The organism is Virgibacillus oceani (assembly GCF_041521345.1).
Classification (GTDB): Bacteria; Bacillota; Bacilli; order Bacillales; family Amphibacillaceae; genus Virgibacillus_N; species Virgibacillus_N oceani_A.
Genome location: NZ_JBGOHB010000005.1, coordinates 115,344 through 173,014, shown reverse-complemented (window position 1 = coordinate 173,014; position 57,671 = coordinate 115,344). Strand labels below are relative to the sequence as shown.

Here is a 57,671-nt window from a genome sequence, read left to right as displayed (position 1 = left end):
TTTTTTATATAACCTTTTGCAATTTAGATTTTTAAGTTTTAACCCCGCTTTTGTTCTGTCCTCGAATCCCGGTCCTTTAAAATCTAAGTTTAAGTGTCTATTTAAAAAGTTAGATGCTAATGCTCTTGGCGCGTCAGATTGCGATGTTAATGATGGTAAAATAATTAGTTGATTATCAATATTTATAAATGGACAATCTACTAAATCCTGCGATTTGTTGTCAAAAGTGAACACTTCGATTATTTTATTTGAATCTTCTTTAGAAAATCCGTTCCGTTGAAAAATTTTACTCCAACCTTGGAATGATTTACTTAAACACACCTTATCAAGGTTATATGCTTTCACTCTCTTATTTTTTTGTGAAAAGTCTTGACTTAGAGTTATTAATAACTCATAAGCCCGAAGCCACTCTTTCAATTGAACCCCATTTACACTTTCTTCTAGAAGGGGGGAACCAAAATAAAGAGTGGCAAAAAGGTAATTAATTTTAGATTTACTTTTAGAAGTAATATCATCAATCGATTTTTCTGTATTGTCGGATTCTATTTGTAAATCACGTATAACACTTGTTTGCCATCCTTGGCGAAGATTATTAAACCTATCGTTGGATATTAAATTATTTAATTCAAATTCTTTATCAGCAATTTCAAATGAAATTTTTCCATTCCCTTTTTTGGAAACATGAACATTAGAATATTTCCAGTACTCTAATATATCGTTTAATTCATTCCAAATTTCACTAAATACTATATGTGATAATGAAGTATTAAGAATCTTTGGTGATATATTTCGTTTATTCCCTTTAAAATCATACCTTTTATATTTAAAATAGTTTAATATCATCCCAGTAGACTCGATCGCAGAATCAAACAATGCTGCTTTCATGTTATGTTCACTTAATTCAGGGATATCAATTAATTCAGTTTTTATGTTGTCGCTAGGTTCATGTATAATATTTCTAAGATACAGTTCTAAAGAAATTAAATAGGAAACAACTTTATATTTATCATCTATTGCTTCATATTGTTTAAAAAAACTAGTACGTAATTTATCGAACTCGTTAAATATATTTTCAAAATGAGAAGCTTCAATACTTAAATCTTCAATTCTAGAAAGATCTTGGTTATCACACTGGGACTTTATATACTCAATAGCTTTACTAAAAAATTTCTTTTGCCTTTCATTATTAAATATACTAACTGCAAGTCCCGATGTCTTGAGTATAGTTAATGCATCTTCAATTTCTCCTGATTCGAGAATCTCATTTAAATACTTAAAGAAATTCGCCTCACCTTCTTTAAGCTTGTTTTCTGCCTTATAAAAATTATATCTTTCTATATTTTTAAAAAGTGCCATCCTAATACTTCCCTTTATATAATCTTATATTAGTAGTTTATCTATTAATATCAATATAGTTCCCATCAAATTACTAACTAATTTTCACATAAATAATATTACTACTATTTTATTTCAATTAAATTTTATTCCACAATCTGGCCCGTTTGTTGAATACAATTCTTATTGAAAACCAATCGACTAAGTACCACAAGTATAACATTTATAATTGAATATACGTATGGCTTTTTACTTTTAATCATTTAGATAATGTGACGTGGTAATCACCTGTCATTTACTGGTACATTCGTTGTCTTTCAGTGGTAAAAAGTGTGTCAACATTGGTACATTTAATTGGCCGTAATCACCCATCCCATATGTAGCATTTAGCCAGTACTTTAACTAATTTAAAACGATAGCTATCAATTATTATTTTTACCAGTCAATTCTTCTCTGTACAAACTATATAATTTGATAAAATAAAAATATGCTTAACTTTAGTAAATAAAATCACAAGAGGTATTTGAATGAAGAATGAACAATATAAACATCACTTTTGATGAGGAAAAGCAATTAAGATCTACTGCTGCTAACAAGCTTATGATTTCATTTTCCGGAACTAACTTGCCAATTTTTTTCTCCATTTTCATTTATAGTATTAGGAATATCCTTATAAAAATCTTGTGAAGCAATTTTTCCATGTACTCAATATAATTTTAATGTGGATTACATTTTCCACTTCTATATTCACCATAATCATACCGCTCCTTTATACTATCTAGTCACTATAAAAAGCGTACAATTAATAGAGGAAATGTAAATTGGCAGAAAATATATTAAGAAATATATATTTTTATACATAACCCCTTAAAATATTAAAACTTTGAAGCTACAATGTCTTTCAACCAAATATCGCCGGCATTTACTTGGTTAATTTCGATGAGGAGAGTTTAAAAGTGGCTGATAAGAACATATTAGATTATAAGGAACACTATAAATCAATTTTAACTATAAAAAGTGATAAAGCTGAGAAGGCATCTAATTTTCTACAGTTATTTTCTGATTTAATTGTCAAATATACTAATCAAATAGAAGAAGAATATATTAAAAACAATAGGGGGATTGATTAGAGTGGAGAAAACAGCTGTGACATCTGTAAGTTTTACTACAGAAAAATCACTACCCAATGACCAACAAAGTAAAGTAATAAAGGTAATAGCTTATGTACGAATTAGCACAGAAAAACAACAATCAAACACTTCTATTGACGATCAAATAAAAAGGATACAAAAGTATTGTGATGAAAACGGATTTTTATTAGTAGCAATATATGTAGAGGAGGCCTCCGCTAAAAGTATTGAGGGGCGCCCTGAATTCATAAAAATGTATAATCAATTTATTGACGACGATGAGATTAACTTTTTAGTAGTATTTAAGATCGATCGTGCATTTAGAAACTTTTTGGATTCCATTTTTTTCTGGAAGAAACTAGGTGAAGAGAGTAAACACTTTATTTCTATTGCAGATAATATAAATACAACTAATCCAGATTCCAAAACTTCTTATTACATTAATGCTTATATGGCCGAAAAAGATAGAGATAATATTTTATTTAGAACCTCTAATGGTATGAAGGCTAAAGCGGAAAAAGGTTTTTTTAATGGTGGTATAGTATTCGGTTATGAGTCTGTTAGTAAAAATTTGAGAATTGTTCCCTCAGAGGCTGAAGTTATTGAATTAATATTCAATAAATATGCTCATGATAATTGGGGTTACAAAAAGATTGCTTCAGAATTAAATATTCAAGGTATTAAAACTAAAAAAGGAAATGACTGGTCAATTAATGGTATCAAAACAATTTTACAAAATAGAATTTATATTGGTGAGATAAAATGGGATAATGAGTATCGTAAAGGTATTCACCAACCGATTATTTCAGACGAATTATGGAATAAGGCTCAATCGTTAATGAAACGAAAAAGTTACTCTTCAGAAAAAATCCATCCGGGAACATATCCATTATCAGGTTTAATAAAATGCCCGCAATGTGGTTCTCCAATGGTCCAAGGTAATAGTAGTCAAAAATATAAGTATTATCAATGTAATAAAAATAAAAACAGTGGTAAAAGTGTATGTTCTTCTAATCTGGTTCCGAAAGATTACGCAGAAAAATATGTTTTTAAACATATTCTAACTTTTTTTAATAAATGTGATCTTGCTACTATCCTTTATCAAATAACAATCAGTAATTTGAATAGCGTTTTAATTTCCTTAGAGGAAGAGACTAAGTTATTAACTAAGTCATTAAATAGTTTTGATAAGAAGATTAGTGAACTTTATAAACTTGTTGACAACGAAAAAATGAGCATGGATACGTTTGCACTTTTAACTAATGATATAGAGCAAGACAAATTTAAAACAAATAAACGGATAACTGAAATAGAAAAACGCATTGCTACAAAAGATAATATGAATTTATTTGAGAACATCGAATTTGCTGTAACTAATTTTGAAATTTTCTATGATATTATATCAGATTCCGAAAAGAAACGGCTATTCCATAGTTTAATACAAGAGGTTCGCGTAACATTAGGTAGCTCAACAAAAGATAGGAAAATAAAAGAAATCATATATAAATTTGATTGCGATGATGTAAATGAAGCATTATCAGCATAATTAGGAGAAAGAAAATAATCTTTCTCCTTTTCTTTTACAACTTCATCATCAATTATAATCAAGGAGTTATCCTATTATTTCATACATTCTAATTAAGTGAGTTTTCTGAACACAAAGACAATAAAGGCATGAGATTAGTGAAAACTTAACCACAGATGCTTATAAATGTTAAATGCTACAGGAAACTAGCTTTAAATGAAGGAGTCGTAAGTGGTGTAAAAAGCATTCATGAAAGTGGTATGCTATTAGCCAATATTATTAAGCATAACACTTGCTCTTGTTCAAAATAAATAAAATATCTTACGTAAATATTAACTAGAAAACTTTGTAAAAAACTATTTTCTGTTAAGCATTATAATTCTTACTGATCACCAAATCTATTGAGTCAGTAGGAATTTATTTAACTACAAATCTTTGCTAACTCTGATTTTCTCCATTTTTCTATACGACTTTTTACCCACTCAATACTATGGCACTTAATTTTATATTTATCTGCTTCTATTAATGCCTCCCGAGTATAGCCAGAGCTAGTAATAAACCTTACCAATACACAGTCATGATTTCTCTTTGCGGAGTTAAGTTCTCTAATTTCCCTAACAGTAATTTGGTTCTTAGATGATAAGTAATGTTTAATTTGAACCGCTTCATTAGTTTGATGATATCGGTTAAAAATTATCAAATCAACCCCACCATCTGCACCGTTGGATGTTTCCTTTGGTTTATAGCCCCATGCCTTAAAATATAGATAACAAATTCTTTCAAATTCTCGCCATGAAAGTTCTTCCAATGTAGATTCTATTATATTTTCATCGCTTCTTAATCGATTAAAGTCTTCCGTGTTTTTATATTTTCTTGAATTATTACGTGGAGACTTTGCCCGTTTTTTAGTCTTTCCTTTTTTTGATAGCGCGTTATAAGTTATACCATCAATTATAGCAGTAGTGAGAATAATTCCGAAAAGTATATAAATATTAGTACTGTGAAAAACAATCCAATATAAATATAAACTTATTATTAAAAAGAGTCCTGAAGTAACGTTAGCCAATAGTTTTCTATCTTTCTTATTAATCTTGTTCACATCCTACTTTTAATTTTTATTTACTTGCGACATTTACATATTATACCACCGTTTAGTTTAATGGATTATTTGATATAAAGAAAGGAATAGATGATTTGTAAAAGGATTTGAACGTTGCCAAAAATTCAAATGAAAGGCGTGGGGATTTGTTCTATTGAAGTTGAAATGAATTGTGCGGTAAACTTCTTAGAATAAATGAGCCATACAATCCAAAGCCTTAGCAACTAATTTGATAATCCCTTAGTCAATCTATTCATTGCTCTTTGTGTTCTGACTGTGACATATAAAACTCGTTTTCCCCTTACTTAAATTCATAGTATTATTTAAGATGAAGGGAGGATATAAATGAATGAAATAAAAAAAGTCGCTATCTATTGCCGCGTCAGCACAGAAGAGCAAGCAAGTGAGGGATACAGTATTGACGCTCAACTGGATACCCTACGTCAATACGCAAAGTTATATGGTTGGGATGTAAGTGACGAATATATTGATGAAGGGATAAGTGGAAAATCGATTAAAGGACGACCCGCCATGCAACGACTTGTGTCAGATATAGAGAAGAATAAATTCCAAGCTGTTTTAGTCTGGAAGATCTCTCGTCTTTCACGTAACATGTTGGACACGTTGGTTCTTTTGGATAAATTTGAAGAATATAATGTGAAATTCATTTCTTACTCGGAAAACTTTGATACTGGTAGTCCCATCGGAAGACTTGTTCTGCAGCTTATGGCTTCCATAGCCGAAATGGAAAGGAATACACTATCTGAAAACGTAAAACTTGGCATGAAACAACGCGCTCTCCATGGTGAATGGAATGGTGGAATTGTGTTTGGTTACGATTCAATTGAAAAGGAACTTATTATTAATCAAAAGGAATCAAATGTTATTCAACTTATCTTTGATCAATATGCAAAAGGAAAAGGATTAAAGGCCATTGCAAACTATGTAAACAAACAAGGATACCGTACAAAAAAAGACCGTTATTTTTCAATTAACGGCATCGCAACTATCTTAGACAATCCCATATATAATGGAAAGATTAGTTGGCTTAAAGTAGAAAATTGGGATACTAAACGCAGAAAAGGAAAAAATCCAAATCCTATACTGGTAGAAGGTAAACACGAAGCGATAATCAGTGACGAATTATGGAATATAGTACAAACTCGAAGAAAAAGTAAATCTTTTAAACAGAGACAATCAAATGAACCATTTTTGTTAAGCAGCATATTACGATGTCCTGATTGCGGACAAGGTATGGTTCCATCAATTACAACCTATACACGTAAAGACGGCACAAAAAGAAAGCATCGATATTATGTATGCAGCGATTTTCACAACAAGGGGCCTTCCGCTTGTAGAGCTAATTCAATTAAAGCTTATAATGCGGAAAGTACGACTATAGAAAAAATTCAGGAATTAATTAATAACAAAGAGGAATTCGCGTTAAAGATTAATTCACTTAATAAAGACTCCGTTAATTCTACTAAAGAAATCCAATCAGAATTAAAAAATGTTGATATTAGAATTATCGAATTGAAAGAACTTCAAGATAAATATTTCGAGGCATATGAACGAAATCTATTTCCTGTGGATATTTTACAAGAGCGACTAAAGGATGTATTCGAGGAAAATCAACATTAGAACAAAGAAAAAATGAACTAAGTACTAAACTCAGCTCAATCGATACTAAGGTTATACAGCCAGATCTTCTTCATGTCCTTTTAAGAAAGTTTACTGAAACTTATGAACGATCATCTAGAAATAAACAAAAACAATTACTACAATTATTGATAGAAAGCATTAGCATTTTTCAACCTAAAGATAAAACACGAGTTGTGGATACAATAGAACTCGATTTTGATTTCACTGAAGTTAATATCTCAAAAACTTTTGCCTTAATCCATTTATTATATTTAGAAACTGATGTAGAGGGTGTAATCCTACCTCAAACAACAGTTTCTAACGATAAATTACCACCTTATCTTGAACAATTTTTGCCTCTATTTATGGTACGGTTCATTCCTAATAATCCTAAACCCTCGATAAATCTGCTCCAACAAAACCAGCCGCATTAACTGATGCGGAAAAGTCATCTTAGAAAAAGACAAAGCCAAATCACTCCGCTTCTGCACTTCCGCACTAATGCCCAGCGATCCACCAATCACAAATACCACTTTACTTTTTCCATACGTCGCAAGCTCGTTCATTTTCGCTGCCAGCTGTTCTGAGCTTAGCATTTTACCGTTGATTTCCAGGGTAATCACATATGTATCCTGACTGACATTACTTAAGATCCGCGCTCCTTCCTTCTGTTTCACTGCTTCCATTTCCGCTTCACTCATACTTTCGGGTGCTTTTTCATCCGCCAATTCGATGATATTCACTTTTGCATAATTGCTCAGCCGCTTCAGATATTCCTGGATGCCCTGTTTCAAATACTTCTCTTTCAGTTTTCCGACAGATACGATGGTAATTTTCATGCTCGCCGCCATCCTTCATTAAAAATTTGTTTTTAGTTTACCATATTTTATTCATCCGGGACTTCCTGCTTTTTATTTTTATACAACGGATAAGCGGAGCCTATTTTGATAACTGTAACACATAGAGAAATACTGAAACCTTCCCACGAGCCACCGTTGAACTATCATAAATTTGTATAATATCGAAAATTTTATTGACCTCAACCTAGGAATATAGTAATACTAAATAGAGAATCATTTAGCCTGATTTGTCTGATCCTCTTTCCTCGTGAACACAAACAAAGAAAAAGTAAAGGTTGTGATATTATTTTCATACAATTATTTGCTATTTACGGATTTTATTTATTACCTGTTTACGGGATTATTTTCTGTCTAAATCTGGTTTCCCTGTTAAAGAAGATAAAGCATAATAAGGTTACAGAGAAGAATACTATTTGGATGACGGCTTCTTTTATTCTCATCATTACGACGATCGGCGCTTTGGCAGCTCTACATACGTAGGGATTATTAAGTTAAATGATCGGGTGGCTTAAAAAACGAAGGTAATTCGTTATTGCGTGAAAGCGCAGTTACAATGGAGCAAAATTTAGTTCAAAAGATAAAAGGAATGATAATGTGAAAAAACGATGGATTTTCTGGTGGATTAGTAATATATTTTGGATTATCATTTTCGCAATAGGTTCAGCTATTATTTGGCTGAGAGAGGTCGATGGGGCTGGTGTTGTTCAAACACCTGAGCTTAAATTAGTGGCATTTATTGTTTTATTAATTGCGTCTATCCTTCCAATAATTATTCAAATTGTGTGGATGATTTTCAATCTGAAAATCAGCAGTAATGCTGATCGTTTCGGGAAGTAAAAACAGGATGTTCGACGAAAAAAACAAAAGAATCTCCATGCTTTAAATAGCTGTAGACTTTTTTGCAGACCGTTTCTAAAGATTCAATATAGTGAAACGCTAACGAGCTAATGACCACATCAAATTGACCTTCTGAAAAACCAATATCTTCTATTGGCAGAGTCAAATAAGAAATGGAGGAGTCACTCGTCATCTCTCGTGCCTGCTGAGTCATTTTTCGGATATATCCACCCCAATCACAGATTTTGCATGCTGCTGGCGGGCATAACTGCAATGCCAGCAGAAGCCGTATCCCAGATCAAGCACGCTTTTATGCTGGAGTTCGGGGAGAAGATCTTTAAATATGTGCCATTCTCCCGCACCTTCCAGTCCTTCTACCAAGCGAGTCATTTTTTTATATGCAGAAAAGAAGTGCACATCTTCATATTTGTTATGTTTCATGATATCCCCCCTACATGTTAAAATTTCCTCGTAATTTATACCACTATTTTCTTTTATGGTTAACTTACCTTCCATTAACGCCCTTATTTCTTTTAATAGGAATGAATGACTTTAAATTTTCTGCCTATAAAGTTGGCTGGTACAGGGGTTACCTCCATTTCTCTTGACCATATCGAGAGCTGGCCGATATGGTGAATTTCATGAGCAATTATATGATGTAATATTGCTCCCACCGTATGTGTTTCATTATCCCACGAGACGCTCACAACATTCTCTTTTAATTTATCTATATTATTTTTTAGAAATTGAGCTATTTCATTTCGGTATATATCTGAGAGAGATTTAACTTTCTCAAGCGTCTTGTAATCAGCAAATTCAACTATTACGTCTTCCTTGCCCTGAATACCACGAAGCCAACTATATTCCACATCAATAATGTGAAATAGGGTATATAAAATACTTCTCACTCCGCCAGTCCGTTCTTTTATCAATTCTTCATGTGATAGTCGTTTACACCATTCAAACCATTCGTCTCTTACTTGCCAGTTATATTCAAAAAAATTTATCAATATAGACACTCCTTGCTTTGTCCTACTTCTATTAACTTGTTCCGTTTAAGAAATGTATAAGTTATTTTAAAGTGCTCATGCACTCTAGTGGTTGAAAAGGCTATCTTCCATAAACGGTTCTTTCGTTTCACTAAAAAATATTGGCTTCCCGTATAAAGCCCGCATTCACCCACTCCCCCTCAAGCTTAAACAGCTCATATACAGTCTCTCGGTCCATCGGCGGCCCATCATCTACCCAATTTAACAGGTTACGAATAACAGATTCTTTATCCGGAAAGTAATGGATAAAGACTTCCGCCTGCTCATGGAGGCGTGTAGTCCAAATCTGAGCCCTTACCATGACCATGGAATAGCAGGTTCGAATGAGTTTTCGAGCGAAGTTTTGTGAAATGATTTTAAAATCCTTATCAGAAGCTGTTCTTAACCTGCCCAACGTCCGGTCAAGCACCTCCCCAATATCACCATTAAATCGAATGGCTATTTCCGGGGTAAGTTTATACGGATCAAATCGTTTTACTGCATCTTCTCCATAGACACAAACACAGAGCTCCCGCAGAAATGCATTTTCATAGTAATTGGAGGGGTCCATCGTGTAATCATAATCTGCGACTGCAATTCCAACATCCCGAACCAGTGAACGATATTTCTGAGAAAGTTCCCCGGCAAGCTCCCTTAATTCTTTCAGCTCAACGGAACTGGGTTTGCGGTCAAACATCGCAATAAGATCCAGATCTGATTTCAGCATAACTGCTTCACCTCTGGCTACGCTGCCATACACATAAACACTGTGCAGGCGCTGGAGAAACAAATTCCTGAGCGCTTCGACAGATTCCCGGATACAAGGCATATAAACAGGATATATTTTCTTTATATTTACATCACTGACAATATATCCTTCAGCATCCAGACCATATCCAGCATTTAGAATAGCCACATTCATTTCCTCCTAAACTGCTGCAGACCTTATTGCAGATAAAGTGAATAATATTCCCGATATTTTCCATTGCTCGATTCCCCTTATCTATTTTTATCTTTATATTGGTAGATTACCACATACTTTTATAAATTTTCTATGAATAACAGCTATTTTGTAAATTACACTTTACTTTATACATTATTTTATGTATCATATATCTAAAAGATACATATCATAAAGATAGGGGTTAGGCATTTGAAAACATACAACGATACCACATACGCGATTCTTGGCATTCTAACGACAGGCCACCGTTCGGGCTATGACATCAAACAGTTTATGGATAAAAGCCTGAACCATTTCTGGAAAATCAGCTATGGGCAAATTTACCCGACATTAAAGCGGATTGAACAGGAGGAACTGGCAGTAGTAGAAACAGCTTCCCAGGAGGGAAAACCCGACCGGAAAGAATATTTTCTCACGTCAAAAGGGGAGGAAATACTAAAAGAGTGGCTGGAAGAGCCGATGAAACAAGTGCCGTCGGAGCGCAATGAAGTGCTGCTGAAGTTATTTTTTGGCAGACATCAAACAAAGGAGCAATCTGTTGCGCTGTTGCAGGATTATAAACAAAAACTGGAAGTGCAATATGAGACGTATAAGCAGATTGAAGAGATGATCTCTCACCATGGCTGTGAAGAAGGGGACGCACCGTATTGGCTCTTCACCCTTGATTACGGAAAAAGGGTGACGAAAGCAGCAGTGGAATGGTGTGAGGAAACGATGGGGAAAATTTAAGTATTTGAAAAAGGTGGAGATTTATGTTTACTTTATCTATTTTTATTCATGTGATAGCGGGGTTTGTTGCTTTGATCATTTTATGGATGCCGCTCATTTTTAAAAAGGGCGGCCGGTATCATCGCTTGACAGGCTGGATCTTCACATACAGCATGTTTGCAATTAGCGGTACATCTGTACATCTTGCTTTGTACAGAATTTGGTTTGAAGGAAATCTGACGACAGCAGAGTTCTCCTTTTATCTATTTCTGATGTTTATTGCGGTATTAAGTTTTGCCACAGCGATGTACGGATTGCGGGTATTGAGGTTTAAAAAACATGCTGGAAAACACCGTCCATGGATCGACTGGTTTATTCCTATCATGCTTTTGACAAGTGCGATCATCATGAGTACTTACGGATTTATGCTTGGAGACCCCCTGCTTGCATGGTTTCCGATGATAGGCGTATTTCTGTCTATATCCCATATGGTTTATTGGTGGCGTCAACCTGATTATAAAAGGCGCTGGGCTGTAGAGCACCTGACAGGCATGTTAAGCTGCGGAATTTCCACGGTGACGGCATTTGTTGTTTTCGGCGCTCCCAGCATATTTGCATTGAAACAAGCTTCTGTTTGGCTATGGTTTGCACCAACTATTGTGCTTGTTCCGCTGATCATCTACTTTTCGGTGAGAGAAAGGTATAAATATCAAAGAAAGCGCTTGGTGAAGCAGGGCGTTAGATAGTGCCAGTGAATTCCAAGAATGCGCTCACTTTATTTACTTCAGTAGTTTTCATTAAAAGGAGAGACTAAACATGGGGAAAAAGGTTTTCACCGGCAGATATACGACAGAAAATGAGGAGGACATCGTTGTTTTTCTTATCGGCATGCGTATTAATAAACGATGGGCCATTCAAAAATGGGGGCCCGTTTTCGCTGCAATGCCTGCAATGGTGAAGGAACTTTATGCACATCAGGAGAAATTAGGTTTTCTATCGATGGAAAGCTATTTTGGCCTTCGTACGACCGTTATGATCCAATATTGGCGTTCCACGGATGAGCTGCTCGCTTATGCTCAAGGAGAAAAGCATCTTGCAGCGTGGAAAAACTTCAACAAAAAAGTGGGAGATAATGATGCTGTAGGGATTTATCATGAAACGTATGAAATTAAGAAAGGAAGCTATGAATCCGTTTATGGAAATATGCCTGTATACGGTTTGGCGAAAGCGAGAAAACATGTTGCCATTACCTCGGAGCACCGTTCTGCACGTAAACGATTGCGCACTTCAGCAACGAACTAACATTATTCGATGGCTTTTTGATTATGAAGGGGGAAACTTTTTGTGACAGCTAAAACAGAAAAAGCTATTCAGATTGAGAAGAAAAATTGGAATTATACATCATTAACGTTTTGGTTAAGTTGGCTTTTTGCAATTGGATTAATCGCTCTTGGAACGAATGGTTTGATTCAGCCGAACGCTGCATCCCAAGCGTTTGGTATTGGAATTACAGAGTCAGCAGCTAGTGGGTTTGTGATGGTAAAAGCAGTGCGGGACCTTGCCCTTGGACTTACAATTGCACTATTTGCTTTTGTCAAAATGAAAAAGTCATTAATGATGCTTGCCTTCGTTTCATCTATCATACCTTTCATGGATGGCATACTCGTAATTACGCAAAGGGGCGAAGTAATATACAGCTTGCAGCATTTTATTACTGCCATTGTTGTTTTAATCACAGCATTTTTACTATGGAGGGAAGATAAAAATGCTTAGCTCCTTCAAAAAAGAGGCGTTTGGGCTAAGTCGTTCATCAGTCCGGAGCACAGGTTTCGGGCAGTGAAATCGAATTTGCGGGAGGAATATCTATGGATATAAATCTGTTAATATGGTCTTTTCTAATCATTTTCATGCTCCATAACTTTGAAGAAATAATTACGATGGAGAAGTGGTTCAAAAATACTTATCCTCGTGTCATGGAGCAAATACCCCCTTTTGCCAGAAAGGAGATTGAACCATTCAGGAGCATAACTTCTTCCCAGTTTTCTATTGCTGTATGTGTCCTTTTCATCGCAGCTTCCATTTTAATACTGATCACAGTCACAACAAATCATTATTTTTTATTTCTGGGTTTAAACATCTTTTTTGCATTAAATATCCTTACACACCCCGTTCAATCGCTATTTCTAAGAAAATATGTTCCAGGGTTATGGACTACGATCATGCTGATTATCCCATACAACGTCATTTTATTTTCCAATTTTCATAACGAAGGCATTCTCGATGCCAGCACAATAGTAAGCGCTTTCCTCGTTACAATACTTTTCATTCCCATATTACTGATAAGTCATAAAATAGCTGAGAAATGGGGATGAAATTATAAAATTCCAATATCAAAATAATAAAGCACGTATCTAAAACCACCTTAGATACAGGCTATTTTCATTCTTTCTCTTTTCATCTTCCAATTCAATAAAGTAATGACTTTTACGATAAGACGTTGCCTCCATGGTTACTATAAGATTTTCTTCATGAAAGGCCTCTACTTGGTAAAATCCTGTTCGAAAGTTTCGCTTTACTTCTTCTGTTGCACGGGCTGTTAGGTTGTTCCCCCAGTTTCGCTGACTCCATAACTGTATGGATGTATTTATCCCAAGCGATGTTCTCCCATAAGCATTACAAACTGCAGAAAAGGCATAGTCCGCCAATGCATAAATAACACCCCCGTGCACCGTGCCATATGCATTTACCATATGATTTTGCACTTCTAAAACGGCTTCCGTGATGCCAGCCTCAAATTTTGTTAACTGAATTCCCATCGATTGTGTGTATGGGTCTTTTTTTACTTTTCCATAAACTTCGTCGTAGTTTAATGAATTTTATTTAATAATGCAGGCGCGAAATTTAGTTCTGTTTAACTTAGAAGCACAATCATTGATTGGTATTTGGACTTATTCCCGGTTCCTTTACTTATACTGACCCAACATCTGACTAACGGTAAAACAGCTTTCACATCCATGTAAACAGATAGTTGTCATATGTATACCAAGGGTTTATCGATTTTTTAGAATGGTTCCTATACACTAAAACCAAAGGAGGATGACAATGAAAATTGGTGCACAAATTCGGGCGTTGCGCAAGAGTCAAAATCTTTCTCAAGAACAATTAGGGGAAAAACTGAATGTCTCCCGTCAAGCTGTTTACAAATGGGAAAGTGATAAAGGGTATCCTGATATCCAAAATTTAATTACGCTTAGTGAATTGTTTGATATCAGCATAGATGAACTCATTAAAAAAGATAAAGTTTTTCAACAGAGAATAATAGTAAAAGGCGGGATCATATCCAACAGGCGTCTTTTAACATCATTAAATTATTTCAGTATTTTTTTCGCTCCTTTCCTATTCCCTTTTATTACAATGCTTGTTGGCGAAACAGACATAAAAGGACATGGCAAAAGAGCATTCTTATCACATGCTATTCCGGTGATTCTGTACTTTATTATGATGACAGTATTTTATCTGCCTGTATATTTAACAGGAGCAGATCAGCCTGATTCCCTTCTGGTTGTTATTGGGATAACCACCTTTGCTGTAATCACGATAGGTGTGGTTATTTGGAATGTGGTTCAGGGAGTAAAAGTGATTAAAAACAATTTGAAGCATGAAGTTAAACAATAGAGGTGAACATTTATGGACGATAAACCCATTTTACAATTAAAAAATGTTAGTAAGACGCTTGGCAACAAGGCAGTTGTAAACGATCTAAACTTAGATATATATCCCGGGGAGATTTTCGGATTATTAGGACCAAATGGGGCAGGCAAAACGACCACCATTCGAATGCTTGTTGGATTAGTGTCAATGACTGAAGGCAAGGTATTCATGAACGGTGTGAACATTGAAAAAGACTTTGAGCAGGCGATCGCGCATGTAGGAGCCATCGTTGAAAATCCCGAGTTATACGATTATTTAACGGGCTATCAAAATTTGATTCATTTTGCCCGTATGTCTGGCGGTATTTCAACAAAACGTATCCAGGAAATCATTCAATTGATTGGGTTGGAAAATGCCATTCAAGCTAAAGTGAAGACGTATTCGCTCGGGATGCGCCAACGGTTGGGGTTGGGTCAAGCGCTTATGCACTCCCCTTCTATACTCATATTGGATGAACCGACAAATGGATTGGATCCATCAGGTATTCGTGAGTTCCGCCAGCTTTTAATCACGTTAGCAAAAAACGAAAACATGGCTGTGCTTGTATCGAGTCATCTCCTGGCTGAAATGGAGATGATGTGTGACCGTATAGGTATTATCCAGCACGGAAAGTTAATTGATGTCCAATCAGTACGTGGCTTCGTTGAAACAGAAAAACAATGGACCGTAACTTTTACCGTTGACCGCGTTGATTTAGCAGCAAAAGCTGTACAACAGCAGTTAAATATGAAGTCATTTATCATAAGTGACAAGACTTTCGAAGTCCATCTGGAATACAATCAGGTTCCGCAAGTCGCAAAAGCACTCGTAAAAAAAGGAATTAACATATACAGCATTACATCAGCACAGAAAACGCTGGAAGATAAATTTATTGAAGTAACAGGAGGTCAGCCCATTGTCTAAATTAATTGCATGTATTAAAAATGAACACATGAAAATCTATCGTCGTTCTGGAACCAAAATAATGTATGGTTCATTAATTTTAGCTGTGTTTGCTGCGGCTTTCATCCATCGTTATTTGCCTGATTCCCCTGCATCTATGTGGGAATTTCTATATGTTAATGTAGAAATTTATGTTTCCATTATTGTTTTATACGCAGTCATTATCGCTGCGGGGAATATTCCGGGTGAGTTTTCGAAAGGCACGATTAAGCTGTTACTCATACGCCCAATTAGCCGTTCCAAAGTTCTGTTTTCTAAATATATCGCTACTATTTCTTTTTCACTTGGCATGCTGATTGGTACATTTGCACTGACTCTGGTTGTCGGTGGGATATTTTTCGGATTTGAGCCTCCCTCTCAAGCAAACCTAATAACCATGACCGGCAGACCGGTAGAAAATGTTATTCCTCACCTTATCAGTACCACTGCATTTGTCTTTATAGATATGCTCATGATGATTACCATTGCCTTTATGATTTCTACTATTTTTCGTAATAGTGCCATGGCCATTGGTCTTGTGATCTTTTTAAGGTTTTCCGGTCCGAATATTGTGATCGCGCTTCATCAATACGATTGGGCTAAGTACATTTTGTTTGCTCATTTGAACTTAAGACAGCACATTGGCGGCGCTTCTTTTATAGAAGGGTTGACGATGACCTTTTCTGTCATTACGCTGGCTGTTTATTTCCTTGTTTTTATCATCCTGACTTGGTGGATATTTAATAAGAGGGATATAACTGCATAACGGAAGCCCATGATTTCGTTGGATTAGTGAAGGAAAATGCTATAATTTTTAATCCGGTTTAAAACAAACACGAAGTAACTATTGACAATGTAATAATTAGCACTTATAATTTGAATGAATAAAAATTTAATTCATTCACTTACTAAGGAGGTGCAAACTTGAACCAGCTTGATAAACGTAAACTGCTTTTTGGTACTGCACGTGAACTGTTTTTGGAACAGGGATTTAAAAAGACAAATGTTGCTGCAATTACCAAGCGTGCCAAGGTTGCTGTAGGTACTTTTTACAAATATTTTGAATCCAAGGAACAAATTTTTTACGAGGTTTATCAGGCTGAAAATGAGGAGGCAAAACGCCAAATTGTTTCACAAATTGATCCTGACCAGCCGCCTAAGGAAATGATGAAAAAATTTCTGAAAGCGATCATTGAGATAAGTGAAGATAATGCCATTTTAGCTGAATGGTACCAGAATACGGAATTTAGCCAGTTGATCAGGGAGTATATTCAGGAGTCTGATTTTTGGCAGCACAGTTATGTTTACAGTTTTCTGATCGAAAATATTAAACGTTGGAGAAAGTCCGGTCAGTTCCGGCAGGATATCGATCTGGACACCATGCTTGCGCTCTTCAATGCATTAGTAGTCGTTGATAACCACAAGGAAGAAGTCGGAAGTCAGCATTATCCGCAGGTGTTGGAGCTACTGGCTGAAATGATTGTTGATGGATTAACTGCAAAGAAATAAGCGCCACCGATTGTTGTGGCGTATATTTTTGAAATAAAATGAATGAATGAAAAATATATTCATTCAAGAAAGGGATGAAACATATGCAAAATCAACCAGAAAAAATAACAAAACAAAAAGGAGGACGTACAATGGGATTGCAAATTTTAGGGTGGTCATTGTTAGTTATCGGGATCATCATTACACTTTGGGGTTTCTTTGAGTTTCCAATGAATCAGTGGCTAGGGCTTGATTTTCTGAGTTTTGCAGTGAGCGGCATTGTTTTGATCGCAGGTGGCCTGGCTATTCTCAAATCGCCTGCCGTACTGATTATCGCTGCTATTCTTATTGCTGCTTTATTGCTGGTACTTTATACATGGCAGGCTCCAATGGATTTTGGCGTATCCCTCATAACCTATATTATTATCACAGCACTTGCTATTTGGTTAATCAGTCTTGTCCTTAAATAAATTGAAATAGATTTATAAAAGAGGTGATCATTTTGAGTGATAAAACATCCGCAGGCTTAGCTATTGAAGCTAAAAGTCTTGTAAAAGCATATGAAAAACACCGAGTCGTGAATGGGGTGGATTTAAGCATTCCCCAAGGAATCATATATGGTTTCCTGGGACCAAATGGAGCAGGAAAAACAACAACGATACGAATGCTTTCTACATTAACTTCAATGGACAGCGGTACAGTAAAAATTTTCGGCAAGGATCTTGCAGCAGAACCGAAAGAAGTCAGAAAACAGATCAGTCTGGCTGGCCAGTATGCTTCTTTGGACGAAGATCTGACGGGGATGGAAAACCTTGTGCTGATTGCAAGATTATTGGGTTATCCTCGAAAACAGGCAAAAATCCGTGCAAGCGAAATATTAAGTGCCTTTGGACTGGAAGAAGCAGCCAAGCGTCAGGTGAAAAACTATTCGGGAGGTATGAGGCGGCGAATAGATATTGCAGGAAGTATGGTCAACACGCCGAAAATACTTTTTCTTGATGAACCAACTACAGGACTGGATCCTAAAAGCCGCAGCCAGGTTTGGGACATCATACGGGCGTTAAAAGAAGCAGGTACGACAGTATTGCTGACAACACAGTACCTGGAGGAGGCTGACTATTTGGCAGACCGCATTGCTATTATTAAAAAGGGAAGGATTATTGCAGAAGGAACGATTGGTGAATTGAAAGCATCCATGGGAATGGGTGCCTTACGGGTTCGTTTCCCGGATGAAAAGGAATTTGCTAAAGCAAAAAGGGTATTATCAGCCCGGTATGAAGCTTCTTTGACCAGTGCTGATCCGTTTGTACTTTTAGCACCTGTGAATGATTCCATAATGGCAATGGAAGAGATGCGTAAATTGGAAGCGAAAAATATCCGTATCCATGATTTTTCCTTTGGCCAGCCTAGCCTGGATGAAGTTTTCCTGCAGCTAACCAGTCAATCCTTTCACAACCACGGAAAGGAGAAAGCAATATAATGGATCAAAGTTCAAATAAACCCGACCATAAAGCATCATCCGTCCTACTGACACCGGAGGAACAACCAACAGGAAATGCCTTATCTTCTTCACTGACATTTGCATGGAGAGCGCTCCTGCGAATTAAACATGTTCCTGACCAGCTTTTTGATTTCACGGTTTTTCCTGTTATTATTTTGCTGATGTTCACCTATTTATTTGGGGGTGCCATTGCAGGATCGACAGCTGAGTACCTGCAGTTTATCCTGCCAGGCATACTCGCTATGACGATAACCATGCTAACCATGTATACTGGTGTAGACCTGAAACGAGACATTGAAAAAGGCGTATTTGACCGTTTTCAAACGTTGCCAATATGGCTGCCATCCCGACTTGTGGGCACTTTACTTATTGATATGGCGCGCTATACAATCGCAGCAATGATTATGCTTGTGTTAGGATTTGTTCTTGGCTTTAGGCCGGATGGCGGTATAATGGGGATAGTAATAGCAATCACACTGCTGCTCATTTTTTCTTTTTGTTTGTCGTGGCTATGGATTATGCTTGCATTAATTCTCAAAACGGAAAAGTCACTGATCATGGTTAGCACCATTTTAATTGTACCATTTACATTTGTCAGCAATGTATTTGTTGAGCCGGAAACTTTGCCTGTCTGGCTGCAAGGTTTTGTTGATGTGAACCCTGTCTCTATTCTTGTGAATACTGTGCGTGATGCTATGCATGGGGCTGCTACGCTGACGCAGGTAGGATCGCTATTACTTGTTTGTACAATTACAGCAGGTATATTTGCACCGATAACCATGTATTTATATCGGAATAAAAATAACTGATAAGTCTGCTCCGCCCTCTTGCAATCCATTTACAGAATTTATGAGAGAACTGGAAGAGGGCGGGGCCGACCAGCAAAAATTGCTACTGGTGTATTGGCTATACGGAATTTATTTACGCTAATTATCCATGATAAAGTTCATGCACGCTGTTAATCATTCAGCAAATGATGCAGCATCCGTTCCCTATTCTCAAAAAACTGTTTCATTACCTTATAGTGACTTGTTTCTTCCAAGCTGGTTTCCTGCATCCCTTCTTCGGTTAATTCAATGATAGATGCCTCCGGATACGCCATTAAAATCGGGGCGTGCGTAGAAATGATAAATTGCGCTCCCTGATTTACTAATTCATGAATTCTGCTCAGCATCGACATTTGTCTCAGTGGGGAAAGTGCTGACTCCGGCTCATCCAATATGTAAATTCCATTACCACGGAACCGGTGGAGAAATGCCGCAAAAAATGCTTCCCCGTGCGATTGTTCATGCAGGGAAGTCCCGCCAAAGGAATCAATAATTTTCCCGCCTCCACCTCCTTGATCAAGCTCTTCAATATTTGTGGCTACATTATAAAAAGACTCTGCACGGAAAAAGAAATTATCCTTTGGTCTTCGTGTTCCCTTGGCAATGCGCAAATAACGATCCAAGTCCGAATGGGAATCATAGCTGGAAAAATTAAAGTTGCGTGTCCCACCTTCCGGATTAAATCCGAGACCCACGGCAATTCCTTCGAGTAATGTTGACTTTCCCATCCCATTTTCCCCAATGATATAGGTAACATTCGGATGGAATTGGAGGTGCCGGAAATTGCGCACTACCGGTAAATGGAACGGAAATGCATCAAACGAAGGCACTTCCTCTCTTTTTAAATCCGCACTTTTAATGAATTGTGTCGCCTTAGTTAATTTCATATGTATACACCTTTTATCGTTCGATTGTTTAAGATGATTTTATCACAAGCAGTTAAACAATTCATATTAATTCTATTTACCTATGAAACAGGTTTTGATTATGCATAAAATGGCTATGCCTATATAGTATAATTAAAAATAAAAATGGAGTGAATCATTTGGATAATAGAAAGAGATTAGAGTTCCAGATAGAAGAGCAGCGAAACAAAATGTATCAAGCTTCCGGAAAACAAAACAATTATGAGCAGGTCATGAACATTTCTCAACATTTGGATCAACTACTGAACAAGCTGGAAAAACTTAAAAAACATGAAGGGGTGAAATAGGCATGTGCTCTCTATAGCCATGTGCTTTTTTCTTTATTAGAAAATCTTGAAGTTTTTTTTCGATTATGCATAAATCTGTTCGCAGCGGGTATAGTCCACTGAAAGAGTTTACAGAGGGAGGTCTAATATGGATAAAAAAATCATCGGCGGTGTTTTTTCTGATGTAGCTACTACCGAAAAAGTGATTCACGAACTGATGGACCAGGGCTACAGCTCGAAGGGGATTTCTGTTTTCGCCCATGACAAAAACAAGGCAGAAGTGCTCGAAGATGAAACGAATACTGGTGTAACAACCAATGACGAAGGACGAGGAAAAAATGCTGGAAAAGGTGCCGGTATCGGAGCAGCCTCCGGCGGTGTACTCGGCACACTTGGCGGACTGGTTGTCGGTCTTGGCCTGCTGACGATTCCCGGCATTGGCCAAGTCGCAGCAGCAGGACCGCTGGCAGCAGCACTGACTGGTGCAGCAGTAGCAGCGGGTGGCGGTGGCATCATTGGCGCCCTCGTAGGACTCGGCATGCCGGAAGAACAAGCGAAGCAGTACGAGCGTTTTCTTAAGAATGGAAAAGTGATTGTCTTGGTTGAAGCAGACGCTGAGAACGAGCACAAAGTGTATGAAACTTTCATGACCTATGATACGGAAAATAAATCGATGTATCCCGATCGTGTGACTGTTGGAAGCAGGAGTGCAAATAATTGGTAAGTCGTTTTTTTGAACTAGGGAAAATGCTGGGTGAAGTAAACCGTTCCCTGAGTGTACAGAAACCTGATATTAAATAACAAATAGCACATTATTTTCGTTGCATTTTCATCACAAAAATCAAGGGAAAATCCAACGCACGAAGACGCTTGGATAGGATTTACCTCTGTCCAAGCGTTAATTCATTCTGTTAATTTCACTGTTCTATTCACACCTAAAGTTAATAGTAACAACGATAAAAAGACAAATATCACCCAGTAATTATTATTATCAACTGCCATAATAACCCCGATGACAGCTGATAACGTTGATGTTAACTGAAAAGTCAGCCACTGTATATCTTTTAATACCGGCCAGTTTATCACTACAACCTCCACAGCTTTGCCAGATATTCGTTCCATTTATATGACGATTTGGTGAGGAACAAATGCGCATTACAGCGTGTTCATAATCTAATAAAGGCATCAATCATCATGCAGGTTCTTCCTCGTCCTCCTGACCATTTGTAGCAAATAATGAGACAAAAAATAATGCCATTCCAAGACAAAGAAATGATAATGAAAGATATTGTTCCTCGAATACAAATGCTTCATTGAACTTTTCAATAAACAAGAATGTACCAAGAATGGAAAATATAACACCCAATCCAAAGTTCGCTTTTCCAAATGGAGTAAGTTTTATCATATATTACATTCCCTTTCTGCTCTGAGCAGTCTATCATATAACCCGTTAAGTACCAGTACCGGATGCAATATTTTTACACTTGAATTCAGGCACTAAACCTAACTATAAAAAACCACATTTATCGCTGCCACTGCAACTAACATCACGCCATATAACAACCAGGCTGTCACCTTGTTTCCGTTTGGCGCTTCTTTCATTTTTAAAACCTGGAACAGCTGATACGTAGAAAACACAAATACTAATGCTGACACAAATATCATTTCACTCATCACATAACACCTCATACATTCAATAAAACCCAATGAAATTTAGCACCGATACCAAGATCAGTGACAACAAACACCCAATGAAAAGAAGTACGACAACCGTTTTCTTTTCCTTCGTTTCAAACCAAACCACGGTGGCTATAATGATAGTAAAAGTCACCCCGAAGAATAAAGCAGCATAAGGATTCGTTGGTGCAAGAAAATCATAAGACTGCAGCCAATCCATTCGCATACCTCCCTATTTTACGTCACCCTTCATCCACTCCCGCAATTTTGCTTTTGGAAAATAAATGTTATCATTTATCTTCATATGGGGGATATCAGGATAGGCCTTCAGCAAGGAAGCCGCATCCTCCTTGGAAATACCTAGAAAATGGTGGATATTCTTTTCTTTGATCAAATTCCAACTGTCAATTGGTTCGGATACTTTTGTTGCATTAGGATTCTGAAAGTTTTTTAACCCTTCACCAATAAAATATCCAGCTGCAGCGAGCCCTCCAGCAATCCCCGCAGCGAGAAACACTGAAGCAAGCCAAATAAGTTCCATTCCCATCCTTATTCACCCATTCATGTCCACTATTTCATAACTCGATTTTTTCCATTGATTGTGGAGGGCAGCGTAACTGCGATAACCGAAGCCCCCGCGGAAAGCGTCCTTCTTAACCGCAACTAATCTATGCTTATACCGCTGCTCTATTTTGTGTCGTTTTTCATCCACTCACGCAATTTTGCTTTTGGATAATAAATATTATCATTTATCTTCATATAGGGGATATCAGGATAGGCCTTTAACAAGGACGCCGCATCCTCTTTGGAAATGCCTAGAAAGTGATGGATATTTTTTTCCTTGATCAAGTCCAAACCATCATCTGATTCCAATACATCCAATGCATTCGGGTTCTTAAAGTTTTTTAACCCATCCCCAATAAAATATCCGATGGCAGCAAGTCCCACCGCAAGCCAGAAAAAGTCCAAGTCCATTTTTACACCCTCTCCTATTCGTCTATTCCACCAACTCCATCTGCTCCGCTAATTGCTGCAGGTCTTCCACCTCGATACTTGGATCAATGACAATCATGGAATACGTCAAACCGTCTTCCTGCCAATTCAGCAGGCGTAAACCATCTGTATCCGTAAACGTTCCATCCACGCCGCGTACCGTAACCTCTTCTTCATCTGGCATTGTAAAATCATCATCTATATCCTCCGGTGATTCAGATACAGCCAATGTCGCAAATGGCACATCTTCTTTCGTATATTCTATATTGACCTCTGTCTGTTCGACGATATCGAATTTTTCAATGTTGCTGATTTCCATTCCTTCTTCTTCAGGGAAATAGTAAAAAGGTTTTCCTACCCCATCTGCTGCATCTTCCAGTGTGATCTCTTCCGTGTTGTTAAAGTCATTTAAATTTGTTATTTCGGCGTCGTCAGGTATATCAAGTGTAAATTTATCCCCGGAGATTTCCGCATCCTGCTCGAACTTCGTATATACTACTTCCGTCATTTGGTCTCCTGTCCAGGAAATCATTTTCAGAACCATCCAGTTCTCCCTGTCGATCCATAATTCCAGTTCGCCGAACAAACTGTTTTCATCATTCGGTTCGGCAACAAGATGGTATGTATCACGCCCGGCGACCTCGCCATCCCCCTCACTGGAAATTTCATGGCTGTCACGGATGATGTCCAAGATGGTATTTGCCTGCTCCTTGGGGGATGGCTGATTAAATTCCAACAGCTCTTCATCATCAATGACAATCGCCTGGTTCTCGTCTATTTGGTACGTAATGACGCTGCTCCCGTCATTTACAACGATCGATCTGTCATCTCCTGCTGCATTTTCCGCCTCTATCCGGATTTTTCCATCCTCACTTCGCCACTCCTTCATGAATACTGTCTCTTCATCATTGTCTTCTGTGCTGATTATTGACGTTGATTCTGCATAATAAGCCGGCAGCTCCTCTTCCGCCATGGCATGATTAATCATTTGTTCCGGTGAATAATTACTTGATTCCTCCGAGCATCCAGCGACCATAATCATTACCCCGACAAGCAATAATGCTGTTTTAATTTTATTCATTTGATATCCCTTCCTCTTTCATTGCCGGCAGACTGCAAACAACACAAGTGCCGACATTTTCTCTTGAAAATATCTGTACATTTCCTCCGTGTTTTTCGATAATCTGTTTTGTAATACTCAGTCCCAAACCTGTTCTGCTCTTGTCATTTTTGCTTCTTGCTTCATCCGCCTGGTAGAGCGGATCAAACACATACGTCAATTTATCGGGAGAAATTCCTTCCCCCTCATTTTGCACAACAAAATATACGGCAGCTTCCTGTATAACATCTTTTTCCGGTACAAAATCAAACAGAGTTTCAGTGAGCTTTTTACTATCCGACACTGCCGCAATCCAGATCTTTCCCGTCTCCGGTGTATGCGCCATTGCGTTGGAGACTAGATTATCTGCAACGCGCATCATTTGCTTCGGATTTACTTTATACATCCCTTCCACTTCTGCACAGGCATGAAGTGCTATGCCTTTTTGTTTACTTAAGGGTTCGTAATCCGCCACGAGCATGTCAAAAAATTCATTTCCATCTACCGGAACCAGCTCCATGTCATGCTCCCGCGACTGCAGCAAGGTATAGGTTAATAAATCATCCAGCATGTGCTGCATAAAGTCCGCTTTTTCCGCAATCACATTCTGATAGTCTTTCTGCTCCTTCGGGGTTAAGTCGTTTTCAGCTTTCAAGGACTCAGCATATGTTTTGATAGAAGTGAGCGGTGTTTTCAAATCATGCGACACACTGGCAATCAAGTACTCCTTTGCCTGCTGCTCCTGTTCAACAGCCTCCCGGGCGGTAATAATCTGGCGGCTCATGTCATAAAATTGCTCTGTTACTTTGCCTACCTCATCATTTTTTACCGGTTTTTCTTCCACAGGCTGACCCATGGCAAAAGCGGTCATGTTATTCATTAATCCCGTTAAAGGTGTGTTCAATTTTTTATTTACCATGCGAATGACGGTAATATAAATGAGGGTGAAAACAAGCAAAAATACTGCTCCGACAAGATAACCTCGGTTCTCCACGCCTGCTACCCATTCATCCCGACCCATTTGCACATGAAAAAATCCAGCCAAATCATTATTCTCAAAAACCGGCTGTTTGTACGTATATGCCCGGTAACCCTGTTCCAAGGTGTACAGGTCTTCGTACAAATGCTCTCTGCCCAGGCTATGATGGGTTGACGCAAAGGAAGGATTGGACGTGTAGATGATGACACCATCCCTATTGTAAAGCGCAATCGACAGGTTTTTCCCTGCCAGTGCTTCAACCTCTTCTATATCTCCACCCGGTGTGTATAATCCCGGCTGATCCAATGTTTGTTTCACTTCTTCCAGCACCGATGTTACCTCAATATGCTCTGCTACTTTCTGTTCATCATTGTAGGAGTTGATCCATCCAAGCAAAAGGTAAGCTGCGATGAGCGGTAGAATCATGACAATAAAATAAGATAATAATAACCAAGCTTTTATTTTCATGCAAACTCTCCTATGAAGCGGTAGCCCTGGCCCCACACTGTTTGGATAAACTTCGGCGTTTTCACCGGGTCCGTGAGCTTTTCTCTTAATGATTTTATGTGAACGGTGACCGTATGCGCTCCGTCGGCTTCCACTTGATTCCAGACATGCTCAAATAATTCTTTTTTGGAAAAAATACGCTCCGGATGTTTCGCCAGAACTTCCAGCAGCTTAAATTCAAGCGAGGTTAGGGGGAGCGCTTCATCCTCCATCATCACTTGGTGCTGATCCCAGTCGATGGATAACCCGTACATGTAGGTCGATACATTCTTTTCTTCCGGCACACCCTGATACCGCCGCCATCTGCGCAAGTGAGATTCCACTCTTGCTGTCAACTCCGCCAGACTGAATGGTTTCGCCACATAATCATCCGCCCCGAGATGCAGCCCCTCAATTTTATCTTCATCCTCTTTGCGCGCGCTGATAATAATCATAGGGACATCACTTTTTAAGCGGATATTTTTACATAATGTAAAGCCGTCCATTTCCGGAAGCATGAGATCGACCAGCACCAGGTCATACGTCATTTCCTGAAAATCTTCCCAGCCCTCAAGCCCAGTCGTCGCCCAGGTGATATGGTAGTTTTCACGTACAAACATATCCCGGACAATGCGGCCGATTTCCGGATCGTCTTCCACCAGTAAAATGCTTGCTTGCATGAATGATTCCTCCTGTATATGTAATATAGCATGGCAAAATTGGCTTACCGTATATTTTATTATTTCTTTATAATTGATTATACCTCTATGGGGATTACAGGAACAGGTCACATTGATTTAAGTAATCCCCTCTCACTTCATACAGGGAGAGGAAATGATATTTACCATTTAAATAAAACAAAACCCAAAACTCATATTCGACAGAATTGGCAGCTAATCGATTATAATAAGCTTATAATGAATATACTGAAGTAAAGGACAGTGAAATATATATTTATTTCAAACAAACTTTCTTACAAAACTATTATGTTTTTACTGATGGAGAACAATAGAATTATTGCAAATAATTATCCTAATTATTTATCTGCTGCAAAAGGTTGTCAGTACCTAGGGAAGATTAAGGAGGTATTCACAAAATGAGTTACTTGAAGGATATCGAACCATATGGTCAAGATGTTTCTGTTTTTGAAGTAAGTCCATTTGAAACAATAAATATCCTTCATTTACGAAGTCGTTTAAACAAGCAATCTACCATCTGATGGTAAAAGAGCGAATTCTATTAATGAAGTATGACCTCGAGCTGGTGGAAAATGTTGACCTTATGGTTGAACATATAAAAACAGTTTACGATTTCTCTACATCCACTGAGCCCCAAGAAGAATTGGTGGCATCTCGATAAGGTAGCATCAGGTGAAATGGAAGTGGAAATTGGACCAAGTACAAAAAATAAAGCATTATAATATAACGTCGTTTTGGGAGGCCTTCATTCCATATAAAATCCATACCCTTAATGATTGAAAAGGGTATGGATTTTTGAATGGAGATAACCGCTTCATTATGGTCGTTTCTCCCACGGCTCAATTTGCCCAATGGTATGAATTCTCTCCGGTTGCTCAATTGCTTCAATAACACCATCGGAAATTTCCTGATGCGTTAACCATCTTGAATGAGCACCCTCCATCATAAAACCCAATTGAACATGGTTGCATCTACTTTCTTTTTTAGCTCATCACTATTTTTATAATCCACCAAAATGGGGGTCACCCGGCTCTGAAAGCTTGTCTTTTCCATCAGTCTATTCATGCGGTCGGCATTCCTGGCAATGATTGACACATGATACCCATTTTCCAGCAACCAAAGTGATGAACCTGATAACATGCCTGTACCGCCGACTACCGCTGCGTGTTTCATATTACTTCTCCATCCTGATAATAATAATCTCTTTTCGATCGATCAAATACAACTATGTTGATCATCATGCCTAGTATCAGAAAACCAAAAGAACTTATAATATAAATCGGCCGAATCTCAAATAACTCAGCAAATAATCCTATGGTTGTTGTTAACAGAATGATGAACAATGCCTCCAGCATATTTAGTAAGCTGGAAAATCTGCCCATAATATCTACGGATACATTGTTTTGGTAAAAGGTTAAAAAGCCAGTGTTTGCAAACGACAAAGCGAAAGTTAACGTAAAGAAACCTATCGACGCCCAAATAAAGTTCTGTGAAAAGGCAAAGATGATATATCCAACCGGTGTAAAAATCGCACCCATTCCAATTAAAATATTAAGTGTAAAGTGTTTCACGAATAAAGCGTTGATGAGTGAACCTGCTATAATGCCAATCCCTGCAATACTTACAAGGAAACCATAAGCGCTTTCGGATAAAAAAAGAACCTCGGTGGCAAATGCAGCTTCCAGAGAATCCAAGGCGGTCATAAATACAGTCATTCCGCTGAACAGGAAATAAACCAGGCTGATATGAATATTAAATTTGCTGAAATGAAGCACTTTTTTCCAGTCATTAATGATTAACTTCATGCTGAGGTTTTCAGAAAACACATTTTCTCTTCCCCATTCCAAATTAGGAAGGAAAAGAATAATAACCGCGGATATAAATAACGCGATCGCATTTAATTGAATGGCAAAATAAGGCGACCCGAATATAAAAAGGAATCCTGCAACAGAAGGACCCAAAATAAAACCACATGAATTTATAAAATTCCGCAGTGCATTAAATCTTTGTCTATCCTTTTTGGGAATTAGTTTTGTCATATAAACCATGGATGTTGGTTCGAAAATGGAGCTTGCTATATTGATCAGAAAAACATTTACATATATCAATAAAAGTGAATCCATAAATGGCAATACAAATATAAAAATGGCTCTAATGACATCTAAGGAAATCATCAAATTTCTTTTGTTTAACCGATCTATAAAGCTGCCTGACCAAAAATTAGTAAATAAAGTTGCGACTGGTATCAATATATATAGTATGGATATCGCCAACGGAGAACCGGTCATTTCCAGTACAATTAAATTTAACGCAATTAAATAAACCCAGGCACCTAAGTTGGATACGCCAATACCCATTAAAAGTAAAATCGGATATTTCCAAGTAGCATCACGCATTTCTTTTTCACTCCCCAATTCAAGATTATTTTAATAAAAAAACTCACCTCCAAGGTTATCCTTGGAGACGAGACTTCTTGAATTTGGAAGTTCGCGGTGCCACCCCAGTTTGCTTCTGTGTCGCCACAGAAACCTTTTTAAGTACGACATAATATCGATTATGCTTATACTCTATCTCGATAACGGGAGAAACCGGCACATCATCAGTTACTAAAAAGTAAAATCCTATATGCAGCTCCGAGGCTTGATTCCATGTACGACGGCATTCTCCATTTCCAGCAGCTGGAGTTCTCTGTTATGCTTTCATACATGTACTCTTCTCTTCTTCGCTTTTCGATATTATCGATATTTTAATACAATAATCCAATATAGTAAACAGTGAATTTTTCATAGCTTCAGGAAAATGGAGCACTACAAATGCTTGCTTCCAGTTTATAGGTCTTCGTTGGTGGTACTTTATTCAATTGGCAGGACAGTGCACTTTCCCGCCTTCTGCCTTTACTTCTTCCCATAACTCAGCAAAAATTTCTTCCAATGTTTGTGATGGATTCGTTTTTTCTGCCTATATTGTTTGTGCAAGCTTCTTTCCCATATACGGGTGAACCTCATTTGCCAGTTCTTTGGATAAATGTTCTGGTACCTGAAGTAAATAATCAATGAAGTAATATAGTACTATTAGCGAGCGATTGCATAGCTCAACAACTAAATTTTCTTCAAAGACTCCACTAACCATCCGAAAATTATGTTAGTATTGTGTCATAAAGAAGGCAAATTTAGAATTGGATTCACTTAACGTGCATGACAGCAGGAGGTCAAGCTATGGACAGTCAACGAGTTGATAAGCTTAAAACAATACTTAATGAACTTGGAAAAACTGTTGATGAGGAAATTGCTAAAAAACTTGAATTGGAAAAGTGTGATCGAATCATTCAGAAACTGAGTTCCTTTTCACCCGATTGTGAAGCATGCGATCAACACTTTATTGATTTGGAGAACCATATCATGCAGCTAAGGGATAAGTCAGATCAACTGACAGAAGAGGATATTAAGCAGCATAAACAAATAATAGATGACATTAGTGCCCATCTGCAGAAAGAACACAAACTGGTGACAAAGGGGTATTACCTAAGTATATATATATCCATGGGGGCAGGAATAGGTGTCGTATTGGGACTGCTAGTATTTGATAATATTGGATTGGGTTTGCCAATCGGATTTGGAATTGGTGTCGCCATCGGAGCAGGGTTAGATGCAGATGCGGAGAAAAAGGGAATGGTCTTGTAGCTGTAAAACGGAGCATTTTTTTACCTCCTTGTGAAAAGTGGTAAATAAGGATAATCTGTACGTTTGATTATATAGGAGACCAGCTTCTTTATTTTTCTTACTATACATATATACTCTATTCAAAAGAAACCTCCATAACAAAAAGTCCTCCCCGCACAAACGCATGGAGAGGACTTTCAGCTGTTAAGTAAAACGGAGAACTACAGATGCCTGCTGCCAATCCATAGAACTCCGTTGGTAATAGTTTATTCAACTGATAAGACAGTTACCTCTGTCTCACTGCCACTGCTCCAGTAAGTGATCAGCACCTGCTGCTATTTCCTGATAAGCTTGCTGTGAGATGCTATCTTGGTAGGAATCCAACAGTAGACTAAAATTTTCCAAATGCTGAATTACCCTATCCGCTTGTTCCTCATTTTCAAATTGCGCTACTGAAGTGAGATGCATTGTAAGGGCACGTACAGTATCACTGTCTTCAAACGCCCCCTCATCCTCATAAAGCTCAACAATTTCTATCAGTTCTAGCGCACTTCCCGGCAGTGTGCCACCTTGATCATCTGAAAACTCATGCTCTGCAAGCATGATGGCTATTTCATCTTCAATACCTTTTATGTTTGAGCTGGCACTTATAAAGTTGTTTACAAGTATGGAAAAGATCAAATCCTCGCCATCCAGTGTAGTCACATAACCTGATAAAGCAGATACAGTGTTGAGTGAACCGGTTTTTCCCGTTACATTCCCTTGCGCAGGACCTTCAGTCATTCGGTTACGCAATGTTCCGCCCACAAATCGCTCATTCTCACCGGCAATCGGCAATGAGTATTCAAACGCAGGGAACCAGCTCTCATCTTGGACATGATACAATAACTGGGCAACCTCGTTAGCCGGTATATGATTTGTATGAGACATACCAGAACCGTCACGGAAAGCTATCGTATCTGTGTTAACTCCTAATTCACTGATCGCATCTTCCATGACTGCGAGTCCTCGACTCCAGCTTCCTTCATCATGCACTACTTTACCCATTTCTTTCGTCAAAACTTCTCCATGGCCGTTATTGCTTAATTTCATATATGGGACAAGCAATTCATCAAGCGGCATGGATTCTCTAGAAGTAAGTATATTTGCATCTTCAGGTGTTTCATCCATACGAACATCGGAATTTCCGATAAATTCAATACCTTGCTCTTCCATTGATTTTCTAAAAACATCCACGGCATAGCCTGTTGGCTCCCAGACAGTAACCCAGGAACGCTGCAGCGCACCATCTTCAGGCATGGTTCCTTCGATTACAATATCATTTGAACCATGGTCACGCACGATGGAAATACTCCTTGATTCTCCAGCAGGCACCATTTCCGTATTATTGACGATATTTACATAATCAGTTTCCGGTATAACAGTAACTTCGGCCTCACTCTCATCTTCCGAAGGCGTAACTTCAACAATGACTGTTCCTGCATCATAATCTTCATTCGGAGAAAGGCTTAATGCAGAAATTTGTGATGCATAATAATAAGGCTCATCCGACCAAGTGATACCGCCGGAAAGTCGGACATCATCATACCATGTATCATCGCCAACCAGATCTCCATTGATTTTGTCAATTCCCTGATCTTTCAAATCCATGGCAAACTGATCAAAATCTTCCTTTAGTAGCGTCGGATCTCCTTTCCCTTTTAAAAACAAGTCACCATGCAATACAGGGCCACTCATATCCCCGTCTGTCAGTACTTCCGTAGAAAATGTGTAGTCTTCTCCAAGTACTTCCAGTGCTGCTGCGGCTGAAAAAAGCTTCATGTTGGAAGCCGGGTGCAAGCGGATATCACCGTCACGGGAATACAATACTTCACCTGTGTCCGCTTGCATGACACTTACACCAGCAACCGCTCCTTGTAGATGTGGATTATCCAAGATGGCCAGCATTTTCTCTTCAATTGTGGCATCTTCCAGGAATTCTTCCTCTGTGAGGTCATTGGTAGCGGTTACAGAAAAAATGTCACTTTGAGCAGCAAATGGCATTATCGCCAAGACTGCGATCAATAGAAACAAAAATAGTTTTTGCATATTTAATTTTGACACCATTTTAAATTCACATCCTTTTTAATATAGTTTGAATATTATCATAGCAGAAAATATAGTTGAAATGGGTTTTTTATTAAAAATTCGTTCAAAGTGCCTAGAATATGGCCGCAACACACGGGACAGAGCTGTGACTATGCTCCCGGTGATTTAACAAACTGGGCACGTCATAGGAAAAAAGGTTTACCTTTACTTAGGGTTAGGGGTGAAAAGAAAAAGGAACACGTTTTACTATAAAACGAGCAGGGAATAGTTATATATAGATGATAGATTTTTAATGTCATTCCAATAAAAGGAGTGAAACAATGAAACAAGTATTATTTATTCAGGCAGGAACCGGTATGGATGTGCATGGTCAGGACGTCTCAAAGGCAGCAGTGCGTGCTACAGAAAACGCCATTTGGTATAATTCCATGCCAGGTATTGATAAAATGATGCCGGATGGCAATGTTGAAAATATGAAAGTAACTGTAAGGCTTGCTGTTCCGCTCGATCGCGAAAAAGTAGATGTGGAAAAGGTCAAGAAAGCCATTCCATACGGTAACGTTACAGTGGATGTGACAGAGGGCGGCATGGCGACAAGCAGCGGAGTTATTTTGAAAGAAAAAGAAGACGGCAATGATTTGATGTATATGGTGAACGCTTCTGTGGAAGTTGGCTATTGAGCTAAGGTAGGATAAGGCTGGCATGTGTGCCCCTTATTCTACTTTTCTCTTATAACTAAAACCTGGTACGCCCTTATTAGAGCGTACCAGGTTTTTTTGCATATCTTATTTGTATTAACGCCAAAAAGTAGTGTAATCTTTCTTATCTTCTATGTTATATTCGATGATTTTCTCCAGCAGCGAAAAATTAACCGGACTATCCCACTTCATCCGAATCAGATTCTTTGTGTGATCATAGCCAGCCTTTTTTATTTCACCGGAAAAATGGTCAATCACTACAAGCTCCGGAGCAACAGCCAAATGATGTTTGGCTGCACTGAATCCGATAATATATGTGCCGTGATCGGTAAACATAGGTTGGTTCCACTTAACTACCGGTTCTAAATTTGGAAATTTCTCAGATACCCAACGTAAAACTTCTTCCGTTCTATCCCGATGCTGGGGATGATCCATATTCTCCAGAAATTCTGCAAAAACTTCCATTTTGTTCCCTCCCTTGTTTAACTATTCTGCAGCTGCGGAAACAGCTCGTAACCTCACCATTTAGCAAAATGATCTTCAATGCAGCCAAGCAGACTGTCAATGTGCAATGTGTTTTCCTCAGAAATCTTTATTTTCCCGTAATAATGACCAACCATTTGATGGTAAGCAGTGATGTTTGGCAGTGAATTGAAACCAGTTCTCTCCCCATGGCGCAGTGACATTGTATGATCTCTATTATGGTTGAAAAATATGCCAAGTTTTTTTATGGATAAAACCTAAGCTTTCCTGGATATCTTCGGGCATATTGCATTTTCTTCCCAGTGGAATAATAATCGTTTCCTCGATATAATCTTTGGTTTCATATTCAACAAAACAAACAGCAGCATAGTCAAGATGACTGTTGGTCGCCGAAAACATGGCTTCCCTGCCGAACACACACCAGTAATTCCACTTTTTCCTGCGCAGAAAATGGCCGGATAGGTTAGAGGTAATGATCGGGTTTCTTGCCCAACTAATGCTATCTTTATTCAGTGTCCCATCTCTATTGCATAAAAAGGTATGCTCCGTAATTTCCTTTTCCTGATAAACCAAATCTACAGCTCCCGTCGATGGATCTCTAACACGCATGATTCCTTTATTTATGTTAGAATGCGCCTGCTCCTCCACCACCAGTAGCACTTGGATTTGATGATGTGTTACTTGTACTGTGAACTACCGTAGTATACAGAGCCAGGTTGCTTGCACTAAATGAAGTGGCTGCGTAAACAGGATTACTGAGCAGCGGATACATTTTGTCCCAACTCGAAACTTGTTCTTCTTTTCCACACTGTTCCCCGTAACTTTCCCCTCTATCTAAAATGATCGCATATTCAAGTCGCCGTTCTATTTTATTTTGGTTGGATCCTATTGGATAGCGACCTTCTTTAAACATACGGTCGGCTGTACGAATGGCGAAATTCAGCTTTCTCATGTCTTTATTCCAATACGTTGACGGAATAATCAGTAGTGCTAAACCCGATATTCCAAAAAGAATAAGTGTCAGAATAACAGCTGGTGTCAGCGTGAAGCCAACTGCAGTCATCAAAATAGCAATAAAATAGTACGGGATAATCACCCATTTATTTCGGTTGAACACGAGGCTGATCATCGTCAATACTCCCGTAATTGCCGGCAATACCCATTGTTCCGTCTGGCTGATCGTATCGATTGTCGTAAAATAATAAAACAGCCCAAACGTAATGATAAGGGTGGGGATAGAAAAGAGCGAAAATCCTCTGAAAGTTTTCTGTAACCCTTGATAGTCCTCTCTCTCTTTCACTAATCCTGCCCACTCGGTAAAGCGCGCATCAAATTCTTCCGCTTTTTCTTTTTTTACATCCTCTGATTCATTTTCATTATCAAGGAGGGTGTCCAATAAAAAATAGTCTCCACCTTGATCTTTTTCCGTAAATAACCAGGAACGCAAATAATTGTCAGCCATATCGACTTCAGCAGCTTCCTTGACCCATGTAAAACGAAACGTGTTTTCTTCTTCATTTATGAAAGAAGGTACCTCCTGAAGTTTAATTATTCCTCGCTGTTTTAGCGAAAACAACCCAGCAATAAAGCTTTCATTTGGCAAATGAGTCGCATAACCGCTCACATACTGGACGAATAGCGGATCTGTTTCTTCCAGCAAGCGCAGCAAATGGTCCTCGCTTTTATTTCCTCGATAACGATTAGGATGCACCATAAATAAAATAATGGCAGACAGGAGAACAGCTCCAATTAAAACCCGTAGAATAGGTACTGCTTTTCCCATGTTTTCCTCCAGGTTCGCTTCTCTCTCAGCTAGTTCACGCTCTGCTGCTAGAATCTCAGCTTCCATCGCTTCCTCTTTATCCAATTCCATTCCGGTAAGCTGATCAGATGGAAATACAAATCGAATACTTGAGGTTTCCCCAGCTTCTAGTAAGGCATTGTTATAGACCAGGCTGCTGCCTGAAACAGTCAGCTCCCCGGTTTCATCTTCATGCAAAAAATAATGTGTGTTGGTCATATTACCTGAGGGCGTCGTGATCTCAATTGTTACATTATGCAAATCCGTTTCGTTGGAATCATCAAAAAATGCATACGTTATATCAGCAACATCCGCATATTTTTCCACCGAACCTTCTACATCATAGGTATATAGCACCTGCTTCGTTTCATCCGTTGACGCTGAGAAAATACTATACGTACCATCCTCTTCCTCCACTTCCAGGGCTACCAGTTCATTTGAAGAGGCTGCAGCGTTCCCCTCTGTCAGATATGCTTCAAAATGATTTACATCTGAATCTATGGAGCGAGTCATCCCTTCAAAAGATCCATGAAAGGTATATGTAAAAAGTTCACGAACCTGTATTGTCCCTTCTTCATCAATATGCGCATCAATGTTCACTTCATCAATGGAAAATGAGCGATCTTCATCCGAACAGGCTGCTAAAATGAATAAGGATAGCATGATCATTAATGCAGAAATTAATTTCTTCACCGTGTATTCCTCCTCCGATGATAGTAATACGGACAGAGGAAGGCTTTGGTTTCAAAAAGGTGCCTGGGACTGCGCTAAATGCTCGTCCCACCGAAAAGATTTGGGACTGCGCTAAATGCTCGTCCCATCGAAAAGAATTGTCACTTCCCGAATTTTGTGTTGAACACCGCCTTGGAAAAATACTTTTAACAAATCTCATTCTCATGTATACTTTTATGTGAATAAGATATATAATTAAAGAGACAAGGATGCATCAACATCCTCGTCTCAAATGATAACAGTTTTATGCCACAAGGCATGGCTGAACGAATTACTAAAAGTGATTAATCTTTCTTAGCTGTCTGCTTTCGGTCAAAAGCAAGGCAGCTTTTTTCTTTCCAATTATTCCATTGGAGAATGGAAAGACCAGCATTGTAATATCCAACGTCCAAGTAGACATCAGATACACAGTTGCCAGGAGGATGATAAGGCGAAACATTTTATCATCCATACGCTTCACCTCCTTTCTACCTGAAATAGGCGATGAAAGGAGTCCAGCCGCTATCTTGCTTTATAAAATTGTTAACCATTTGATTATATCATTCTATTAATCCAGTTTCCATTAATTTTAATGAAAATTTAAAAAATATATAAATTAAGCTTATTTACTCCAATTAGAATAAAACATAGAATTAACGAAACAAGGATACGCTAACCTCCTCGTCCCAAATAATAAAAGCTTTATGCCCCAAGATATGGCTGAACAAATAATTATGTTGTTTTTAATTTTTTTCTTAACTGCCTTCTTTCGGTCAAAAGCAAGTTAGCTTTTTCCTTACTTTTTTAAAAATAACATTTTCCACCTAAAACCACGAATTTAGACTTAGTCCAACCTAACTATAACTCATGTGAAATTATCTAAAAATGAGTACTTATCGCACTGTTGCCTCCTTCTTTAGCATGATACCATTTTAAATGAGTAGATTAATAGAATGGGGGAAGATTCATGCTAGAGAAAAACCGTAGTAGTTTTACTAGTATACTGCTGGCATTCATCATGATTTTTACCATAACGGCACCATATGCAGCCAATGCAGAAATTGATGATCAATCATCGGCCAGTGAGGGGCATCAACTGGCTGACGGTGCAACAGAGCCGATTTATTCCTATGAGGATGCGATTAAAGAAACGATCTATATTGCATCCGAAATGGACAGTGACCGGGACGGCGAAATGGATTTGATTGCCGCCGATATTATGCGGCCACAGGAAACAGAGGACGATTTGCAGGTTCCTGTCATCATGGATGCCAGTCCTTATTATGAGAGCATGGGACGCGGGAACGAGTCAGAAATAAAAGACCCTGATGGGGACGGCATTAATGAATATTTTCCGCTTTACTATGATAATTATTTTGTCCCAAGAGGGTATGCAGTCGTTCTTCCGGATATGACGGGAACAAACAACTCTGATGGCTGCCCGACGACCGGCGGCTGGGAAGAAACGGAAGGCGTGAAAGTGGTCATTGACTGGCTGAATGGAAAAGGAACAGCGTGGGATGCTGATGGAAATGAAATCCAAGCAGATTGGTCTACCGGAAAAGTAGGAATGGTCGGAAAATCCTATGACGGAACATTGCCAAATGCTGCAGCTGCTCAAGGGATCGAAGGATTGGAAACAATCGTGCCAATTGGAGCAATCAGCAACTGGTACCATTACTACCGTTATGGTGGTATTCCATTTTACTATAATGGACCATCCGGTTTAGCACAAAGAGTCACAGCGAGCAATAATGTGGAACAATGTGCACCAGTTCGTGAAGAAATGCGGATTGCAGCAGATGATGCAACCGGTAATTATAACGAATTCTGGGAAGAGCGTGATTATGTAAAGGATGCAGATCAAGTGGAGGCAAGTGTGTTTGTCATCCATGGAATTAACGACTACAACGTTAAAGCAAACCATTTTTCCGACTGGTGGCTGGAACTGGCAGAAAACGATGTACCGAGAAAGCTTTGGATTTCTCAAACCGGTCACGTCGAGCCATTTGATTTCCGCCGGGCCGAGTGGGTAGAAACGCTGCACCGCTGGTTTGATTACTGGCTGCTCGATATCGACAACGGCATTATGGACGAGCCGATAGTAGATATTGAACATGGCAAGGATGATTGGGAAACATACAGCGCTTGGCCAGATGAAAATAAAGAAGATGTGAAGGTAAGGTTAGCACCATCTGATGACTTGCCTGGTACATTAGCGACAAGCCCTGTTTTGGGAGATTTCAACCAATCATTTACCGATGACCCGAGACAAACAGATGCACAAATGGTGGAAGATGAATTTACAGATAAAGATAATCGATTGATGTTTTTATCTCAGGAATTGCAGGAAGATGTACGCTTAAGCGGCGTGCCTGAGCTGGACATTCACGCTGCGATTGATGAGGAAGATACGAATCTGACAGCTATGATTGTTGATTATGGCACAGATGAGCGGATTAACCACCGGAGCCGTGAAGAAGGCATTCGTACCCTGGACACTGAATCCTGCTGGGGTGAAGGCGACGATATAGACGATGGATGTTACAGAGATACAGAAATTGTAACCAATGTAGCCGATTATGAAATTGTCACCCACGGCTGGCTTGATGCACAGAACCGGGAATCTTTGGAATACCAAGTACCATTAGTACCTGGTGAAAAATACAGCTTTGAGTGGGAAACCCTGCCAGAAGACTATATCTTTAAAGAAGGACACCGGATTGGCATCGTCATTGCAGGAAGTGCCAACAGATGGACTGTTCCTAATCAAAACAGAGCAACGTTTGATGTATCCCTTGGGGAAAGCAATATCAGCCTGCCAATTGTGGGAGGAAAAGAAGCATTGGATGAGGCTTTAGGATACCAGGGAGGTACACTGCCGGAAAGTGCAGCAGACATGCTGGACATTGTCCACTATTATGAGGACGAAGGAGAATTTTCTAATCATGGTGCTTTCCGTTCAATGAACGCACACCTGACAGCAGTAGACAGATTTGCAAGCCAGGGAGATACGGAAAAAGCAGTAAGACATTTAACAAACTTTGCGCACCTGCTTGAAGTTCACCAGGAGAACATGTCACAGGAAGCGTATCAAGTATTAGCAGCAGACAAGGATTATTTGCTAGAATCCTGGCAGTAATAGACTTTAAGGAGTAAAACGTCTGGGAGAATAGAAGTACACCCGATTGGACGAGGGTCAGCTTCTATTCCCCGGGCGTTTTTTGTTAGGATGATTTTATGTTGCACTGCCATCTGTTCATGGGGGGAGGTTTTTTAGGTTCTGCTATTCATTTATGCTACAATATCAGTTCATTATCATAGAAAGTGAGTATTATATGGCATTTTCAACATTGTTTACTAGCTTATTTTTATTCTTTGTCCTTTTTGTCTTTAGGGATGATTTGGCATGAATGGATGAAGCCGTGTATGTTTGGCTGACTGCCCACGAATCACCAAATGATTTTCGGAATGATGGAGCGCTTTACGACAATTGGTTCTGGTGAGATGATTTTATTTCTTATCGTGGTTACCGCCTTCATTTTGGCTCTAATGCGATTATGGATGTATGCAGTATTTACAGTCAACGTTTCAATCGGCGGCATGATTATCAACCTTTTGTTAAAAATGACAGTCCAGCGTGGAAGACCTGGTGAAGCAAGTGACTTGGAAGTATTCGGGTACACAATGGACATCACTTCATACAGATTTCCAAGCGGCCATACGATGCGCATTGTGCTGTTATCTTTCATTTTGATTTTGCTATGCCATCATTTTATTAAGCGGGAAAATTTAAAAGTAATCAGTATTTGCTTGTTAGCAGCTATACCTGTTCTTGTAGCTGCAAGCAGAATTATGACTGGTGCCCATTTCTTTACGGATATTTTGGCGGGCGTATTTATTTCAGTCGTATGGTTTCAGCTTTGCTTATATGTATCTAATGTGTTCTGGTCTCTTCCTTTAAATGCATTTATACCCCTCCATCCCTATTTGCAATTTGGAATTCAATATTTTTCCACATCCATTCCATCACACCCAGCCCAATGATATTTAATATTATTCAGATACGGATTACTAAAACTTCACCTGCTAATCAATATAAACAACTGGGAAATCATCATTGCATTTGATATAATCATATAAAATATTAGAAAGGAAGTGGGATAGATTTATAAAACACGCCAAAAATCTGATGAATTGCGAATGCTAGAATCTCTAAGCACTCGAATGATCTTGCCTGAGAAAGATATGCAACGTTTTTTGAATCTGAAAAGAGGATATGAAGGAGAGGTACTATTTGATTCATGGACAGAAAAACTTCAGTCTGACTGTTACATACTAAACGACCTCCTCTTTAAAGCAAACAATACGTATTTCCAAATTGATTCACTGATCATCACCGCCGTTAAAATTTATGTTTATGAAGTGAAAAATTTTGAAGGAGATTACTACTTTGAAGGGGATAGTTTTTATAAGATGCCTCAATACGAACTCACCAATCCGCTGCATCAATTAGGGAGAAGCAGATCCCTGCTTAAACAGTTATTCCTCAAACATAATATCCATCTTCCAATCGAAGCTTCTGTGATCTTTGTTAACCCGGCATTTTCGCTGTATCAAGCTCCACTCCATCAGCCAATTATTTTACCGACCCAAGTTAAAAAGCACATGCGCAAATTAAATGCATTGCCTGGCAAACTACATGAAAAACATAAGCAGATGGCAAATAAATTGATCTCTTTTCATCATGAAAAATATCCTAATAAGGAGCTGCCTTTATACAGTTATGAAGATTTGCAAAAAGGCGTTCCCTGCTTGGAGTGCGATTCTATCTTAACAAAAGCAGAAGGAAATAAGTTACTTTGTAAAAGCTGTGACCACAAAGAAAATTTAGCTGCAGCTGTCCTGCGGGCCGTGGAAGCGTTTAAGCTGTTATTTCCAGAAAAACGTATCACTACATCTGGGATACGGAAATGGTGCCATATCGGTGTTTCCCATAAACGTATTAAATTCATATTGGAAAAAAATTATAAAAAAGTCGGGGAGAAGCGCTGGACTCACTATGAATAGCTTATAAGAGGGAAAGTAAGCTTAAATTTTGCCGTATAAATAAACACTTCAAAGTCCGAACCTATTGATAATTTCTATTCGACTTACGTTGCTGCTTCCGAAATCTTGAATGGCAGTTAGACATACTCTATCTCACTTACACGGCTAAACTCGGTCTTTCAAACGACAGATAGATATACTCTATCTCACTTACACGGCTAGCTCGGTCTCTCAAACGGCAGATAGATATGCTCTATCTACCTTACACGGCTAGCTCGGTCTCTCAAACGACAGATAGATATGCTTTATCTACCTTACATGACTAGCTCGGTCTTTCAAACGACAGATAGATATGCTCTATCTCACTTACACGGCTAGCTCGGTCTCTCAAACGACAGTTAGATATACTCTATCTCACTTACACGACTAATTCTTTCTTTCAAACGACAGATAGATATACTCTATCTCACTTACACGGCTAGCTCGGTCTTTCAAACGGCAGATAGATATGCTCTATCTACCTTACACGGCTAGCTCGGTCTCTCAAACGGCAGATAGATATGCTCTATCTACCTTACATGACTAGCTCGGTCTTTCAAACGACAGATAGATATGCTCTATCTCACTTACACGGCTAGGTCAGTCTCCCAAACGGCAGATAGAAGGCCTCTATCTACCTTACACGGCTAGCTCGGTCTCTCAAACGGCAGATAAATATGCTCTATCTACCTAACACGGCTAGCTCGGTCTCTCAAACGGCAGATAGATATGCTCTATCTCACTTACACGGCTAGGTCGGTCTCTCAAACAGCAGTTAAAAATGTTCTATGCAACATACGCTGCTACTCCGTACTCATACAGGACAATTACACCAACTCTATCAACTGTTTCTTACCAATCTACTAAAACAAAAGCATGCCGGACTCTTCCCAACCCGGCATGCTTCCTTTTAATTTCCTTCCGCCTCACTCAAGTCCTCATCATCTTCCGCTTCTTCTTCCTCTTCCTCCACAAACAAATCCTTAAAATCCTCTTCTTCAATTACAGGGTCGGCATCCTGAATAAGCTGTTCAATCTTTGCCTGGGCAGCTTCAATATCCATTTCCTGATTAATCCGATCTCTTCTTAGATCATCCTTTACTTCTTCAAAATCCCCGATACTTTCCTCTTTCTCCCGCTTATCATTCACTTTTATAATATGATAACCATACGAGGTTTCCACTGGATCACTTATGTCTCCCGCTTCCATGGCAAACGCGGCATCTTCAAACTCGGCTACCATGGAACCGGCAGAAAAGTAACCAAGCCATCCGCCATCATCGGCATTGGATAGATCTGTCGAGTAGTCTCTTGCCAATTCATCAAAATCCTCGCCGTCATCGATTTTCTCTTTCACTTCCCACGCCGTTTGCTCCTCTTCTACTAAAATATGCTGGGCATCAATCTCATAAACTTGCCGCTCATATGCTTCTTTAAGCTGCTCATCTGTGATATCAATATCTTCAGAAGCAACTGCTTCCTGCAACAAACTCAGTTGAATCATTTGTCTCATAGCATCTTCATCCTTAATTCCCTGATGCTCCAAAAACATATCAAACTCGTCACCCAGCTGCTCTTTTGCCGTATCCACTTCCTGATCTATTTCTTCCTCATCTACCGTATAATTTTCACTCAAGACATCAAATGTAATCATTTCTTCCAGCACAATATCTCCATAACGATCTTTTAATTCCTGGTAAAATTCATCCTTTGTTATTGTGCCGGCGCTAGTTTCAGCAATTACTTCCGATTCAGCCTGTGATTCATTACATGCTCCGAGGAACAATAAAGTAGATGAAAATACAAGTGCCATTGTCCTATGCTTCATGAGAAACACTCCTTTTTTTGAAATGAATGATAACTTGAGGTTACTATGTAAATTTTATATAGATTGCTATGTTAGCTCCTGCAGTATGCAGTATTATCCGCATACTGCAGGAGCATGATTAAATAACTTTACTCTTCCGTAGCTAAATCAGTTACCGCTGTTTGAACAATATCGCCAACCATTTGAATTTTTTCCGGGCTCACTTTATCAATCGTATCCTCTGGTGTATGGTACCACGGCTCAAGTGAGTGTGTACCCGGCTCTCTCCAAATAAAGTTAGCTGCATCTATGCCTTCATTGTAAAATGGCACATGGTCCGAAGCTCCGCGCTGGAAAAGGAATAGGACATCCAAATCTACCTTCTCCTGGGCTGCTTCAGCATATTGCCACACGGTATTTGGTGCACCGTCAACAACATTTACATACAGTGTTGTCGCCGGCTCCCAGTTTGTACCAATCATATCCATATTAAAATTGGCGGCACTCAGGTCAACCTCATCATCAGATAGCTGATCCACATAGTGGTAGGCTCCTACAAGGCCTATTTCCTCTGCACCAAATGCAACAAAACGGATTTCCTTATTTGTGTCAAGGTCCTTTAAAACCCTGGCCATTTCCAAAAGACCGGATGTACCTGATCCATTATCATTCGCACCAGGTGAACCTGGTACACTATCATAATGTGCTGTCACATGAATGATTTCCGGATTTTCCACATCCTCAGGAGTCAAAGTAGCAATCACGTTTTGTGAAATGGCGCCGCCTCTGATTTCAAACTCCTGCTGCGAAGCTTCGTAACCTAGACTTTCCAGTTCATCCTGGATGTAGTCAGCAGCAATTTGTTCCTCATCAGTCCCTGCTACACGCTCGCCAAGTTCCACACTTAAATATTGAAGGTGATCCATGGCATTACCAGCATTAAAAGAACCTTCCCATTCTTCAATCAAAAAGTCAGTGTAAGTCTGCAAAGCCTCTTCTGCAGCGGCAGTGATCTGACCATTGTCCAGCTGATGTGTCAGCAACAGCTTAAAGCTTTCCATATGACGGATCACTTTATCAATTTCCTGCTGATCTTCATATTGCTCAACCGCTGTCAGGTGCGTAGTTAATGCACGTACAACCGTATCACTTTCAAATGCACCCTGTTCATCCAAAAGTTCTACAAACGCCTTCATGCCTGATGCGCTAATGTCATTAAAGACAGCATCTTCTATTGTCGTCGTTTGCTCCGGATCTGTTTCTGACGTGGCCGTAAATGTCAGACTTACAGGTGCAGACGCTTCTTCTGGGATCTCCACATATACAGGTACTTCCACTGTTTCACCTGCTGGGACTTCAATGACATTATGCTCAATCATCGTCTCCCAGTCGGATTCCACCTGAATTCGAACCAAGTCTGTTTCTTCCCCGGTGTTTGTCACAGCATAATTATGCACACTGACACGACCCGGTTCTGCTCTTTCAACTTCACCACTTTCAGCTTCAAGGCCACGTTCAAAGACCCCATCTTCATCTAAATGGCGTACTGCTGTCCGATACTTAAGCACTCCATCATCATCTCTGTATTTATCTAAAATATAGAAGTGAAGACGATTGTATGGATCGTTGTATTCACTGACCACATTGTCCCCGCTAACACTATCAAAATCCCCGCTTACCAAAGTATCTCCTTTTCCTGCATTGAATAAAGCATCGGCAAGTTGTCGAGGGTCACCCTTAGTAACCATAGCTTCTGTACCATCAGGTCTTGTAAAATCCACCACATTAATATCTTCCGGGTGTGAATCAACTACCCAAATGAATGGTGCCCTTTCCGCATCTTTTGTTTTGGCAATCAGTACACCGGATTCGGTCGCGAAGGAATCAGCACCTATGCGATCTATCACCTCAATGGTGTAATTATCGTACCCACCGCTCAACATATCGTTACGCCAGTCACCCTCAAGGTAATCCTCAGGTGTTAAGTCGTCCATGCTGATGTTGATACCATGGAGTCCCGTTCGACCGAATTCACTACCAATCGGGGCTTGGCGCGCAATAATATCCGCAAACACCGGACCAGTATCTTTTAACTCATCACGGTCCAACTGTAGGACTTCATCATCGTCTAGAAACTCTTGTTTCATCTTATTTCGAAGCATATGAGGTGCCGGTAAAGAAGAACCCATGGTAGCCGGAATCATCATACGAGAGTGCGTTCCACCGGGACCATTGAATGACCCACGACTCATCGTTTCCCAATAACCTGAATAAGTTCGGGGGTCGAGAGCCGCGTTATTATAGTTATCTCCAAGTCCGCGAAGATGGCCAAATTCATGAGCAAATGTAGCCATACCATCACTTTCTCCTTGAATAGAAACACGAATTCTTTCACCATTGATTTCTGCACTGGATGCAGCAGACCAAATACTCTTAGCTGCAAGCCAGGAAGTCCATGGTACATAACGAGTTGAAGCCCAGTTTGGCATGTCTTCAAATCCAGGCAAATCCGGTGGTCCAAACTCATCAGTTATATCCTCTGGATTTTGAAACATCATTTCACCAAGTTCTTGCCATACGGTTGATTCGTCATAGCCAGAATGAACGATGAAAGCAAAGTCATAATCTACTCCAGATGCGATTATATCTTCCTCTGCTATTGCTATGCCATCGCGAAATAGGTTTCCACTTTCATATTGCTCAGGCAGGAAACCAGGATTCATACGCTCTTCAAGCCCGTACTGAAATTCGTATTTATCCAAGCGATAGACACCGTAAGAATCAAGTGTTACGCCCCATTTACCGTAAGAATTCTCTTTCCAAAAGCTATCGATTGTTTGATAGTTGTTTAGTTCACTTGGAACATTCAGGTAGTCATTCCACCACTCCCCAAGATCTTCGCGAGGAATTGGATCGATTTGTGGATTACCCGCTGGATCAGAACCTTTAGGTTCGGTCAAGATAAAATCCTGATCAGGAAAATCAACAATTATTAAGGCTCCTTTAAGTTCTTCTTCCGGTTCAATATCCGTAGTCGCCCAGTCAATCCCAGGAATTGGTTCATAGTCATCCCAGGTCATATCTTCTGGCAGCACCCATGATTTAGGATCTACCGGTTCGGGAAAATTAGGCAAACCCGTAGCATTTGCCGAAACTGCCGTCGAAAATATCATGAAAAATAAGGCGGTAAATAGAGAAACCCTTATGAATTTTTTCAATATGTGAACCTCCCCTATACTAATTATTTATGCTATTATGTGTGTGTACTTTTTCTAAGAGATTAAATGGAATCAGACGGATCACGACCGCCTGATTCCTAATGCCTCTTCCCTTACAGATCTTCACCATCTGTTTGTGTTGCAGTAAACGTCCACTCTAGATTGAGCGCATCTCCTTGGAATTCATTTTGATCCTCACCGTTATCCACAAAGTTAAACTTAACAACTAAATCATCATAATCCCCAGTCGGCAAACCTTCACCAAGGATTGGATTTAGCGCATGCTCACCAACTGCTTCCGGTGTCATTTCCCTTAGTTCAGCAAGGGTAGTGCTGAAGATGACTTCATCCAGCTTGTCCACGTTATATAAAAACTCCACTTCGATATGCTCGCCGAAATCTTCGGTATTGTTCCCTTCTGCATCATCCACGGTATATTCGGTGTCCAAAAATACCCGATCAATATCCAGGGACCCGTTATTTTGAAGTTCAAATGTACGAACCATAGAATCTCCCGGTTTCATATTGTCCACATCAATGATTGTTGTCGGCTCTGCTGACAAGTCCAATGTACCCGCAGCAAACGTATTTTCCGTTGTTTCCGTATCACTGAAGTAAGCGAATGTTCCTCCGCCAATAAGTGAAATACCTAAAGCTGCCGACATAATCCCCATGCCCAATTGTTTTTTTATATTCATGATTAATTCCTCCCTGAAATTTTTATATTAGGATGCTTCTTCCAAAATTGAATTTGTGCTTACTGGCTCACTCAACAGCTCAGACACTGCAGAATAAATTAGGTCTCCTACAAGTTGAATTTTCTCGGGACTAACTTTATCAATCGTGTCTTGAGGTGTATGATACCAAGGCTCTAAACCGGCTGTACCCGGCTCCATCCAGATAAATAATGCAGCATCAATGCCTGCATTATGGAATGGCACATGATCTGATCTGCCAAAAGCATTAAGGAATATTTTATCTTCTTCAAGGCCAATTCTTTCCGCTGCGGCTTCAGAAGTCTGCCATATCAGATTTTCAGGATCGCCATCTACCGGATTTATATAAAGCTGAGATGCCGGCTCCCATGCCGTCCCTACCATATCCAGGTTATAGTAACCTGCACTTCTATCAACCTCGTCATCTGACAGCTGGCTGACATAGTAATTGGCTCCTACTAGTCCAATTTCTTCTGCACCAAATGCCAGAAAGCGGATTTCTTTATCGGTTTCAAAATCCTGGAAAACTCTTGCCAATTCAAGCACTGTAGATGTTCCTGAGGCATTATCATTTGCTCCCGGTGAACCTGGAACACTATCATAATGTCCACCAACATAGACAATCTCAGGATCTTCTACATCCTCTGGTGACATTGTCGCAACTACGTTTTGCGAAACTCCATCACCACGGATATCAAATTCCTGCATGGAAACATCATAGCCAAAACTTGCAAGTTCATTGCTGATATAATCTGCTGCTTCTCTTTCTGAATCAGCACCAGCTACACGCGGACCAATTTCTTCACTTAAATAGCTAATATGCTGCATTGCTCTATTAGAATCAAAGCTTCCTTCCCACTTTTCAATAATGAACGCTGTATAAGCAGTGAGATTTTCATAAGCATACGCAGACATCATTTCATTATCAAACTGGTGCTCAAGCAGCAGTTCAAAGCTTTCCATATGTCTGATTACCTTATCAATTTCTCCCTGTTGCTCAAATTGATCAACAGCAGTTAAGTGCATGAGCAGTGGTCGGGAATCATTCAGCTCTTCATCCGCTGCCAAATTCTCCACCAAGTTCATCATATTTGCTGCCGTTCCTACGTCTTCGGAATCATACAGGGCGATCCCTTCGATTTGGGTGTTCGTAGCACGTGCATCAAATAAATATGGCACCACCGTCATCAGCTGCTGATCCATACCAACAAAGATGCCCTGATTTGCTACGTTTTCCGTTTCTAATGAAAACAGATCAAGATGGGTTTCCATTTCACTTGCCTGGTCATTTGTCAGTAAATAACCGCTTGGTTTATTCTCAAGTACATTGGTTGGATCCCAGTTATCCGCACCATCAAGGTAGAATGGCTCTGACTCATCAGCGCCTCTTTCTGCCTGACGATCAGGTGCATTTTCAACTGCATCCACCACATCATCAAAACGCTCGCGGTAAAAGTCAATAACAGCTTCTACTGTTGCAATTTGTGCATCAACGCGATATGTCGGGTCCTGTTGTCCAGCAGTTTCTGTTAAAAGACCGATGCCGTTACGGAGTCCAAGCATATTGCGAAGAATAGTTTCTTGCCCACCGCCTGCACCGCCAGGGCTTCCATAAAGACCTGTACTAAATCCGGCATCTTCTACATCAGGGAACAGATACTCTTCTACCATTTCCTGACTTAAATCCTGCACATTTTCATCCACATTTAGGTTGCGCGGCCACAGCATTTCCATATCAGGATTACCTGTAGCATTTGGACGCTCATGTCCATCAATGGCAATGTCCGGGTTAAAATAATCCAAAACGGATGCAATATACTGTGATTCCAAAGTAATTAAGCTTAAATGCTGGCGATTGATGTCAATATTATCTGCGTTTCTGCGTGTATTGATTTCTCTACCATCCGGATTTGCAGTAGGGATAAATAAGAAAGTTGATTCACTCATTTGATCCAACAGCTCCGGATCCTCGGTAAAGGCTAAGTTACGCAATGTCTGCAGAGCCATTTCCCTTGGCGCATTTTCATTTCCATGCTGTGTACCAATGGTGAGCATGTTTCTTCCTTCTGCAATCTCTTCATCTGATGGTGGCTCTGGATATCCCACTCGCACTAAATGCAATGGTCTATCTTCTACCGTTCTGCCAATTTCCGTGTAAGTAACACGATCAGACGACGCTGCTACTTCTTCCAGGAATGCCTGCTCTTCTTCATATGTCGTCCAGCCATCTCCATCCCGATCTTCAAAGCCGGTTGAAGGCGCCTCTTCCGGATCTGCCACCAAAGCCTGGCCTGCAACGGGACTTATTGTCGCAACCAGCAATAAAATCATGAAGATCGTAATCACTTTTGGCCACATTTGCTTTTTCATAATATCCTCCTTCAATAAATAATGTGTTAGTTTCATAGATTAAGATGTTATTAAAGAAAAGTTCTATTGGTGTCAATTTTTTAGACGATTTGCTTTCTTTCACCTCCCCCAAATGCAGCTGCATATAAATAAAGACACCTATCACCCCCTTAAAGCATCTTTTGCTGCAAGTTCATAGCTGACTGAATTTGAGTGTTTGTTTGTTCAAATGTGCTCATAGATATTTATTTCTTTCCTCTATCGCCATCTATCAGAATGGGAAGACTACTTCTTCTTAATTTCATCCAAGTGTAATCCTTATTGTGGATCCATGAGTGTTTTAAAGATTACTTTGCCATTTCCAGATCAATTCATCCGCTAGACTCATGAGCTTGTTATACGCTTTATCTGAGATCCACTCATTATCCAGTTGATGGTCGAGTAGATCTTTAAAGCTTTCCATGTGCTTGATGACTTTTTCCGCTTCATCTTGGACTTCGTAATGACTCACAGCCGTCAAATGAAGGGTCAAAACTCGAGCATATTCTTCATCAGCGAATGCACCTTCTTCCTTAAAATGTTCAACAATTACTTTGATTTCAGCTGCACTAATCGGAATTATTCTTTCCAACTCATGACGCGCCTCGTTCAAGAAATTTAGTGCAGCATCGACTTCTGCTTGGGTTGCCTCAGAATAATTGAGCAAATCGTTGGCTTGATTCAACGCATCCTGGAATTCTTGCCAGCTTTCTTCTGTGTAATCTTTTTCATTCAGATTTTCATCATTGATTTCATCCACACGATTTTGCAATTTTGTTTTATCAACTTCAGGATCCGGTTCGAACAAGTCATCTGGTGCCCGCGGTGCATCTTCACCCCCGGTACCAACACCGAAGAATGCCCATTCGTTGATCGTACCTCCGCTGAAGTGTACCATCCCGACACGACCATGATTGTAAGAATTGTCAGTAGCCGTGACTTGGAACGCTTCGGGTTCTTCCTCATCGTAAGGCCAAACCTTCGCGCGCATCACATTGCCTTCACGCTGTAACACGACTTGATACCACGTATCTTCCATCGCTGTGAATGGCACTGATTGGCTACTATGTTGTGTAAAGTTGCCTTCCTGCCAACTATTGATTCGAACACTATCGGAAGTACGTAAATCCACATAGTAACCATTCTCGCTACCCTCTTCACCCGTAAAGTGAAATCCGATCTGAAACAATGTACTTGGGTGATAGTTTGCCCGTACCACACCAGATACTTCGACATCACCGTGAACTTCGTCAACATTGTCCCATGTCAAACCCTTGCTACCGCCATCACTTCCTAGCACAACATGTTCTACACGACGGGGATCATCCAATACTGTCCAACGACTCTCCCGCCACATAGATGACCACTGAACCGGCGGCCCGCCAAACTCATCTTCAGTAAAATCGGTCGCATACTGTGCAGGATCAGTTTGTTCCGGTGGCTCTGGTGGCTCTACCGAACCCGGATCCGAACAGTCATATAACGCCAGGCCATTCACCTCGTTGTGTGAAGCCCGTTCATCAAGCAAATAAGGTACGACTGTCATCATTGGTTGTCCCATTGTGATAAATACACCGTCTTCACTCACCTGTTCGATCTCCAAAGAAAACAAGTCAATGTGTTGGCCCAGTTGCTCAGCCTGTGATGTATGGAGAAGATATCCGCATGGAGGCGGGTCCAATATATCCGATTCATCTGGTTCTCTCCTATCGGCACCATCCAAATAGAACGGTTCGGATTGGGTCTCACCCTCATCTTTCTTGCGGTCCGGGGCTTCTGTCACTACCTCCCCTATATCATCAAAACGTTCGTGATAAAAACGCAATGTCGATTTAACTGTTTCCATTTGCGCCGCTACACGATATTCCGGCTCTGCAGCCCCGCCTGATTCAGTCAACAGACCAATACCATGGCGCAAGCCGGTCATCTGAGACAAAACAGTTTCAAGACCGAGTGTGGAATGAGTATGGCCTCCGTATAGTCCTGTAGTAAACCCCGCTTCTTCAACGTCCGGGCGCAAGTAATTCTGTACCATTTCCTCGCTCAATTCTCGTAGTTCTGTATCCGTGTTAAGGCTGCGTGGCCACTGCATCTCCATATCTGGATTGAGCCCGCTCGGCCTTTCATGCCCATCCACGGTAATATCCGGTTTGTATTGCTCCATAACTCCCGCTATCGCTTGTATCTCGGGCGTAACTAAATTCAAATGATCACGATTAATGTCTACACCTTCAGCATTTCTACGCTGATCCATTTCTATTCCATCCGGGTTCGCTGTTGGGATAAACATGATAGTTGCCTGACTCAATAGATCCACCTGTTCTGGATCATCCGTAAATGCCAAATCCCTTAGCATTTTCAATGCCATTTCCCGGGGCGCTTGCTCGTTACCGTGCTGCGATCCAATCACCAACATATTTCTTCCCTCAGAAATTTCCTTATTTGAAAACGGTTCCGGATAACCTACTTTTACTAAATACAATGGTCTATCCACTACGCTTTTTCCAATTTCAGTATAAGTAACTCTATCTGACAACTTTGCAACTTCCTCTAAAAATGCCATCTCTTCCTCATGACTAGTCCAGCTTTCTCCATTTCGATCCTCAAAACCTGTTGTCGGCACCTCTACCGATTCATCCGCTAAAGCCTGTCCGGTAAAAGAACTCATTGTTGCAACCAGCAGTAAGATCATGAAAATCGTGATCACTTTTTGCAACATTTGCTTTCCCATATTATCCTCCTTCTAAATAGCTTCCTAGATTAAGAAGTGATAAAAGGGCTCTATGAATCCATCTGCAGATTTTCTAAGTTAACTGGTTAGCTAACCTCCAAACGAACCGCCAAAAATACCACCCATCAGCTTCTTAAACCATTTGTGTGCCGGTCTAGCTGCCTATATTGTATTATGAAAAAACCTACTCCCAGGAATCAATCAGATAATCAGCATCCATCATTAAATCGTCATACGCACCCTCGGTAATCAGCTCCTGATCCAACTGATAATCAAGTAATGTTTGCAGGCTTTCCATATGCCTGATCACTTTTTCCGTATCATTTTGCAATTCATATTGATGAACGGCTGTTAAATGAAGGTTTATCATATGTGAAGCGCTGTCTTCGATAAAAGCTCCCCTCTCATCGAGTACTTCCACATAATCCTTCATGGCATTAGCACTCCATGCACTGATGGCTGTACCAGTTTTTTCTCCTACAACCAAACGGACCGGATTCGTCGAAACAGTTTCCCGTGTCGGATGCACACGGTTTGTCAGCAGTAAGGCAACCGTGTCATTATTTGGACTTACAACAATCGAAGTACCGGTGTAACCGGTATGGCCCAATGTATTCGTTTCTGCCAAGCGATCCATGTACCAGGACTGATTCAACTCCCAGCCAAGTCCTGAGGACCGAGCACCCGGTATTTCTTCATTCCAATTGGTGCTGATCAGTTCGACCGCTTCTTCCGATAAAACTTCCACACCTTCATACGTGCCGTCTTGAAGCATCATCTGGCCAAAGACTGCCAGATCAGCTGCCGTACTGAACATGCCCGCATGACCTGCTACCCCATCAAGTGTCCATGCTTTTTCATCATGTACCTCACCCCAAACAAGTTCACGATTCACCCAAGGTTGTTCTTCTGTCGCAGCAATACGTTGCTGCAGCTCAGCTGGCGGATTATACATTGTATCCGTCATATTCAGCGGCACACTTATAAATTGCTCAATGAATTCATCCTGTCGCTGGCCACTTATACGCTCAATGAGAACACCAAGTGTTATAAAATCCACATCACTATAGAGATATTGTTCACCGGGAGGGTTTTGCAATGTTTCATTCAAAACAAAAGCCAGCTTGCCCTCTCTATCGCCCTCAATTTCATGGAGTGGCTGTGTCGTACTCGGTCTGAACCCTGATGTATGCGTCAACAGTTGACGAATGGTAACTTCTTCTTTTCCATTTGCTGCAAACTCTGGAATATAATCTGCAACAGCATCATCCAGTTCAAATGCTCCCTGATCCCAAAGTTGCAGGACAGCTGTGGCAGTGAACAATTTGGAGATTGATGCTAAATCAAAGATTGTATCCTCACTCATTTCAACGGGGTCATCCATTTCCGTAAAATCACTATCTGTATAGCGTGCCGCATACCCGTACGCATCATGCTTCACGACTTCCCCATCCCGGGCAACCAGCACTACTGCCCCTGGCATAACATGATCTGCAATTGCTTCCTCAAGCAAAGGATCCATATCATCCAATGGCTGCTGAATCATTTCCACCTCACTTGGATCGCTTTGCAACAACCCGTTTGAAGCGCCCAGTATGCTTGCTGCACCAGTAAAAAGAAGTAATGCGAAAAACAGCATCATCGCTGGCGTCATTCTTTTGAGCATGTTTTCAGCTCCTTTAAAGTTATATTTAAAACTTTTCAACAGGGTATAATGCAGTGTTCGCTGATATATTCACAATTAGCACCGATATATATCGATTTTCGCTGTTAAATCACAATTAGCGCTGATATATCTTGATTTATGATGATAAATCATAATTAGCGCCGATATCATATCAGCCGATAAAATGTCAAAACTCTAGCTTGTTTAACCTCACATGCTACCGAGTAAATTTACAGAAATGCCGATGCATCTACCCGGATCGGGCTGCATACTCCAGCCACCACAAAAGAAATCCAATCCCCCGGCACTTAACCCAAGTTAAGCACCGGAGGCCCTTATTTTATTCCACCCCTACCGCATCATACGCAGCTTCTACCGCTGTTACTTCATCAGAAGAGCTTCCATATAAGTCGGTTGCAGACTGAATAGCAGCCTGTCTCATCATGCTGAAATCAGAACTTGCCGTTAAATAAACATCAAGTGCACGGTAAAAAATTCTCTCCGTTGCATCGCGTCCGACACCATCTACTTCAACACCATAGTGTTCGCCGCCTTCCGCCACAAGATACGCCGCTTTATTATTAATACTGCTGTTAATATGCACACCGCCATTATCCAGATTGCCGGTATACCTCAGATCCCAGTGATCCGGATAAGGAGCCTCCGTTCTTCTTTCAATCAAAGCAGCAGGGTCTTCCAGAGAACGGAGTGCCATTGTGCCATCGGCCATAATACCTTCCCCAATCAGCCAGTTTTCCCTGTCTACCATGGCTCCAAAAATATCGGCGAAAGACTCATTCAATGCTCCGGACTCATTGCGGTAAATTAGATTTGCCGTATGTTGAATAACACCATGACTCATTTCATGGGCGGCAACATCAAGTCCTGCTGAAAGCGGATGGAAACGTATGCCATCCCCGTCCCCATAGGACATCTGCCTGCCATTCCAAGATGCATTATTCCAGTTATTTCCTACATGAACTGCAGAAATCAAAACCTGTCCATTATCATCTACTGAATTACGGCCAAATGTATCCATGAAATAGTCGTACGTAACCTGTGCGTTACGATGGGCATCTACTGCAGCACCATCATGGAACATTTTGTTAATACTCAGCACATCAAGGTTTTGACCAGTATCGGCATCATAGGTTACAACACCATCACCACGGCTTTCATCAAATAACCTGTACATGCCGTCATATTCCTGGGCTTCAAACATTCTTCTTTCACCGAATACGCCGGTTCCGAATGCAGTCACATTGTTCGACGCATTAAAGTGATCAACAACTTCACCATCAGTGGCGTCAATAAAATAATGCCAAAATCCGACTGCCGGATACGTTGTCGAACCTGTTACAAGGTAAGTGAAATAGAAATCATCTTTATATTCATAGATATAAGGAGCAATCTCGATCTCACCGTCAAACTGCCCAATTTCTCCAATTCGATCCTGCAAATTATCTTTGAAAATAGCAATCGCTTTTTCCTCTGATACATTTGCTTTTGTAGAAATATTTTCAGCATCCAGATTTGGAATTACTTGTCCAAAATAGGAAACAACATTATTATCCTCATCCAAAGTTATGGTTTGATCCGCACCATAAATAGGGATCCCGTTATATTCCTGATCCACCCGGAAATGATGCGTTCCCGCTTCCGCATCTTGTGACTCACTTTTTATTTCAAAGCTGGTATTCATATCCTGGGTTAATTGAAACTCCCCGCTATTTTTCGCAAAATAAGCCTTTACAATTTCTTCCTTCGACAACCCTCCGGGAGCTTCCCAGTTTTCAATAATGTAGGAAGGTGTATCATAGGTGTCATTCATTTGGATGCTCGTATCATCTGCCAATGCAGGAGAGGCGAAAATCCCTAATGAAACAACAACAGCAAATCCTGAGCTGAGTACTTTTTTGTTCAGGTTCATCTCATTCATCCTCCTTATGAATTTATAAAACTACTATTTATAGATCTTCTCCATCTCCCTGGGTGGCATTAAAGGTCCACTCCAACTCGAGAGCATCTCCCTGGAACATGTTCTGATCTTCATCATTATCGATGAACTCAAACTCCACCCAGAAATCATGTGTCTCACCTGTGTCCAGGCCGCCTCTTTCCTCCCAGAGCGGATCCCAAATATCCCGTTTCACCACATCCGGATCCATCTCCTTTAAGTCATATAATGTAGTTTCAAAGATAGGTTCACTTTCCTGATCCCAGTTCCACAGGAAATTCACCTGGATATGATTTCCAAAATCATCTGTGTTGTTGCTGCCTTCATCTACAACGGTATAATCCGTATCTAAAAAGACATTTTCTATTTCCAAACTGCCATCATTTGATAATGAGAATTCCCGAACCATCGAATCCCCCGGTTTTAAATTATCCAAATTGATAATTGCCATCGGATCAACCGATAAATCCAGCGTACCGGCAGCAAAGCTGTTATTCGTTACTTCTTCATCACTGAAATAAGCAAAGGTTCCTCCCCCGATTAATGAAATTCCGAGTGCTGCTGAAGCTATACTTAAGCCTAATTTCTTTTTAATATTCAACATGCTTCCTCCCCTTTTATAACTTTTTTCAGTAGCAAAAAATTTGTTTGAAATCTGCCACTGATTCCCCTCTCAGAACACCTATGAACAAATTTTGCAAGCGCTTACTTAACTTCACCTCCCGTTTGCTGATTACCGTTTGAAACATCCCCGTGTTGTATGGAGAAGTATACAGAAGAATAAACGACAATGGTGTCGAATTATGTCGAAAAAAATCCCTTAAAAGATAATTGGTAGAAAAGGTCTGCTTTTACTCGCTTTTAAGCTTGGGTATATAGACGGAGAGTCAATTTAAAAAATTGATGAAACCGTTAATACAAAAGGAATACTTACACCTGAGGCTTTACAATCATTGGGGAGAAAATTTACACTTTTCTATTAAAAATGATTCCTTCTTCCTGTTTTGATAGATTTAATCAGCAAAAATAAAAGATAGAACAGGCCGTTCTACCTTTATTCAGCATTTATATTCATTTTATTATATATCTTTAGGCGCAGTTTTTTTGCCCTATAGGCCTATTGTCCCAGTTTGCGTATTTTATGTTTTGGCTTTACGCATTTCTATCTAACTGACAACAGAGTGTTCAATCAAGGGCGTTATTCTGGTTTTTCCCTTCAATGAACCACCCGAGGTCTGCCAAAGCTTCCTTTGTTTATTCGCATTCTACTATTTTTCCGCCTCCTCATACATTGCATCAAAAGTTTTCACCATCTCAAAATCAAGAGACGTCAAACCCTTTGCCTGCCACGACGATATTTTCAGCTTTACCATTTTATAATTAATCGAGATAAAGGGATGATGCTTTTTATTTTCCGCATATGCCGCTACTTGATTTACAAACCCAACCCCATTCAAATAGTCCTTAAACCGATACTTCCGTTCAATCCACTTTTCATCCAGCCGTTTCCATTCCGGGAGGTCATTTAGTTCTTTGTTAATTGCTTCTTCCGATAAGCGTTCCATGAAACCTTTCCTCCTTCGCTAATTTCATTTGTTTCAGTGTAACGTTTTTATTACTTATTCACAACTTATGCACAGGAGGTTGTGGTTAACTTGTTAGTATTTTACTCTATTGTCATGTTGGATGACCGGCTGAAACCAGGCGTTGAGCTCAACGCCTGCATACCCCTATGAAGGGGCATGTTTCCTTTATCTCCTTTGGAAGAATTATTCAGTTAAAACCGTCCCTTTACAGGGCAACACTGATCCACCTGCTATGGCCAGGCGCAGTCCGCAGATCGCTTAACGGGCGCTTGCGCTTTTGTTCTTCATTTCAGAATTGGCGTAAAGAAGATTCTGCCTTAAACCAAATTACGTTCTCGAAAGATTTCTCGAACATATAAAACTCTTCTTCTCCCT

At 39.7% G+C, this 57,671-nt stretch carries 56 protein-coding genes and 2 pseudogenes (1 of these 58 only partly in view); 24 read left to right on the top strand and 34 right to left on the bottom strand.

The features are described from left to right. On the bottom strand, nt 1-1,356 hold the 5' portion of the coding sequence (locus ACDX78_RS05995; RefSeq protein WP_486026153.1) for a hypothetical protein. Its footprint begins 606 nt before the window's first position; only the first 1,356 of its 1,962 coding nucleotides appear in the window; its start codon is at nt 1,354-1,356; its stop codon lies beyond the left edge, outside the window. Nucleotides 1,357-2,291: 935 nt separating this feature from the next. Here ACDX78_RS05995 and ACDX78_RS05990 point away from each other — a divergent pair. Together ACDX78_RS05990 and ACDX78_RS05985 are read left to right on the top strand one after the other, a co-directional pair. Further along, the gene (locus tag ACDX78_RS05990; RefSeq protein WP_486026151.1) at nt 2,292-2,465 is read left to right on the top strand and encodes a hypothetical protein; all 174 of its coding nucleotides are present in this window, start codon (nt 2,292-2,294) and stop codon (nt 2,463-2,465) included. A 1-nt stretch (nt 2,466) separates the two neighbouring features. Further along, a complete protein-coding gene (locus ACDX78_RS05985; protein WP_486026150.1) occupies nt 2,467-4,011 on the top strand; it encodes a recombinase family protein in 1,545 nt (514 codons plus the stop codon). 400 nt (nt 4,012-4,411) lie between these two features. On the opposite strand, the gene ACDX78_RS05980 is transcribed toward ACDX78_RS05985, so the two are convergent. Continuing rightward, a complete protein-coding gene (locus ACDX78_RS05980; RefSeq protein ID WP_486026148.1) occupies nt 4,412-5,056 on the bottom strand; it encodes a restriction endonuclease in 645 nt (214 codons plus the stop codon). A 378-nt stretch (nt 5,057-5,434) separates the two neighbouring features. On the opposite strand from ACDX78_RS05980, the gene ACDX78_RS05975 reads away from it, so the two are divergent. Next, nucleotides 5,435-6,730 (top strand): recombinase family protein, encoded by a 1,296-nt coding sequence (locus ACDX78_RS05975; protein ID WP_486026147.1) that lies wholly within the window; start codon nt 5,435-5,437, stop codon nt 6,728-6,730. 359 nt (nt 6,731-7,089) lie between these two features. Here ACDX78_RS05975 and rlmH read toward each other — a convergent pair whose 3' ends face one another. Next, on the bottom strand, nt 7,090-7,569 hold the full coding sequence (rlmH, locus tag ACDX78_RS05970) for a 23S rRNA (pseudouridine(1915)-N(3))-methyltransferase RlmH (RefSeq protein WP_486026145.1): 480 nt from the start codon (nt 7,567-7,569) through the stop codon (nt 7,090-7,092). A 615-nt stretch (nt 7,570-8,184) separates the two neighbouring features. Between rlmH and ACDX78_RS05965 the strand changes: the two genes are divergently transcribed. After that, nucleotides 8,185-8,427 carry a DUF3923 family protein gene (locus ACDX78_RS05965; protein WP_486026144.1) on the top strand — a complete coding sequence of 81 codons (243 nt, stop codon included), beginning with the start codon at nt 8,185-8,187 and terminating at the stop codon, nt 8,425-8,427. Here ACDX78_RS05965 and ACDX78_RS05960 read toward each other — a convergent pair. The 3 genes and pseudogenes from ACDX78_RS05960 to ACDX78_RS05950 all read right to left on the bottom strand — a co-directional run. Further along, a pseudogene (locus ACDX78_RS05960) lies at nt 8,402-8,868 on the bottom strand (class I SAM-dependent methyltransferase); the annotation flags it as partial. The gene ACDX78_RS05965 and the pseudogene ACDX78_RS05960 overlap by 26 nt on opposite strands. Nucleotides 8,869-8,960: 92 nt before the next feature. Further along, complete coding sequence (locus ACDX78_RS05955; RefSeq protein ID WP_486026142.1) at nt 8,961-9,437, bottom strand: DinB family protein; 477 nt, start codon at nt 9,435-9,437, stop codon at nt 8,961-8,963. 130 nt (nt 9,438-9,567) lie between these two features. After that, nucleotides 9,568-10,377: a nucleotidyltransferase domain-containing protein gene (locus ACDX78_RS05950; protein ID WP_486026140.1), complete on the bottom strand. Its 810-nt coding sequence runs from the start codon at nt 10,375-10,377 to the stop codon at nt 9,568-9,570. Between the two features lie 231 nt (nt 10,378-10,608). Between ACDX78_RS05950 and ACDX78_RS05945 the strand changes: the two genes are divergently transcribed. The 5 genes from ACDX78_RS05945 (at nt 10,609) to ACDX78_RS05925 (ending at nt 13,499) form a co-directional block, all read left to right on the top strand. Then, complete coding sequence (locus ACDX78_RS05945) at nt 10,609-11,148, top strand: PadR family transcriptional regulator (protein WP_486026138.1); 540 nt, start codon at nt 10,609-10,611, stop codon at nt 11,146-11,148. 23 nt (nt 11,149-11,171) lie between these two features. Next, entirely contained in the window at nt 11,172-11,873 is a 702-nt protein-coding gene (locus tag ACDX78_RS05940; protein ID WP_486026136.1) for a DUF2306 domain-containing protein, read from the top strand. 70 nt (nt 11,874-11,943) lie between these two features. After that, nucleotides 11,944-12,429, top strand: coding sequence for a DUF4188 domain-containing protein (locus tag ACDX78_RS05935; RefSeq protein ID WP_486026134.1), 486 nt, complete (start codon nt 11,944-11,946; stop codon nt 12,427-12,429). Nucleotides 12,430-12,471: 42 nt separating this feature from the next. Further along, nucleotides 12,472-12,900: a DUF4267 domain-containing protein gene (locus ACDX78_RS05930; RefSeq protein ID WP_486026133.1), complete on the top strand. Its 429-nt coding sequence runs from the start codon at nt 12,472-12,474 to the stop codon at nt 12,898-12,900. A gap of 92 nt (nt 12,901-12,992) precedes the next feature. Further along, the gene (locus tag ACDX78_RS05925) at nt 12,993-13,499 is read left to right on the top strand and encodes an HXXEE domain-containing protein (RefSeq protein ID WP_486026131.1); all 507 of its coding nucleotides are present in this window, start codon (nt 12,993-12,995) and stop codon (nt 13,497-13,499) included. Nucleotides 13,500-13,538: 39 nt separating this feature from the next. Here ACDX78_RS05925 and ACDX78_RS05920 read toward each other — a convergent pair. Continuing rightward, a pseudogene (locus ACDX78_RS05920) lies at nt 13,539-13,952 on the bottom strand (PaaI family thioesterase); the annotation flags it as partial. A 277-nt stretch (nt 13,953-14,229) separates the two neighbouring features. On the opposite strand from ACDX78_RS05920, the gene ACDX78_RS05915 reads away from it, so the two are divergent. The 7 genes from ACDX78_RS05915 to ACDX78_RS05885 all read left to right on the top strand — a co-directional run bounded on the left by ACDX78_RS05915 (nt 14,230) and on the right by ACDX78_RS05885 (nt 19,557). Then, a complete protein-coding gene (locus tag ACDX78_RS05915) occupies nt 14,230-14,802 on the top strand; it encodes a helix-turn-helix domain-containing protein (RefSeq protein ID WP_486026130.1) in 573 nt (190 codons plus the stop codon). Nucleotides 14,803-14,814: 12 nt separating this feature from the next. Next, nucleotides 14,815-15,741: an ABC transporter ATP-binding protein gene (locus ACDX78_RS05910; protein ID WP_486026128.1), complete on the top strand. Its 927-nt coding sequence runs from the start codon at nt 14,815-14,817 to the stop codon at nt 15,739-15,741. After that, entirely contained in the window at nt 15,734-16,525 is a 792-nt protein-coding gene (locus ACDX78_RS05905; protein ID WP_486026127.1) for an ABC transporter permease, read from the top strand. The genes ACDX78_RS05910 and ACDX78_RS05905 overlap by 8 nt, the downstream gene beginning before the upstream one ends. 158 nt (nt 16,526-16,683) lie before the next feature. Beyond that, nucleotides 16,684-17,268 (top strand): TetR/AcrR family transcriptional regulator, encoded by a 585-nt coding sequence (locus ACDX78_RS05900; RefSeq protein ID WP_486026126.1) that lies wholly within the window; start codon nt 16,684-16,686, stop codon nt 17,266-17,268. Nucleotides 17,269-17,399: 131 nt separating this feature from the next. Further along, nucleotides 17,400-17,717, top strand: coding sequence for a hypothetical protein (locus ACDX78_RS05895; protein ID WP_486026125.1), 318 nt, complete (start codon nt 17,400-17,402; stop codon nt 17,715-17,717). A gap of 23 nt (nt 17,718-17,740) precedes the next feature. Beyond that, entirely contained in the window at nt 17,741-18,727 is a 987-nt protein-coding gene (locus ACDX78_RS05890; protein WP_486026123.1) for an ATP-binding cassette domain-containing protein, read from the top strand. Then, on the top strand, nt 18,727-19,557 hold the full coding sequence (locus ACDX78_RS05885; protein WP_486026121.1) for an ABC transporter permease: 831 nt from the start codon (nt 18,727-18,729) through the stop codon (nt 19,555-19,557). Before ACDX78_RS05890 ends, ACDX78_RS05885 begins: the two co-directional genes overlap by 1 nt. 149 nt (nt 19,558-19,706) lie before the next feature. On the opposite strand, the gene ACDX78_RS05880 is transcribed toward ACDX78_RS05885, so the two are convergent. Then, nucleotides 19,707-20,462, bottom strand: a complete 756-nt coding sequence (locus ACDX78_RS05880; RefSeq protein ID WP_486026120.1) for an AAA family ATPase — start codon at nt 20,460-20,462, stop codon at nt 19,707-19,709. Between the two features lie 158 nt (nt 20,463-20,620). Between ACDX78_RS05880 and ACDX78_RS05875 the strand changes: the two genes are divergently transcribed. Together ACDX78_RS05875 and ACDX78_RS05870 are read left to right on the top strand one after the other, a co-directional pair. Then, nucleotides 20,621-20,788 carry an aspartyl-phosphate phosphatase Spo0E family protein gene (locus ACDX78_RS05875; protein ID WP_486026119.1) on the top strand — a complete coding sequence of 56 codons (168 nt, stop codon included), beginning with the start codon at nt 20,621-20,623 and terminating at the stop codon, nt 20,786-20,788. Nucleotides 20,789-20,915: 127 nt separating this feature from the next. After that, nucleotides 20,916-21,491, top strand: coding sequence for a general stress protein (locus ACDX78_RS05870; RefSeq protein WP_486026117.1), 576 nt, complete (start codon nt 20,916-20,918; stop codon nt 21,489-21,491). A 179-nt stretch (nt 21,492-21,670) separates the two neighbouring features. Here the strand turns inward: ACDX78_RS05870 and ACDX78_RS05865 are convergent, their stop codons facing one another. From ACDX78_RS05865 to ACDX78_RS05825, 9 genes are all read right to left on the bottom strand, one after another. After that, nucleotides 21,671-21,853, bottom strand: a complete 183-nt coding sequence (locus ACDX78_RS05865) for a hypothetical protein (RefSeq protein WP_486026116.1) — start codon at nt 21,851-21,853, stop codon at nt 21,671-21,673. Nucleotides 21,854-21,959: 106 nt separating this feature from the next. After that, the gene (locus ACDX78_RS05860; RefSeq protein WP_486026115.1) at nt 21,960-22,172 is read right to left on the bottom strand and encodes a hypothetical protein; all 213 of its coding nucleotides are present in this window, start codon (nt 22,170-22,172) and stop codon (nt 21,960-21,962) included. Between the two features lie 98 nt (nt 22,173-22,270). After that, nucleotides 22,271-22,441: a hypothetical protein gene (locus ACDX78_RS05855; RefSeq protein ID WP_486026113.1), complete on the bottom strand. Its 171-nt coding sequence runs from the start codon at nt 22,439-22,441 to the stop codon at nt 22,271-22,273. A gap of 19 nt (nt 22,442-22,460) precedes the next feature. After that, entirely contained in the window at nt 22,461-22,664 is a 204-nt protein-coding gene (locus ACDX78_RS05850; protein WP_486026112.1) for a hypothetical protein, read from the bottom strand. Between the two features lie 12 nt (nt 22,665-22,676). After that, nucleotides 22,677-22,991 carry a DNA-binding protein gene (locus ACDX78_RS05845; RefSeq protein ID WP_486026110.1) on the bottom strand — a complete coding sequence of 105 codons (315 nt, stop codon included), beginning with the start codon at nt 22,989-22,991 and terminating at the stop codon, nt 22,677-22,679. Nucleotides 22,992-23,131: 140 nt separating this feature from the next. Continuing rightward, nucleotides 23,132-23,419: a DNA-binding protein gene (locus tag ACDX78_RS05840; protein WP_486026109.1), complete on the bottom strand. Its 288-nt coding sequence runs from the start codon at nt 23,417-23,419 to the stop codon at nt 23,132-23,134. Nucleotides 23,420-23,441: 22 nt separating this feature from the next. After that, nucleotides 23,442-24,518 carry a LolA family protein gene (locus tag ACDX78_RS05835; protein WP_486026107.1) on the bottom strand — a complete coding sequence of 359 codons (1,077 nt, stop codon included), beginning with the start codon at nt 24,516-24,518 and terminating at the stop codon, nt 23,442-23,444. Next, complete coding sequence (locus ACDX78_RS05830) at nt 24,511-25,983, bottom strand: sensor histidine kinase (RefSeq protein ID WP_486026105.1); 1,473 nt, start codon at nt 25,981-25,983, stop codon at nt 24,511-24,513. The genes ACDX78_RS05835 and ACDX78_RS05830 overlap by 8 nt, the downstream gene beginning before the upstream one ends. Next, complete coding sequence (locus ACDX78_RS05825) at nt 25,980-26,681, bottom strand: response regulator transcription factor (protein ID WP_486026103.1); 702 nt, start codon at nt 26,679-26,681, stop codon at nt 25,980-25,982. The genes ACDX78_RS05830 and ACDX78_RS05825 overlap by 4 nt, the downstream gene beginning before the upstream one ends. Before the next feature lie 416 nt (nt 26,682-27,097). On the opposite strand from ACDX78_RS05825, the gene ACDX78_RS05820 reads away from it, so the two are divergent. Beyond that, nucleotides 27,098-27,220, top strand: a complete 123-nt coding sequence (locus ACDX78_RS05820; protein WP_486026102.1) for a hypothetical protein — start codon at nt 27,098-27,100, stop codon at nt 27,218-27,220. 421 nt (nt 27,221-27,641) lie between these two features. Here ACDX78_RS05820 and ACDX78_RS05815 read toward each other — a convergent pair whose 3' ends face one another. Together ACDX78_RS05815 and ACDX78_RS05810 are read right to left on the bottom strand one after the other, a co-directional pair. Then, nucleotides 27,642-27,872, bottom strand: a complete 231-nt coding sequence (locus ACDX78_RS05815; RefSeq protein WP_486026100.1) for a Rossmann-fold NAD(P)-binding domain-containing protein — start codon at nt 27,870-27,872, stop codon at nt 27,642-27,644. Then, the gene (locus ACDX78_RS05810) at nt 27,869-29,095 is read right to left on the bottom strand and encodes an MFS transporter (protein WP_486026098.1); all 1,227 of its coding nucleotides are present in this window, start codon (nt 29,093-29,095) and stop codon (nt 27,869-27,871) included. Before ACDX78_RS05810 ends, ACDX78_RS05815 begins: the two co-directional genes overlap by 4 nt. An 819-nt stretch (nt 29,096-29,914) precedes the next feature. Between ACDX78_RS05810 and ACDX78_RS05805 the strand changes: the two genes are divergently transcribed. Further along, a complete protein-coding gene (locus tag ACDX78_RS05805; RefSeq protein WP_486026096.1) occupies nt 29,915-30,379 on the top strand; it encodes a glycine zipper domain-containing protein in 465 nt (154 codons plus the stop codon). A 276-nt stretch (nt 30,380-30,655) separates the two neighbouring features. On the opposite strand, the gene dacB is transcribed toward ACDX78_RS05805, so the two are convergent. After that, nucleotides 30,656-32,464, bottom strand: coding sequence for a D-alanyl-D-alanine carboxypeptidase/D-alanyl-D-alanine endopeptidase (gene dacB / locus ACDX78_RS05800; RefSeq protein WP_486026095.1), 1,809 nt, complete (start codon nt 32,462-32,464; stop codon nt 30,656-30,658). A gap of 302 nt (nt 32,465-32,766) precedes the next feature. Between dacB and ACDX78_RS05795 the strand changes: the two genes are divergently transcribed. Continuing rightward, nucleotides 32,767-33,126 carry a Lin0512 family protein gene (locus ACDX78_RS05795; RefSeq protein ID WP_486026093.1) on the top strand — a complete coding sequence of 120 codons (360 nt, stop codon included), beginning with the start codon at nt 32,767-32,769 and terminating at the stop codon, nt 33,124-33,126. A 114-nt stretch (nt 33,127-33,240) separates the two neighbouring features. On the opposite strand, the gene ACDX78_RS05790 is transcribed toward ACDX78_RS05795, so the two are convergent. The 5 genes from ACDX78_RS05790 to ACDX78_RS05770 all read right to left on the bottom strand — a co-directional run bounded on the left by ACDX78_RS05790 (nt 33,241) and on the right by ACDX78_RS05770 (nt 36,611). Continuing rightward, nucleotides 33,241-33,609: an iron chaperone gene (locus ACDX78_RS05790; RefSeq protein WP_486026091.1), complete on the bottom strand. Its 369-nt coding sequence runs from the start codon at nt 33,607-33,609 to the stop codon at nt 33,241-33,243. A gap of 53 nt (nt 33,610-33,662) precedes the next feature. Continuing rightward, the gene (locus tag ACDX78_RS05785; RefSeq protein ID WP_486026090.1) at nt 33,663-33,830 is read right to left on the bottom strand and encodes a DUF2804 family protein; all 168 of its coding nucleotides are present in this window, start codon (nt 33,828-33,830) and stop codon (nt 33,663-33,665) included. A gap of 13 nt (nt 33,831-33,843) precedes the next feature. Beyond that, complete coding sequence (locus ACDX78_RS05780; RefSeq protein WP_486026088.1) at nt 33,844-34,236, bottom strand: DUF2804 family protein; 393 nt, start codon at nt 34,234-34,236, stop codon at nt 33,844-33,846. 16 nt (nt 34,237-34,252) lie between these two features. Beyond that, on the bottom strand, nt 34,253-36,121 hold the full coding sequence (locus tag ACDX78_RS05775; protein ID WP_486026087.1) for a DUF2207 domain-containing protein: 1,869 nt from the start codon (nt 36,119-36,121) through the stop codon (nt 34,253-34,255). A 313-nt stretch (nt 36,122-36,434) separates the two neighbouring features. Further along, nucleotides 36,435-36,611: a hypothetical protein gene (locus tag ACDX78_RS05770; protein ID WP_486026086.1), complete on the bottom strand. Its 177-nt coding sequence runs from the start codon at nt 36,609-36,611 to the stop codon at nt 36,435-36,437. A gap of 495 nt (nt 36,612-37,106) precedes the next feature. Between ACDX78_RS05770 and ACDX78_RS05765 the strand changes: the two genes are divergently transcribed. The 3 genes from ACDX78_RS05765 (at nt 37,107) to ACDX78_RS05755 (ending at nt 41,209) form a co-directional block, all read left to right on the top strand. Then, the gene (locus ACDX78_RS05765; protein WP_486026085.1) at nt 37,107-39,281 is read left to right on the top strand and encodes a Xaa-Pro dipeptidyl-peptidase; all 2,175 of its coding nucleotides are present in this window, start codon (nt 37,107-37,109) and stop codon (nt 39,279-39,281) included. 329 nt (nt 39,282-39,610) lie between these two features. Continuing rightward, on the top strand, nt 39,611-40,186 hold the full coding sequence (locus ACDX78_RS05760; RefSeq protein WP_486026083.1) for a phosphatase PAP2 family protein: 576 nt from the start codon (nt 39,611-39,613) through the stop codon (nt 40,184-40,186). Nucleotides 40,187-40,387: 201 nt separating this feature from the next. After that, nucleotides 40,388-41,209: a nuclease-related domain-containing protein gene (locus tag ACDX78_RS05755; protein ID WP_486026081.1), complete on the top strand. Its 822-nt coding sequence runs from the start codon at nt 40,388-40,390 to the stop codon at nt 41,207-41,209. 928 nt (nt 41,210-42,137) lie between these two features. On the opposite strand, the gene ACDX78_RS05750 is transcribed toward ACDX78_RS05755, so the two are convergent. From ACDX78_RS05750 to ACDX78_RS05710, 9 genes are all read right to left on the bottom strand, one after another. After that, a complete protein-coding gene (locus tag ACDX78_RS05750) occupies nt 42,138-43,055 on the bottom strand; it encodes a peptidylprolyl isomerase (RefSeq protein WP_486026079.1) in 918 nt (305 codons plus the stop codon). 128 nt (nt 43,056-43,183) lie between these two features. Next, a complete protein-coding gene (locus ACDX78_RS05745) occupies nt 43,184-46,252 on the bottom strand; it encodes a M28 family peptidase (protein WP_486026078.1) in 3,069 nt (1,022 codons plus the stop codon). A gap of 113 nt (nt 46,253-46,365) precedes the next feature. Beyond that, nucleotides 46,366-46,950, bottom strand: coding sequence for a TasA family protein (locus ACDX78_RS05740; protein ID WP_486026077.1), 585 nt, complete (start codon nt 46,948-46,950; stop codon nt 46,366-46,368). 27 nt (nt 46,951-46,977) lie between these two features. After that, nucleotides 46,978-49,338 (bottom strand): M28 family peptidase, encoded by a 2,361-nt coding sequence (locus ACDX78_RS05735; RefSeq protein ID WP_486026076.1) that lies wholly within the window; start codon nt 49,336-49,338, stop codon nt 46,978-46,980. Between the two features lie 319 nt (nt 49,339-49,657). Further along, nucleotides 49,658-52,087 (bottom strand): M14 family zinc carboxypeptidase, encoded by a 2,430-nt coding sequence (locus ACDX78_RS05730; protein ID WP_486026074.1) that lies wholly within the window; start codon nt 52,085-52,087, stop codon nt 49,658-49,660. A 184-nt stretch (nt 52,088-52,271) separates the two neighbouring features. Further along, nucleotides 52,272-53,753: a serine hydrolase domain-containing protein gene (locus ACDX78_RS05725; protein ID WP_486026073.1), complete on the bottom strand. Its 1,482-nt coding sequence runs from the start codon at nt 53,751-53,753 to the stop codon at nt 52,272-52,274. Nucleotides 53,754-54,093: 340 nt separating this feature from the next. After that, nucleotides 54,094-55,677: a M4 family metallopeptidase gene (locus ACDX78_RS05720; protein ID WP_486026160.1), complete on the bottom strand. Its 1,584-nt coding sequence runs from the start codon at nt 55,675-55,677 to the stop codon at nt 54,094-54,096. 43 nt (nt 55,678-55,720) lie between these two features. Next, nucleotides 55,721-56,311, bottom strand: coding sequence for a TasA family protein (locus tag ACDX78_RS05715; RefSeq protein WP_486026071.1), 591 nt, complete (start codon nt 56,309-56,311; stop codon nt 55,721-55,723). A 667-nt stretch (nt 56,312-56,978) separates the two neighbouring features. Continuing rightward, complete coding sequence (locus ACDX78_RS05710; RefSeq protein WP_486026069.1) at nt 56,979-57,275, bottom strand: 4a-hydroxytetrahydrobiopterin dehydratase; 297 nt, start codon at nt 57,273-57,275, stop codon at nt 56,979-56,981. Nucleotides 57,276-57,671 lie beyond the last annotated feature (396 nt).

Bases quoted from the DNA above. Each gene is read 5' to 3' on its own strand.
- ACDX78_RS05805 (WP_486026096.1), top strand. From the start codon at position 29,915: ATGGACAGTCAACGAGTTGATAAGCTTAAAACAATACTTAATGAACTT.
- ACDX78_RS05870 (WP_486026117.1), top strand. From the start codon at position 20,916: ATGGATAAAAAAATCATCGGCGGTGTTTTTTCTGATGTAGCTACTACC.
- ACDX78_RS05885 (WP_486026121.1), top strand. From the start codon at position 18,727: ATGGATCAAAGTTCAAATAAACCCGACCATAAAGCATCATCCGTCCTA.
- ACDX78_RS05925 (WP_486026131.1), top strand. From the start codon at position 12,993: ATGGATATAAATCTGTTAATATGGTCTTTTCTAATCATTTTCATGCTC.
- ACDX78_RS05790 (WP_486026091.1), bottom strand. From the start codon at position 33,609: ATGGAAGTTTTTGCAGAATTTCTGGAGAATATGGATCATCCCCAGCAT.
- ACDX78_RS05725 (WP_486026073.1), bottom strand. From the start codon at position 53,753: ATGCTCAAAAGAATGACGCCAGCGATGATGCTGTTTTTCGCATTACTT.
- rlmH (WP_486026145.1), bottom strand. From the start codon at position 7,569: ATGAAAATTACCATCGTATCTGTCGGAAAACTGAAAGAGAAGTATTTG.
- ACDX78_RS05850 (WP_486026112.1), bottom strand. From the start codon at position 22,664: ATGGATTGGCTGCAGTCTTATGATTTTCTTGCACCAACGAATCCTTAT.
- ACDX78_RS05780 (WP_486026088.1), bottom strand. From the start codon at position 34,236: ATGCGTGTTAGAGATCCATCGACGGGAGCTGTAGATTTGGTTTATCAG.
- ACDX78_RS05730 (WP_486026074.1), bottom strand. From the start codon at position 52,087: ATGGGAAAGCAAATGTTGCAAAAAGTGATCACGATTTTCATGATCTTA.
- ACDX78_RS05940 (WP_486026136.1), top strand. From the start codon at position 11,172: ATGTTTACTTTATCTATTTTTATTCATGTGATAGCGGGGTTTGTTGCT.
- ACDX78_RS05895 (WP_486026125.1), top strand. From the start codon at position 17,400: ATGGGATTGCAAATTTTAGGGTGGTCATTGTTAGTTATCGGGATCATC.
- dacB (WP_486026095.1), bottom strand. From the start codon at position 32,464: ATGGTGTCAAAATTAAATATGCAAAAACTATTTTTGTTTCTATTGATC.
- ACDX78_RS05840 (WP_486026109.1), bottom strand. From the start codon at position 23,419: ATGGACTTGGACTTTTTCTGGCTTGCGGTGGGACTTGCTGCCATCGGA.
- ACDX78_RS05740 (WP_486026077.1), bottom strand. From the start codon at position 46,950: ATGAATATAAAAAAACAATTGGGCATGGGGATTATGTCGGCAGCTTTA.
- ACDX78_RS05915 (WP_486026130.1), top strand. From the start codon at position 14,230: ATGAAAATTGGTGCACAAATTCGGGCGTTGCGCAAGAGTCAAAATCTT.
- ACDX78_RS05760 (WP_486026083.1), top strand. From the start codon at position 39,611: ATGATGGAGCGCTTTACGACAATTGGTTCTGGTGAGATGATTTTATTT.
- ACDX78_RS05860 (WP_486026115.1), bottom strand. From the start codon at position 22,172: ATGATAAAACTTACTCCATTTGGAAAAGCGAACTTTGGATTGGGTGTT.
- ACDX78_RS05735 (WP_486026076.1), bottom strand. From the start codon at position 49,338: ATGAAAAAGCAAATGTGGCCAAAAGTGATTACGATCTTCATGATTTTA.
- ACDX78_RS05765 (WP_486026085.1), top strand. From the start codon at position 37,107: ATGCTAGAGAAAAACCGTAGTAGTTTTACTAGTATACTGCTGGCATTC.
- ACDX78_RS05785 (WP_486026090.1), bottom strand. From the start codon at position 33,830: ATGTCACTGCGCCATGGGGAGAGAACTGGTTTCAATTCACTGCCAAAC.
- ACDX78_RS05820 (WP_486026102.1), top strand. From the start codon at position 27,098: ATGAGTTACTTGAAGGATATCGAACCATATGGTCAAGATGTTTCTGTT.
- ACDX78_RS05835 (WP_486026107.1), bottom strand. From the start codon at position 24,518: ATGAATAAAATTAAAACAGCATTATTGCTTGTCGGGGTAATGATTATG.
- ACDX78_RS05910 (WP_486026128.1), top strand. From the start codon at position 14,815: ATGGACGATAAACCCATTTTACAATTAAAAAATGTTAGTAAGACGCTT.
- ACDX78_RS05935 (WP_486026134.1), top strand. From the start codon at position 11,944: ATGGGGAAAAAGGTTTTCACCGGCAGATATACGACAGAAAATGAGGAG.
- ACDX78_RS05855 (WP_486026113.1), bottom strand. From the start codon at position 22,441: ATGAGTGAAATGATATTTGTGTCAGCATTAGTATTTGTGTTTTCTACG.
- ACDX78_RS05880 (WP_486026120.1), bottom strand. From the start codon at position 20,462: ATGAAATTAACTAAGGCGACACAATTCATTAAAAGTGCGGATTTAAAA.
- ACDX78_RS05810 (WP_486026098.1), bottom strand. From the start codon at position 29,095: ATGCGTGATGCTACTTGGAAATATCCGATTTTACTTTTAATGGGTATT.
- ACDX78_RS05750 (WP_486026079.1), bottom strand. From the start codon at position 43,055: ATGAAGCATAGGACAATGGCACTTGTATTTTCATCTACTTTATTGTTC.
- ACDX78_RS05825 (WP_486026103.1), bottom strand. From the start codon at position 26,681: ATGCAAGCAAGCATTTTACTGGTGGAAGACGATCCGGAAATCGGCCGC.
- ACDX78_RS05815 (WP_486026100.1), bottom strand. From the start codon at position 27,872: ATGAAACACGCAGCGGTAGTCGGCGGTACAGGCATGTTATCAGGTTCA.
- ACDX78_RS05975 (WP_486026147.1), top strand. From the start codon at position 5,435: ATGAATGAAATAAAAAAAGTCGCTATCTATTGCCGCGTCAGCACAGAA.
- ACDX78_RS05710 (WP_486026069.1), bottom strand. From the start codon at position 57,275: ATGGAACGCTTATCGGAAGAAGCAATTAACAAAGAACTAAATGACCTC.
- ACDX78_RS05755 (WP_486026081.1), top strand. From the start codon at position 40,388: ATGCAACGTTTTTTGAATCTGAAAAGAGGATATGAAGGAGAGGTACTA.
- ACDX78_RS05795 (WP_486026093.1), top strand. From the start codon at position 32,767: ATGAAACAAGTATTATTTATTCAGGCAGGAACCGGTATGGATGTGCAT.
- ACDX78_RS05770 (WP_486026086.1), bottom strand. From the start codon at position 36,611: ATGGATGATAAAATGTTTCGCCTTATCATCCTCCTGGCAACTGTGTAT.
- ACDX78_RS05950 (WP_486026140.1), bottom strand. From the start codon at position 10,377: ATGAATGTGGCTATTCTAAATGCTGGATATGGTCTGGATGCTGAAGGA.
- ACDX78_RS05845 (WP_486026110.1), bottom strand. From the start codon at position 22,991: ATGGGAATGGAACTTATTTGGCTTGCTTCAGTGTTTCTCGCTGCGGGG.
- ACDX78_RS05830 (WP_486026105.1), bottom strand. From the start codon at position 25,983: ATGAAAATAAAAGCTTGGTTATTATTATCTTATTTTATTGTCATGATT.